Origin of the sequence: Microcoleus sp. FACHB-1515 (assembly GCF_014696105.1) — a bacterium.
In the GTDB taxonomy this organism is placed as follows: domain Bacteria; phylum Cyanobacteriota; class Cyanobacteriia; order Elainellales; family Elainellaceae; genus JAAUTJ01.
The window spans coordinates 1-51,408 of the sequence record NZ_JACJPO010000042.1 but is presented as its reverse complement, the minus strand read 5'-3'; the positions used below and the strand labels follow the sequence as shown (position 1 = coordinate 51,408).

Sequence of the window (51,408 nt, the reverse complement as noted above, 5' to 3'; positions counted from 1 at the left end):
AAGACACTCTCGTTCTCAAAGAAGCTTGCTAACCATATTGGAGCAATTTGGTACTTCATCCACCACTACAATGCGAGTTTACAACCCTGAATCATTACTTCTACATCTCTACCCGAGATTTTTGTTTTGGATGAAAGCGCTTCCCAGGTCAAGCAAAAACTTGGAATGCGGGAAAATTCCGTAGGTGTAGCTCATCGCCCGACAAAAGCAATTGTTTTAGACAATTGGGAGTGCTGTCGATTTGCGCTCGATGTCTGCCGTGTGCGCCCCACTGCCGGGATGACGGCGATCATTTTGCACGAACTAGCTCACTTGATCGACAGCGCTCCCGACACCGATAGTCAGCGAGAGATCAAAGCTTGGCAAAATGCGCGACAACTACTCGAAATTCACAATTTTCATGGCCTTTGTGCAGATTGGGAATTCAATCGAGTTCGCGATCGATGCTTGCAGACTTACAGTGTTTTCGCCTAACTTTTTTGCCCTAACTAACGATGCGCCCTGACTGGAATGAGCTTTGGTTACTGTACGCAGATGGCGCGGAGCTTTGCGAGCTTTCCCGCGAGGCTACGGGCAACCCTAAACGCCCAAAGCACGGGACTTTGAGGAATCATGCCAGTAGGAAGAAATGGAGCGCTAAGCGCGAATTGCTGAGGGCTGAAAAGGCAATGCAGGGCGATCAAAATGACAGGGAGAGACAGGAAGAGAATATTTGCCCTTTCTCCCATGACTTCGATCGCCCTAACGTCAATGACATCGGGTTAGTAGCCTCCGACTGTCCTGACAGCGACTACTGGCAACACGGGCGGAACTGGCGGCGGGTTTAGTCACTTTTAACGGCCTAAAACGCCTGAACCGCTTGAGTGATACAAGTTTTAACCCGCATGAGCGATTTTTATATTGAGATTCAATACTAGAATCGAAATAAGGCAAAAGTGTAATGGTTAATCATCACAGGTGATACCAGCGCGTTGCTCACAGAAGTAGGGAGGGCGGCTATGAAAAGCAGAAACAGAGCAAAGTGCCTTCGGCAAGAGCGACGGCAGGACTTCACTTCACAGAGACACTACCTGCTGAAGGTGGTGCGGTCACGGGGCGGAAAGTATGCTGGCGTTGTTTCTTACCCAATTCCCGAAGACGCAGATCCAGCATTCATCCCCGAAGAGGAGCGCTGGACACGCAGGCAGAAGTATAACCTCGATGATCTACTGACTGAAGTAACTCCTGAGAATTTGCATGATGAGGTGGATACTGGGAGATCCGTAGGTAGTGAAATCTGGTAGCTCTACCTACATCCCTGCGCGAGGTGACATCGTTTGGTTAAATTTCGATCCACAGACGGGTCGTGAGCAAAGAGGGCATCGCCCCGCCATTGTTATATCTCCCCTGAAATATAACAAGACTACAGGGTTAGCCCTCTTTTGCCCTATCACCAGCAGAGCAAAAGGGTATCCTTTTGAGGTTGCACTGATCGAGACTATGCATACATCGGGCGTTGTTTTGGTGGATCAAATTAAAAGCTTGGACTGGCAGCATAGAGACGTTAGGTTTGCTGAAACAGCCCCTCGCGATTTGATGGATGAAGTGATGGCTAGAATAGAAGCCTTCTTGTTTTGAAAAGCGCTCATTACCGATCGCGACTTCACTGATACAGGTCAGGCAACTTCAGCCACGCGACTAACCCCACGTAATGCTGAAACATCACCTGCGGGTCATGGCCTGTAATCGCAGCCACATCGACCGGATTCATACCGGAAGCCAGGGCGTGACTAACAAACGTACTGCGGGTGCTGTAGGGCTTGCGGTAGGGGATGCCCAAAGCTTTGAGCGTTGGTTTCCAGACTCGATTTCTGAAGTTGTGATCGTCTATCGGGCTGTTGCCATTAGCCGGAAACACCAGCAGGTCAGCCAGCGGAATTTGATAGTTGCCGCTCAATCGCCATTCGTGACGCTTTGCCAATTGCTCAGCTAACAGGAGCCGTAAAGCCTCATTTGTGGGAATACTGCGAATTTTGCCCGTCTTGGTGGGTCGTCTTTGTCCTCTAGAGAACGATTCGCGGACAACGATCGCCGTCAGGTCTTCCGAAATGGCGTTTGCCCGCAGTCCGATCGCTTCACCGAGCCGTACCCCTGTCAGAAACAGAAACGCCACGAATGGGTAGTAGTGGGAGTGATGCACTTTCAAGAAAGTGAGAATCGCGCTCACCTGAGTTTGAGTGAACGGCTGCGGCGGCTCGGTCGGTGTCGGCTTAAGGCGGCTGGCTGCATCCTTCCAAACATCGGCAGACAGACCAGCATGAAGCCAAGCATTGTGAATCCGACAGCAAACTTCTTTCACCGTTCGGGCTGTCACCTGATTGCTGTACCAGGTGACGAACTCGATCGCGTCGTTTTTGGTGAGGTCGGCAGCTTGACGCTCTAGCCCAAAAAACTGCTGTAAGCGTCCTCTCGTTCCGATGTACTTCTCTTGTGAGCTTTTGGATAGGGTCGAGGCGATCGACTGATAGTAAGCTTCCCAAACCTCGATCACCGTTGCTGGAGTCGAGTTTGTTGGCTCATCATTGCGGGCGATCGTTGGAGCTTTGCCATAGCGCTCTAAGGTTGGGTCAAACTCTCCATAGGCGATGTCTCTTTCAATCTCCAGCGATCGAGCAGCGGCGAGCTTGCGGTTCAGAGCCGTGTCAGCGAGGTTGAGGCTGAGATAGTAGCGCTGTCCCTGGTAGCTCCAGCGCAGCACCAACCGACCCGATCGATTCTCGATGTGGATGCCACCTTTCGCGCCTCTTTGCCGTGCCATAACCGTACCCTTCCTGATTGCGGAAGGTACAGATACGGTACGGTTCAAATGGCTGAAACCCGCTAAAAAGCAACGGGATGTAGCGCAGCTTGGTAGCGCACCTCGTTCGGGACGAGGGGGGCGCAGGTTCAAATCCTATCATCCCGATTCATCAAGACAAGCCCGTCTTTCGAGGCGGGTTTTGTCGTTTTTGCGGAATCTCAGCTTAATTGCTCAGATTCAAAAGAAATTTTTTGGAACACAGTGCAGTAGGGGCAGTGCGTGGGCACTCTAGATCTTGTATTCATCAATCACTAGTTACTAGAAGAAAGAGCTGCTGTTTTATCGATCACCATTAATTCATCAAAGATTCACTCTATTCTGCAAAAAGCTTCTTCTCCCAAAGGCTATCCTTAGACTGAAGCAAATACAATATTTCACATGATGAACCAGTTGATATTAGCAAGTGCTGAATGTACACGATGGGGCTGTTCTTGGTGGGAAGGTATCATTACAGTCATCCTTTACTCACTGGCAATGACTGCAATGAAATCTTCAAAAAATAAATTTCAAGATGAGAACAAATCAAATGGGACTGTTTGAATCTACTAACCGTACAGTGAGAGCTAATTTAGCTCGTCGAGAAGCTGAAATGCTTGACTCTTTGTGTTTACAAGATGAATCAATTAAGGAGTTGACTAAAAGCATTCTCATCCTGGCTCAATCGATCGCTGTTGCAGAATCTACTTTCAGAAATCTAGAGATTCAGCACAAGCAAACGCTTTCAGAGGTTCTGAACTGGGGTCGCACAGTTAATTTAGCGAAACAAAGAGGTCGAGAGGATCTTGCCAAAGAAGCATTAATTCGCGAACAGACCAGCAAACAAAAAGCAATTGGACAGAAGACTCGAATTAATGCTCAGGTGAGCAATCTGAATGTTCTCAAGAACAATCTGAGTGATCTAACAATCAAGCTTATTCAGCTTCAAGAGAAAAAGCTGGCAGCAGTACTAAAATTTACTGCGCCTGCTCCCGCTGCTCCTAGTTTGAACAAGTCGGAAATTGATAAAGCAACAGCATATTTCAACCAACTGGAAGCTGCCTCAATGAAGGCTGAGCCGAAGCTAGAAGCGCTCGATTTAGAGGAGATGTTTGCCTTGCTAGAAAATGGCACAGATCCAGATCTTGAGTTGGAAATGTTGAAAGCACAACTACTCAAAGGTTGCACTGTTTCCAACCCTGCGAATCGCACTACGGCTGACTCCACAGACGACGAGCTAGAGTGCCTAACAAGACAATTAGATCATCTGTAGACTTTCATAGAACAGTCCTCAGCCGATCGCTCAATTTCCAGCAAAAAGCCGTCAGCAAAACTTCACTGACGGCTTTTCATTTCTCAAAATTCTTTACGCAGCGGCCAAAACCTGCTTCAGCGGACTCCAGCGGAAAACTCGATCGCCCCCCATCTCCACACACACCTTGATGCGCGGTTCAACGGCTGGCAGCGCCGCCAAATACTCAAGCTCTTGGCGCGAAAACACAAAGCCCTCGATGATCCAGATTGCTAAACCTTTCGAGTTCGGCTGAAGTTTCTCAAGCTGATAGCCTGCGATCGGCGGCACAAAGTAACGCGCCCCCACCGCTCCTTCTCGTCCAATATCTTTTTTGCCCAAATGTGGCGGACGAACGCCGTGAACATCCATTAGATACGCCGCCGGATCGCCCATGCCGCGAGCGCTGATGTGCAGCATTCCATAGCCTGCTGCCCGGAGCCGTCGCTGATATCGGCCTTCAGACCCGCCTTCCAGCGGCGTGTAGAGTGCCAGCGTCCCTGCGTTTTCGAGATCGCGAATAAATTGCTTGCCAGTGGTAATCAGCGGCATCGGTCGCTCCAAGGGTAAAAGGGTGATATCGGGCGATCGCAGCACAAACCGCCCAATTCGTTTACATTCTGTCATTATTATAAGGAGTGCATTGCGCCGACTCGAATTTGATTTGCTAAATTTCTCGATAAAGAGATCTTGATGCATTCCCTCGATCGGCATCCCAAGTAGACAAAATCAGTTTGATTGTCTATAGTGTTTAATTGTCGCCAAATTTCAAAACCGCGCCGTTATCCCGGTCAGTGCTGACGGATTCGGACGATCTCTCGGATGACTGCTTGAGTAGCAAAGTCCAGAGAAATGCTTGAAAAGCGGGGGTGGCGATCGCTTCTGCGCTAGCAAAAGATGAATTGGAAGCTTCCCGATCGGATACTGAGGAGTTCACTGCTCAAGTCCAAGCGGGAGTTGAGGCAAACGCCGAGCTTTTGATCCACGCTTCCATGCGAATCATTGCGTAAGGCCTGCTTGTGAAAAGCCTGTGGGTTTTGCGCTTCAGAATGCGTCAAGAAAATTTCGACGAGGCGATCGCAGTCTCGTCTATTGGTTTGTTGTGTAAAGCAAGGGAGATCCTTACCGTGTCTGTTGGTATTCTCGGCACAAAACTCGGCATGACTCAGGTGTTTGATGAGGCAGGCCGAGCCATCCCGGTGACGGTGGTTCAAGCTGGCCCCTGCACCGTCACGCAGGTCAAGACGCCACAAACCGATGGCTATGCTGCGATTCAACTCGCGTTTGGCGAAGTGAAAGAAAAAGCGCTCAGCAAGCCGGAAATTGGGCATCTTGCCAAGTCAAACACCGCCCCGATGCGCCACCTGCGCGAATATCGGCTCGATGACGCCAGCAGCTATGAACTCGGTCAGCAAATCAAAGCCGATCTGTTTGAAGCAGGCCAAATTGTCGATGTCAGTGGCACAAGCATTGGTCGCGGCTTTGCAGGCTATCAAAAGCGCCACAACTTCAAGCGCGGTCCAATGGCGCACGGTTCCAAAAATCATCGCTTGCCCGGTTCAACGGGTGCAGGCACAACGCCTGGTCGCGTCTACCCCGGTAAGCGCATGGCCGGACAGTTGGGCAACGCTCGCGTCACAATTCGCAAGCTAACGGTTGTGCGCGTCGATGGCGATCGCAATCTGCTCTTGATCAAAGGGGCAGTTCCCGGCAAACCCGGTGCGCTGCTCAGCATCGTCCCGGCAAACGTCGTGGGTCAAGCCTAAAGGCAGCTAGAAGAGGAAAGTCATGGTAGATTGTGCAATTCGAGATTGGCAAGGCGCTGAAGTCGGCCAAGCCTCATTAGACCTCAAAGTCGCAAAAGCAGAAACGGCGAGCCACATCGTCCACCGCGCCCTTGTGCGGCAAATGAACAATGCTCGTCAAGGCACAGCATCGGCTAAAACCAGAGCCGAAGTCAGCGGCGGCGGTCGTAAACCCTATCGCCAAAAAGGAACAGGCCGCGCCAGAGCGGGTTCCACCCGTTCTCCCCTGTGGCGAGGCGGCGGCGTGATTTTTGGGCCAAAACCCCGCGACTACAGCACCAAGATGAACCGCAAGGAGCGGCGTCTCGCCCTGCGAACCGCGCTGCAAAGTCGGACAGACGATCTCATTGTGGTTGAGGATTTTGCTAGCCAGCTATCGCGCCCCAAAACGAAAGAGTTGGTGGATGCAATGAGCCGTTGGGGTGTTGGTGCGGGAGAAAAGGTGCTGCTGATTGTGGGCGATCGCGATGACAACGTTTACCTTTCCGCCCGCAACGTTCCCACGCTGAAGCTGATTGGCGCAAGCGGACTCAATGTTTACGATTTGCTCAGCGCCGACAAAATCGTTGTCACTGCCTCCGCGCTCACCAAGATTCAAGAGGTCTACAGCGATGACTAAGAGATCACGAGTTACGAAAAGACGATTGGTGACGGATGTTCGCGTTCCTGCCGATCGCCTGCCCGATCTGGTTCGCCGCCCGATCGTGACGGAGAAAGCGACGATCGCCCTGGAAGAAAACAAATACACCTTTGAAGTTGATCCCCGCGCTTCCAAGCCAGATATCAAAGCAGCGATTGAATCTTTGTTTGACGTGAAAGTCACCAGGGTCAATACGCACAATCCTCCGGCCAAGCAGCGGCGCGTCGGTCGCTTTGCAGGCAATCGCCCCAAGTACAAGCGGGCGATCATAACACTGGCTGAAGGCAATTCGATCACCTTGTTCCCAGAAGTGTAGGCAGGTAAATAACATGGCAATTCGGATTTATCGACCTTATACGCCCGGAACACGGCAGCGATCGGACGCTTCGTTTAGCGAAATTACCAAGACTGAACCGGAAAAATCGCTCACCTCCTCGAAGCACCGCAAAAAAGGCCGCAACAATCGCGGCGTCATCACAACTCGACATCGCGGCGGCGGCCACAAGCGGCTGTATCGCCAAGTGGATTTTCGCCGCAATAAGTACAACGTTCCGGCGAAAGTGGTGGCGATCGAATACGATCCCAACCGCAACGCTCGTCTTGCCCTTCTGTTCTACCAAGACGGCGAAAAGCGCTATATCATTCACCCTGGCGATCTCGCCGTCGGCGCAACTGTCGTATCGGGAACCGAAAATATCCCGTTTGAAGTTGGAAACGCAATGCCTCTGGGCAACATGCCGCTTGGTACGACTGTTCACAACGTTGAACTGGTGGCTGGTAAGGGCGGTCAAATCGTTCGCGCTGCGGGTGCATCCGCTCAGCTTGTGGCAAAAGAAGGCAACTACGTCACATTGCGACTACCTTCGGGCGAAGTTCGCCTGATTCGTCGCGAGTGCTTTGCCACGATCGGCACGGTTGGCAACGCCGATGTTCGCAACATCAGCATTGGTAAAGCTGGACGCAAACGCTGGAAAGGTCGCCGCCCCGAAGTACGTGGTAGCGTCATGAACCCGGTCGATCACCCGCATGGTGGTGGTGAAGGTCGTGCCCCAATCGGTCGCGCTCGTCCGGTCACGCCAACCGGAAAGCCTGCGCTGGGTGCAAAAACCCGCAAGAAGAAAAAGCTTAGCAACTCGCTGATTATTCGTCGTCGTCGTCGTGGCGGTAAGCGCGGTCGCGGCGGACGGGATTCGTAAAAGGAGAAAGTCATGTCTCGATCGCTCAAAAAAGGTCCCTTTGTCGCCGACCATCTGCTCTCCAAAGTTGAAGCGCTCAACGCCAAAAACGACAAGCAGGTGATCAAAACCTGGTCACGCGCCTCGACGATTTTGCCGCAGATGATCGGCCACACGATCGCCGTTCACAACGGTCGCCAGCATGTCCCCGTCTACGTGACCGAACAAATGGTCGGCCACAAGCTCGGCGAATTCGCACCCACCCGCACCTTTCGGGGTCACGCCAAAAGTGACAAAAAGGCTCGTCGTTAGGTGAAGGTCGATAAGCCGGAGAAAAAATATGGTTGCTGGTACACCAACTGAAGTCAAAGCGATCGCTCGCTACATCCGCATGTCGCCGCACAAAGTGCGCCGCGTCCTCGATCAAATTCGCGGTCGTTCTTACCGTGAAGCGCTGATCATCCTTGAATTTATGCCCTACCGTTCCTGCGAGCCGATCCTCAAAGTGCTGCGATCGGCGGTTGCGAATGCCGAGCATAACCAAGGCTACACGCCTGCCGATCTCGTGATCACTCAGGCGTTTGCCGATCAAGGAGCCGTGCTGAAGCGCTTTCGTCCGCGTGCCCAAGGCCGCGCCTACCAAATTCGCAAGCCGACCTGCACGATTACGATCGCCGTCGCTCCGGGCGCAGGCGACGAATAACATCATTACAAAGAGGACGAAATGGGACAGAAAATTCATCCAGTCGGCTTTCGGCTCGGCATCACGCAAGAACATCGATCGCGCTGGTTCGCCGAGGGCAATCGCTACCCCGAACTCCTGAGAGAAGACTATAAAATCCGCGAATACGTCAACAAAAATCTAGCAAACGCAGGCATCTCGGAAGTCCGCATTGAGCGTAAGGCTGACCAGATTGACCTGGAAGTCCGCACCGCTCGTCCCGGCGTGGTCGTCGGTCGCGGCGGCACGGGCATCGAGCAGTTGCGGAGCAACCTCCAGCAGGTTTTGGGTGACAGCAACCGCCAAATTCGCATTAACGTCGTGGAAGTGGCTCGCGTTGACGCCGATGCCGGACTGATTGCCGAATTCGTAGCACAGCAGCTAGAACGTCGGGTTTCCTTTCGTCGTGTTGTGCGTCAGGCAATCCAGCGGGCACAGCGAGCCGGAGTGCAAGGCATCAAGATTCAGGTGAGCGGACGGCTGAACGGCGCAGAAATTGCCCGAACGGAAGCGACCCGCGAAGGCAAAGTGCCGCTCCACACGCTCCGCGCCGACATCGACTACACCTACCGCACCGCCCAAACCACCTACGGCATCTTGGGGATCAAAGTGTGGATCTTCAAAGGCGAAATTATTCCCGGACAGGAAGAACCCGCAGTGGTTGCCGCGAACAGCAATCAGCAGCCGCGTCGTCGTCCGCAAGGTCAGCAGGGTCAACGTCGCCGCCAGCAGTTTGAAGATCGATCGAACGAAGGCTAAGGAAACTCATCATGCTCAGTCCCAAGAGAACAAAATTTCGCAAGCAGCATCGCGGCAAAATGCGCGGCCTCGCCACTAACGGCAACAACATCGACTTCGGCGATTTTGCCCTTCAAGCGATCGAGCCGTCCTGGATTACCGCTCGCCAAATCGAAGCTAGCCGACGTGCGATGACTCGCTACATCCGCCGGGGTGGAAAAATCTGGATTCGCATCTTCCCCGACAAACCTGTGACGATGCGTCCTGCTGAAACCCGGATGGGTTCTGGTAAGGGAAACCCAGAATTCTGGGTTGCGGTCGTGAAACCGGGTCGAATTCTGTTTGAGATCGCCGGAGTGTCTGAGGAAGTGGCTCGCGAAGCCATGCGCCTTGCCTCGTTCAAGCTGCCGATCAAAACCAAGTTCATCACTCGCACCACCGCTGAGGAGGAGTCGTAAATCATGGCACTGCCCAAAATCAGCGAGATTCGCGATCTATCCGATCAGGAAATCACCGATCAAATTACCGCTACCAGACGACAGCTTTTTGAGCTGCGCTTCCAAAAGGCAACGAGACAGTTAACCGGAACGCACCAGTTTAAGCATCTGCGGCATCGCCTCGCTCAACTGAAGACGATCGAGCGCGAACGCCAAATCCAGCAGGCGACCACCATCGCCGCCCCCGAACAGGAGTAACCCATCATGGCAGTTAAAGAAAGAGTTGGCGTCGTCGTCAGCGACAAAATGGATAAAACCGTCGTGGTGGCGATCGAAAACCGCGCTCCGCACCCGAAATACAAAAAGATCATGGTGCGAACCGAGCGCTATAAAGTCCACGACGAAGAAAATGCTTGCAAGACAGGCGATCGCGTCCGCATTCAGGAAACTCGACCGCTCAGCCGCCACAAACGCTGGCAAGTCATCGAAAACCTGACCAACCCTTCCACCCCTAGTCAAGAGACTACAGCCAGTCAGGAGACCGAAGCATGATTCAACAAGAAACCTATCTGAATGTGGCCGACAACAGCGGCGCTCGCAAGCTCATGTGCATCCGCGTTCTGGGCGGCAATCGTCGCTACGCCGGAGTCGGTGACGTAATCATCGCCGTTGTCAAAGACGCTCTGCCGAACATGGCCGTGAAGAAGTCCGATGTCGTCCGCGCCGTTGTCGTTCGCACCAGAAAAGGATTGCGGCGCGACAGCGGCATGAGCATCCGCTTTGACGACAACGCCGCCGTAATCATCAACCAGGAAGGCAACCCCAGAGGCACTCGCGTCTTTGGCCCGGTTGCCCGTGAACTGCGCGACAAAAACTTCACCAAAATCGTTTCGCTTGCGCCGGAGGTGCTGTGATGGCGAGAAAAAAAACCACTGAGCGCGTCAAAATGCACGTTAAAAAAGGCGACACCGTTCAGGTGATCGCAGGAAAAGACAAGGGAAAAGTCGGTGAAGTCATCCGTGCGATTCCCGACGAAAGCCGCGTCATCGTCCAGGGTGTCAACCTGAAGACGAAGCACATTAAGCCACAGCAAGAAGGCGAGTCGGGACAGATTACCACGATCGAATTTCCCATCCACTCGTCCAACGTCATGCTTTACTCCAACAAGCAAAAGGTGGCAAGCCGCATCAGCTACACCTTCAATGCGGAAGGACGTAAAGTGCGGATGCTGAAGAAAACTGGCGAAATCATCGACTAACGATTTACTTCCTGACCAAGCCCAGGAAAAGGAAACGCAATGGCAAATCTCAAATCAACCTATCAAGAAACCGTTGTTCCAAAGCTAATGGAGCAATTTCAGTACGCCAACATGCACCAGGTTCCCAAGGTGGTGAAGGTGACAGTGAATCGCGGCATGGGCGAAGCGGCGCAGAACGCCAAAGCCCTCGAAGCGTCACTGGCTGAAATTGCGACCATTACCGGACAAAAACCTGTCGTCACTCGCGCAAAAAAGGCGATCGCAGGCTTCAAAATTCGCCAGGGAATGCCCGTTGGCATCATGGTGACACTGCGGAGCGATCGAATGTATGCCTTCCTGGAGCGATTGATCAACCTCGCCCTGCCTCGGATTCGCGACTTTCGCGGTGTCAGCCCCAAAAGCTTTGACGGACGCGGCAACTACACGTTGGGACTGCGCGAGCAACTGATTTTTCCCGAAATCAGCTACGACAGCATCGATCAAATTCGCGGCATGGACATTTCGATCATCACAACGGCCACGACCGACGAAGAAGGCCGCGCCCTGCTGAAAGAATTGGGAATGCCGTTCCGGGAGAACTAACACCTACAAGGACACTATGGCGGTAAACGACACGATCGCAGATATGCTGACGCGCCTCCGCAACGCGAACATGGCGCGGCATCAAACCACTCAAGTTCCAGCCACGAATATGACCCGCAGCATCGCCAGAGTGCTGCAAGAAGAAGGCTTCATTGGCGAATTCACCGAAGAAGGCGAAGGCGTCAAGCGCAACCTGGTCATCGCCCTCAAATACAAAGGCAAAAATCGCCAGCCGATCATCAACGCGCTCAAGCGCATCAGCAAGCCGGGACTGCGCGTGTACTCCAACCGCCGCGATCTTCCCCGCGTCTTGGGCGGCATCGGCGTTGCCATCATCTCGACCTCCAGCGGCATCATGACCGATCGCGATGCGCGACGGCAAGGACTGGGCGGCGAAGTTCTCTGCTATGTCTGGTAGCGCAAGGAGCAAACACGATGTCTCGAATTGGTAAACGTCCCATCCCCGTCCCGGACAAAGTCACGGTGACGATCAACGAACAGCATGTTGCCGTCAAGGGGCCAAAAGGCGAACTCGCCCGCACCCTGCCCGCTGAAGTCGAAGTGCTGCAAGAAAACGGGTCGGTGCAGGTAAATCGCCGCAACGATTCTCGCGTCGCCCGCCAGCGTCACGGCCTCAGCCGAACGCTCGTCGCCAATATGGTCGAAGGTGTTTCGCAAGGCTTCTCTCGCCGTCTGGAAATCCAAGGCGTCGGCTACCGCGCTCAGGTGCAAGGCCGCAACTTAACGCTGAACATCGGCTACAGCAATCCCGTGCAAATCGAACCGCCGGACGGCATTCAGTTCGCAGTCGAAAACAACACCAACGTCATCGTCAGCGGCATCGACAAAGAAATCGTCGGCAACACTGCCGCCCGCATTCGCGCCGTGCGTCCGCCCGAACCCTACAAAGGTAAAGGCATCCGCTATGCCGGAGAAGCCGTCCGCCGCAAGGTTGGTAAGTCAGGGAAGAAATAAACTATGAAACGTACTCGCAAAGAATCGACGCGCCGCCGACACGGGCGCATTCGCCGGACAGTTTCCGGCACACCCGATCGCCCCCGCTTGGCCGTATTCCGTTCCAACGAACACATCTACGCTCAGGTGATCGACGACACGCAGCATCACACATTGGCTGCCGCCTCGACGCTCGAACCCGACCTGAAAAAGTCGTTAGAATCAACATCTACGAGCGATGCCTCCACGCAGGTTGGCAAACTGATTGCGGAACGAGCGATCGCCGCTGGTGTCAGTAAAGTCGTGTTCGATCGCGGCGGCAATTTGTATCACGGTCGCGTTAAAGCACTCGCAGAAGCAGCCCGCGAAGGAGGACTGGATTTCTAATGGTATCCGCACAAAACGATCCCGTTCAAAGGGGAAAAAACCAAAATCGTCGTAGTAAAAATACGAAAGCTCCCAAGGAAAAAGAATCCGAGTGGCAAGAGCGCGTCGTGCAAATCCGCCGCGTTACCAAAGTGGTGAAGGGCGGTAAAAAGCTGAGTTTTCGGGCGATCGTCATCGTCGGTAACGAGCGCGGACAAGTCGGCGTGGGTGTCGGCAAAGCCAGCGACGTGATCGGAGCCGTCCGCAAAGGCGTGGCCGATGGCAAAAAGCACTTGGTCGAAGTGCCCTTGACTAAAGCCAACTCGATTCCGCATCCCGTCAACGGTGCAGGCGGCGGTGCAAAAGTGATGATGCGTCCGGCTGCTCCCGGTACAGGTGTAATTGCAGGTGGAGCCGTCCGCACGGTTCTTGAACTTGCAGGCGTTCGCAACATCCTTGCCAAACAGCTTGGATCGGGCAATCCGCTCAACAACGCCAGAGCAACGGCCAGTGCCCTCGCCTCACTCCGCACCTTCTCCGATGTGGCAGAAGAGCGCGGCGTGTCGATCGAAAAACTCTACGTCTAGGAAATTCATCATGAGACTTTCAGATGCGCGGCCTCAACCGGGATCGCAACATCGTCGCCGCCGAATCGGTCGCGGCATCTCTGCCGGACAAGGAGCCAGCGGCGGATATGGAATGCGCGGCCAAAAATCGCGATCGGGTAGCGGCACACGCCCCGGCTTTGAAGGCGGTCAGATGCCTCTCTACCGCCGCATTCCCAAGCTCAAGCACTTCCCCTTGGTCAACCGCCAAGAATACACGATCGTCAATCTCAAGGACTTGGCTGACCTTCCCGCCAATACCGAAGTCACCTTGTCCTCACTGCAATCTGCCGGAATCGTCACCACTGATGACGGTCCTTTGAAGATCTTGGGAGACGGTGAAATCTCGGTTGCGCTGCGCGTCAAGGCGACAGCTTACACCGCTTCGGCTCGCAGCAAAATCGAAGCTGCTGGCGGTTCTTGCGAAGGGCTGGAATAATTGAAGAAAAGCGATCCTTGCGATCGCCAAGTACAGTAGGAGTTTACCGCTATGGTCGTCAGTCGAGACAAAGCTCCAACTGCTCAAGAAACCTTTATGCAGATGGCGCAGGCAGCCGGACTTCGCGGTCGGCTGCTTGTCACCATTGGCCTGCTGTTCTTGGTGCGGCTGGGCGTTTATATTCCGGTTCCCGGTATCGATCGCGGAGCCTTTCAAGCCGCGATTCAAAATAACAACTTAATTGGCTTTTTAAACTTGCTTTCCGGGGGTGGAATTTCCACGCTCGGCATTTTCGCATTGGGGATCATTCCCTTCATCAACGCCTCGATCATTCTGCAACTGCTTACAGCCGCAATTCCCTCGCTGGAAAACTTGCAGAAGAACGAAGGCGAAGCAGGTCGCCGCAAAATTTCTCAATATACGCGCTACGTTGCTGTGTTTTGGGCGATCGTTCAAAGCCTCGGTTTAGCCTTTTTGGTGAATCAGTTTGCGATCGCTCCCGGTCCCTTGTTCATCGCTCAGGTCGTTCTCGCACTCACGGCTGGCTCGATGTTCGTGATGTGGGTGGGCGAACTGATCACCGAGCGCGGTGTGGGCAATGGTGCCTCACTGCTAATTTTCTTGAGCATTGTTTCGAGCTTGCCAACTTCGCTGGGTCAAACGTTTGAACTGGCGCAGACGGGCGATCGCTCCCTCGTCGGCGGCATCGTCATCCTGCTTTTGATCTTCCTCGTCATGATCGTCGGTATCGTCTTCGTCCAAGAAGGTACAAGACGCATCCCAATTATCTCGGCACGGCGGCAGGTCGGACGCAAAATGTATCTGGAGAAAAACAGCTATTTGCCGTTGCGCCTGAATCAAGGCGGCGTGATGCCGATCATTTTCGCTTCAGCCGTACTGATTTTGCCCGCTTCGATCTCGCAAGTTCTGCCCAATCAAGTTACGGCTCAAATCGCGACCGCCCTTCAGCCTGGAACTTGGTGGTATGCAGCCCTGTACCTCGTGCTAATTTTGTTCTTCAGCTACTTCTACTCCTCGCTGGTCGTCAACCCGATCGATATGTCGCAGAACCTCAAAAAGATGGGCGCGAGCATTCCGGGCATTCGTCCAGGACGGGCAACCAGCGAGTATCTAGAGCGCGTCCTCAACCGTCTGACGTTCTTGGGCGCGATCTTCCTAGGTGCAGTGGCGATCGTGCCGACGGCAGTTGAAAACGCCACTCGTGTGCCGACCTTCCGAGGCTTTGGGGCAACCTCACTGCTGATTTTGGTGGGTGTGGCGATCGACACGGCCAAACAAATTCAAACCTACGTCATCTCTCAGCGCTACGAAGGAATGGTGAAGCAATAGTGGTACGACTGATTTTTCTTGGTCCCCCCGGTGCAGGTAAAGGCACACAAGCCTACTCGCTGGCTGGAAACTGCGGCATTCCACACATCTCGACTGGCGACATCTTACGCAGTGCCGTTGCCCAGCAGACCGAGCTAGGCCAAAAAGCCCAAGCCTACATGGATCGGGGGGAACTCGTACCAGACCAGCTTATTCTCGACTTGGTGCGCGATCGACTCAGCCAACCTGATGCCGCGCCCGGCTGGATTTTAGATGGCTTTCCGCGTACTGCACCGCAAGCTGACTTTCTCGATCGCCTCCTGCAAGAGATGAATCAAACCTGCGATTGCGTCGTTAATCTCGACGTTCCCGACGAGGTGATTGTCGAGCGACTGCTGCATCGCGGACGCAAAGACGACCAGGAGGACGTGATTCGCACTCGCCTAGAGGTCTACCGTAAGCAAACGGCTCCGCTGATCGACTTCTACGAACAGCGCGATCAGCTAGAGACGGTCAACGGTAACCAGTCACTCGAAGCCGTCACCGATGATCTGCACGACTTGGTGAAACGCAAGAAGCGCGATTAACCTGACCAAGCGGCGATCGCGTTGAATCCCACGAAGAGAAGTCTTTTCGTGGGATTCAGCCTACTTAAAGATTTGTTAGACTTGAGATCAGTGCTTTTTTGTGCTATTGCTGTAGAGCCATTTTCTGAAATTCGTTCCTAACCTAACTCTGGAGAAAACCGCTTTGTCTAAACAAGACCTGATTGAAATGGAAGGAACCGTCACTGACTCACTCCCGAACGCGATGTTTCGGGTGGATTTGGATAACGGTTTTAATGTCCTCGCTCATATTTCCGGCAAAATTCGCCGCAACTACATCAAAATTCTTCCGGGCGATCGCGTCAAGGTCGAACTCACGCCATACGACTTAACCAAAGGCCGGATTACCTATCGTTTGCGTAACAAGAAATAACTAGCGATCGCGCTTACCCTTTGCAGCAGCAATTTGTCAATCCGTGCGAACATCTGGTATGATATCTAGTTTGTAGTCATGTGATCAGTAGGGGACAATGAAAGTCCGAGCATCCGTTCGTCGAATTTGTGAAAAGTGCCGTGTCATCCGTCGGCACGGTCGCGTCATGGTGATTTGCGAGAACCCCAAGCACAAGCAGCGTCAAGGCTAAACGGCTGGGACTTGAAGAATTTTGGTATCAGTAGCTTCCTAACACAAAGCAAACAGGAGATGAAAGCGTGGCACGGATTGCCGGAGTAGACCTTCCACGCGACAAGCGTGTCGAAATTGGTCTGACCTACATTTATGGAATTGGATTGACGCGATCGAAGCAGATCATCGCTGCCACAGGCGTGAATCCCGACACTCGCGTTCGCGACTTGACCGATGCCGATGTTGCCGCCCTGCGCGATAACGTCGAAAGCAACTATCAGGTTGAAGGCGACTTGCGCCGCTTGGAAGGCTTGAACATCAAGCGCCTGATGGACATCGGCACGTATCGCGGTCGTCGCCACCGGATGGGCTTGCCCGTTCGCGGCCAGCGCACCCGCACGAATGCCCGGACTCGACGCGGCGGACGGCGCACGGTGGCAGGCAAGAAGAAAGCACCGAGCAAGAAGTAACGCAGCATAAACAACTCAGTTTTCACAGCAAGAGGGCGAAACAATGGCGCGACAACCTACCAAAAAAGCGGGCGGCGCAAAGAAATCCAAGCGCAACGTTCCTAGCGGCGTGGCTCACATCCAGTCCACGTTCAACAACACGATCATCACGATTACCGACACGAGCGGCGAAGCAATTTCCTGGGCTTCTTCCGGATCGAGCGGCTTCAAAGGCGCAAAAAAAGGCACTCCATTCGCGGCTCAAACGGCGGCTGAAAGCGCGGCTCGTCGCGCCGTCGATCAAGGAATGCGGCAGCTTGAAGTGATGGTGAGCGGGCCGGGATCAGGTCGAGAAACGGCAATCCGTGCTCTCCAGGGAGCAGGATTGGAAATCACGCTGATTCGTGACGTAACGCCGATTCCGCATAACGGCTGTCGTGCGCCCAAGCGTCGCCGCGTCTAAAACTTCGGATGGAATGAGGGAAGGCGGGTACGATGGCGGGGCAGCTTCGTACCCGATGTGCGATCGATTTTGGTGGGCAAAGGGAAGAAGGAAGGCTGAAGTATGACAGCACAATTTCAAGTTGAGTGTGTAGAGTCCGATAGCGGCAACGATCAAAGCTTGTACGGGCGCTTTGTGCTGGAACCTCTAGAGCGGGGACAGGGCATCACAGTTGGAAACGCGCTGCGGCGCGTGTTGCTCTCCAACCTGGAAGGGGCAGCAATTACCGCCGTGCGAATCGCCGGAGTGACGCACGAATTTATGACGATTCCCGGTGTGCGCGAGGATGTCTTGGACATTCTCCTGAACATGAAGGAAATCGTCGTCAAAAGCTATTCGTCGCAGCCGCAAATCGGGCGCATTCTGGTTCAGGGACCCGCAACCGTAACGGCAGACCATTTTGAATTGCCTGCGGAAGTCGAAATTGTCGATCCCGGTCAATATATTGCGACGATCGCAGCGGGATCAACCCTAGAAATGGAATTCCGCGTCGAAAAGGGCGTGGGCTATCGAGCGATCGAGCGCGGACGTGATGAAAACTCGTCACTCGATTTCTTGCAGATCGATTCTGTCTTTATGCCTGTTCGCAAGGTGAACTACACGGTTGAAGATGCGCGATCGGGCGGGGCGATCGACAAAGACCGCTTGGTGATGGAAGTCTATACCAATGGCAGTCTGACGCCGCAAGACGCCCTCAGTGAAGCCGCGAAAATCCTGGTTGACCTGTTCAACCCGCTCAAAGAAATCAAGTTTGAGCGCGTCGATGATGGCTTGTCGGAAGATGTCGATCCAGTCAATCAAATTCCGATCGAGGAGCTTCAGCTCTCGGTTCGGGCATACAACTGCCTGAAGCGGGCGCAAATCAACTCGGTTGCCGATCTGCTCGACTACACCCAGGAAGATTTGCTCGAAATCAAAAATTTCGGAGCCAAGTCCGCCGAGGAAGTGATTGAAGCGTTGCAGGTGCGATTGGGAATCACCCTACCGCACGAAAAGGCGGCAAAGACCACCTGAATTTTTCTAAGCGGGGTTTTTGACCCCGCTCAATTTTGTTGTTTAAACTCTCTGTGCTGTTATGCGTCACCGCTGCAAAGTCAATCAACTGGGGAAACCCGCCGATCAGCGCCGCGCCCTTTTGCGTGCCCTGACGACCGAACTGATTCGGCATGGCCGGATCACTACCACCAAAATTCGTGCGAAAGCCGTGCGCGAAGAAGCCGATCGCATGATCACGCTTGCCAAAGATGGCTCGCTTGCCGCCCGTCGGCAGGCAATGGGATACATCTACGACAAGCAACTGGTTCACGCTTTGTTTGAGAACGCGCAAACCCGCTACGCCGATCGCCAAGGTGGATACACTCGCGTTCTTCGCACGGTCAACCGTCGCGGTGACAATGCGGAAATGGCAATCATCGAACTGACCTAAATGCCATGCCCGTGCGTCCACTGCTGCCAGCGGAAGATCGCAAAGAATCGATCGACCACCGTATCGCCCTCGTTATTCAGTACGTAGGGACTAACTTTCACGGCTGGCAGCGGCAACTCAATCAGCGCACCGTCCAAGCTGAGATCGAAGACTGCCTCACCGCGATGTTACAGCGGCGAGTTGTCCTACATGGAGCGGGGCGCACGGATGCTGGAGTTCACGCAGCGGCACAGGTGGCGCATTTTGACGCTCCCGCTGTCGTGCCGCCGCACCGCTGGGCAAACATTCTGACGAATCGATTGCCGGACGATATTGTGGTGCGGGCTTCGGCTCAGGTTCCCGCTGACTGGCACGCTCGCTTTTCAGCTACCTACCGCCGCTACCGCTACACGATCTACACCGATGCCCGCCCGAATTTGTTTGTGCGTCCGTTCGCGTGGCACTACTATCACGGGCAGTTGGATGTCGATCGAATGCAGGCCGCGCTCACCCCGATGATCGGTCGTCATCACCTTGCGGCCTTTCACCGTGCCGGATCAAAACGTGCCCATTCTTGGGTTGATGTGCAGGCGGCAGAATGTATTCGGCGCGGGTCGTTTGTGCAGATCGAGCTTCAGGCCAGCGGTTTTCTGTACGGCATGATGCGCTTGCTGGTCGGGATGCTGGTCGAGGTGGGGCAGGGAGTTCGATCGCCCGCCGAGTTCACCGAGATCTGGACGACCGAACGCCGCGATCTCGTCAAATATGCCGCTCCGCCGCAAGGTCTTTGCCTGCTGCGAGTCGGATACGACGATCTACCCATCGATCCCGCCTTGTGGTTCGACACTCAGCCGCAATTTCTTTTACCCACGCTGCCCGTTAATCTAGATAAGGAGACATTTGAGAGTCATGAACAAAACCTATGTACCGCCACAGGCGACGCTTGAGCAAAACTGGTACGTCGTCGATGCGGCAGACCAGCGCTTAGGCCGTTTGGCAACCGCGATCGCCATGATCTTGCGCGGCAAAAACAAGCCGACCTACACCCCGCACATGGACACGGGCGATTTTGTCATCGTGATCAACGCCGAAAAAGTGGATGTCACAGGCAAGAAGCGCGAACAAAAACTGTATCGCCGTCATTCTGGCCGTCCGGGTGGCATGAAGACCGAAACTTTTGAAAAGCTGCAAGCCCGCATCCCTGAACGGATTATCGAACATGCCGTCAAGGGAATGCTGCCGAAAAATTCGCTTGGTCGCCAACTGTTCACCAAGCTGAAGGTCTATGCTGGAGCCGAGCATCCCCACGCCGCCCAAAAGCCCGAAGTTCTACAAATCAACACGATCCCCGCAGGAGATAACTAATGCAAGCGACTGATTCAGGCCGCGTTATGTATCAAGGCACAGGTCGCCGCAAATCCGCGATCGCCCGTGTCCGCCTCGTTCCCGGCAGCGGTCAACTGACGATCAACGGCAAACCCGGAGATCTCTACCTCCAGTTCAACCACGCCTACCTGAGCGCGGCCAAAGCTCCTCTGGAAACCTTGGGACTGGAAAACGAATACGACATCCTGGTGACGGCAGAAGGCGGTGGATTAACTGGACAAGCCGATTCGATTCGTCTCGGTGTCGCCCGCGCCCTGTGTCAGCTTGATCCCGAAAACCGCAAGCCGCTGAAGATCGAAGGCTACCTGACTCGCGATCCCCGTGCTAAAGAACGCAAGAAATACGGTCTGCATAAAGCTCGTAAAGCACCGCAGTACTCGAAGCGTTAATCGCGCTGAGGGCAAAGTTTCGATCGCTACAATAGAACTATCTCCACCTCGCAACTCATCATGGCAAAACCTGATATTCACCCCGAATGGTATCCCGAAGCCAAAGTTTACGTGGATGGTCAACTGGTGATGACCGTTGGTTCCACCAAGCCAGAACTCCATGTTGATATCTGGTCGGGCAATCACCCGTTCTACACCGGAACCCAAAAAATCATTGACACCGAAGGTCGCGTTGAGCGCTTCCGTCGCAAATACGGCGGCTTTGGTGAAGGCTAGAGCAGCGTTGTGATCGATCGCTCCTGCCGTTTCTTGTGCTGCACCTATGGCTGAATCTTACCTGTTAGACAAACTCAAGTCCGTTGAGCAAACCTTTCACGAACTGACGCGCCGCATGGCTGACCCGGATATCGCCAAAGATCCGGGTGAGTTTCAGCGCGTGGCAAAGGCGCGATCGGGCTTGGAAGAAACCGTCAATACGTTTGACGAGTGGAAAAAAGCGCAGGACGATTTGCAGGGAGCGCGGCAAATTCTTAAAGAAGCAGGCGGCGATGCCGAAATGCGCGAAATGGCTGCGATGGAAGTCGAAGAGCTTGAAACGCGAATTGCTGATTTAGAGAAGCGCCTGAAAGTGCTGCTGCTGCCTCGCGATCCCAACGACGACAAAAACATCATGCTGGAAATTCGCGCAGGCACAGGCGGCGACGAAGCCAGCATTTGGGCAAGCGATTTGGTGCGGATGTATTCGCGCTACGCCGAAGGTCAGCGCTGGCGCGTCAAATTAGTGAGCGAATCGTTGGGAGAAATGGGCGGCTTCAAAGAAGCTGTTCTCGAAATCCAAGGCGATCAGGTCTACAGCAAACTCAAGTTTGAGGCGGGCGTTCATCGCGTCCAGCGCGTCCCTGTGACGGAAGCAGGCGGGCGTGTCCACACCTCAACTGCGACAGTGGCAATCATGCCGGAAGTCGATGAAGTCGAAGTGACGATCGATCCGAAAGACATCGAACTGACGACCGCTCGATCGGGCGGCGCAGGCGGTCAGAACGTCAACAAGGTGGAAACTGCGGTTGACCTGTTCCACAAGCCGACCGGAATTCGGATCTTCTGTACGGAGGAGCGATCGCAACTGCAAAACCGCGAACGCGCCATGCAAATTCTTCGCGCCAAACTGTACGAAATGAAGCTGCGCGAACAGCAAGAAGCCGTCACGTCGATGCGGCGATCGCAGGTTGGAACCGGATCGCGATCGGAAAAAATTCGCACCTACAACTACAAAGACAATCGCGTCACCGACCACCGCTTAGGCCAAAACTTCTCGCTCGCCCCGGTTTTGGAAGGCGACTTGGAACCGATTATTCAATCGTGCATTTCGCAGGATCAGCAGGAGCGACTGGAAGAACTGGCGGCGGCAGGATCGGGCGTGACGATCTAGCCCGGAAATAAATTGAGACTAACAGCGCAAGTCCGTTCAAACGGACTCAAACCCATACATAGCGTTTGAACCGATTTTAATCGGTTTGAGCTTTGAGCCAGGAAATTGATTTCCTGGCATCCGAGATGTGGTGCAAAATTTCAGCTAAACTAAAGGCCACAACACCATTCGGTCTGCTGATGGCTCGCTTTCTTCATGTTGCCGATGTTCATCTCGGCTACGATCGCTACGACAACAAAACGCGATCGCTCGATTTCTTCTACGCCTTCAAAGAAGCACTCGAAAAATATGCGATCGGCGCTCAGGTCGATTTCGTTTTGATTGCAGGCGATCTATTCGAGCATCGCAACATTCAGCCTGCGATTTTGAATCAGGCCGAACTTTGCCTGCGAATGCTGCATGACGAAGGCATTCCCGTTTTTGCGATCGAAGGCAACCACGACAATCGACCCTTCGGCACAAAAACAAGCTGGCTCAGCTACCTCGCCGCTCGTGATCTGATCGTTCTGCTCGAACCCGACTTCGACAGCGGCGCGGCGAGCTATCAAGCTTGGAGCAGCGAAAATCTGCACGGCGGCTACGTCGATCTACCCTGCGGTGTCCGCATCATCGGCTCAAACTGGTATGGCGTTTCGGCTCCCAAAGCGATCGAGCAGCTTGCCGACGCCATCCGTCAACTTCCCCCCGCCCCGCCGCACACCGTCCTGATGCTGCATCAAGGCATGGAAGGCCAAATCTCGCGCTATTCGGGAGCGCTGCACTACAACGAAGTTTTGCCGTTGCGAGATGCGGGCGTTGACTATCTGGCGCTCGGCCACATTCACAAGAATTACGAAATTGAAAACTGGATTTTCAATCCCGGATCGATCGAAGCCAACAGCGTCGAAGAAAGCCGTTACGCTCGCGGCGTCTATCTCGTTGAAATTAGCGAGAACGGCATCCAGGCACATCTGAAGCGCGACTATCGCCAGCGATCGATCGTCCAGTTGCGCCTGATGATGCGTGGGAATGAAACCGTCGAACAGGTCGAAGTGCAATCGATCGCCTGTGTGCAAAAAGCGATCGAGGCGGGCGATCTTGACCCATCCGAATCACCGATCGTTGAACTGCGAATTGAAGGACAGGTGGGATTCGATCGACTCGACCTCGACACACGCCGCCTCCAACAACGACTTCAGCAACAGAGCAACGCCCTCGTTTTCCTCCTCAAATACGAAGTCGATGCGCTGGCCTATAATTCACCGCTGGCAGAAGACGCAACGCGCCTGCAAATTGAACAGGAAGTTTTCACCGATTTGGTAACAGCAAATAGCACCTACAAGAAGCGATCGACTGACATTGTGAAAGGATTAATGCAGATCAAAGATTTGCAGCAGGATGGACGGGCGATCGAAGACCTCTATCAGTTTGCCCAGCAAATTGTTGAAGCTCCGCGCTGACTTTTCAAGGAGTCATTGGCTTACATCAGGTCTCAAATTTCCTGGACGCATCAGTGTGGCTGTGATTGCGCTGGAGATTGCCAGTTCAACTGCAAGCCTTCATGATTTGGCAGCAGGAGACCCGCAAATTCCCGCTTCTAGATAGAGGAAGTGTAGCTTTTCAGTTTCTAAGCTCAAGTTGCATCGATTTTGCGAAATCTATTTGTCTGCAAGAATCGGTACCTATCGATTAAACTGTCGTGACGAAATAGGCCATTTTTGTTTAAGCATTGCGATCGCACCTGAACCGATTCACAACTAAAAATCATTGGGTCAAACCAGTCTTAAAAACAGGAGACAACATTACTATGGCGAAACCACTTGCTGTGATCACCGGAGCTTCCAGCGGCATTGGCTATGAACTGGCAAAACAATTCGCTGAACACGGCTTTGATCTCGTGGTCACTTCAACCGGAGAAAGCATCGAAGAGGCGGCAGAAGCGTTTCGCGGCCTGACGGCGCAGGTTGAAACCGTGCAGGCCGACCTTGCTACCTATGACGGCGTTGAAAAGCTTTACAGCCAAATTCAAGCAACCGGACGACCTGTTGAAGCGATCGTCATTAATGCAGGCGTCGGCGTTGGTGGAGCATTCATTGAAACGGATTTGCAAAAAGAATTGAACTTGATCGAACTTAACATCGCTTCAACCGTTCATCTAGCGAAGCGCGTAGTGAAAGATATGGTCGATCGCGGTGCAGGCAAAGTGTTGTTTACCTCGTCGATCGCTTCGCAGGCTCCGCATCCATTTCAAGCCGTTTATGCAGCGTCCAAGGCGTTTGTTCAATCGTTCTCAGAAGCATTGCGAAACGAGCTAAAAGATACAGGCGTGACTGTTACGGCGCTGATGCCCGGAGCAACTGAAACCAACTTCTTCCATCGCGCCGATCTGGACGATACCAAGGTGGGATCAGACAAAAAAGACGATCCCGCTCAGGTTGCCAAGCAGGGCTTTGATGCGCTGATGGCCGGAAAAGACAGCACGATCGCAGGTTCGATCAAGTCAAAAATTCAAGGTGCAGTGAGCCAAGTGCTACCTGATGTTGCATCTTCCGAAGCCAATCGCAAACTCAACGAACCGGGATCAGCCAACAAATAAAAGTTAAATGCAGGAAGAAATTCACCCTATTTTTTCTTCCTGCGATGATTTATTCAAAAACAAATTGGATAGGGTTTACAGCGCAAATGAGTTCGCTAAGATGAAGTATCCAAATGCCGCTGTTCGCCATGACTGAAGCTACCCAAATTCGTCCGCAACCGCAAACTCGCACTCATCCCTCGATCGCCTATCGAGTTGCGATGCCTGAGCCAACCAATCACCTGTTTGAGGTGACGCTGACGGTGAAAGGCTGGCTCAGCGATCGACTAGATCTGAAGATGCCCGTGTGGACTCCGGGTTCCTACTTGGTGCGTGAATATGCGCGACATCTACAAGATTTCACGGCAGCGGCAGGCGATCGATCGCTCTCTTGGCGCAAAGTTAGCAAAAATCACTGGCAAATTGATGCGCTTGGCGTTGGTGATATCACGGTGCGCTACCGGATTTTTGCCAATGAACTCACCGTTCGTACTAACCATCTCGACGCCACGCACGGCTTTTTCAATCCGGCGGCACTGTGCTTTTACATTCCCGGATTTAGGGACTGTGCGATCGACATTGCGATCGAACCGTTCACCAAGTGGATCGTCACCACGCCGCTGCCGCCCGTCGAAAATCAGCCAAACACCTATCGCGCTGCGGATTTTGACACTTTGGTAGACAGTCCCTTCGAGATTGGACAGCATCAGGTTTACGGCTTTAAGGTGAACGACAAGCCGCATGAATTCGCGATTTGGGGACAGGGAAATGCTGATGTCGATCGCATCATCACCGACACGCGCAAAATCATTCAGGTGGAAGCCGATTTGTTTGGCGGTTTGCCTTACGATCGCTACGTTTTTCTGCTTCACCTTTCCGCTTCGAGTTTCGGTGGATTAGAGCATAAAAATTCCTGCACTTTGATTTATCCGCGCTTTGGTTTTCAGGCAAGCGAGAAATACGATCGCTTCATGCAGCTTGTCGCCCACGAATTTTTTCACCTGTGGAATATCAAGCGCATTCGTCCGATCGCCCTAGAAAAATTTGACTATGACCAGGAAAACTACACGCCGTCTTTGTGGTTCAGCGAAGGCACAACCAGCTTTTACGATCTCAACATTCCATTCCGCGCGGGCATCTACAGTGCCGAGACATTTCTATCAGCATTAGGCAAAGAAATCACCCGCTATCTCAACACGCCCGGTCGCTTGGTACAGCCGTTAGCCGAATCCAGTTTCGATGCTTGGATCAAGCTGTATCGTCGCGATGCCAACAGCGACAACTCGCAGATTTCCTATTACCTGAAAGGCGAAATGGTGACGCTGCTGCTCGATCTGCTGATTCGATCGCGATCGGCCAATCAGCGATCGTTTGATGACGTGATGCGATCGATGTGGCAGCAGTTTGGCAAAGACGAAATCGGCTTTACACCTAAACAGTTGCAGCAAACGATCGAACAAGTTGCTGACACGGATTTAAGCGAGTTTTTCGATCGCTATTTGCACACTACAACCGAGCTTCCATTTGATGAATACCTACAGCCATTTGGCCTGAAACTTCAAGCTGCTGAAGAGAATTTGCCGCCGTTCACAGGCATGACGGTCAAAACTGAAAACGGTCGCGAAATTGTCAAATTCGTTGAATCAAATTCGCCCGCTCAAAAAGCTGGAATTGATGCCGGAGATGAACTGTTGGCGATCGATGGATTGCGCGTTACGGCAGATCAAATCAGCGATCGCCTGCGAGATTACGAAGTTGGCGATGCGATTGAAATCACCTATTTCCATCAAGATGAACTGCGTACAGGGTCGATCGAATTGGCAGAAGGGCGATCGAGCCGCTATCAGCTTGTTCCCGTTGCCAATCCCACAGCAGAGCAGCAGCAAAATTTGCAGGGCTGGTTGGGTGTAACCGTTTCATCAATTTGTTAAACCTTTGTTCATCCGTCCTCAAATTTCTTAAATTCATCAGGCCAATCATTTAATTTTTGTTCATGATTGGCCTTTTTTGCGTAGTTTAATATGTCTCTAACGCTGCTTAGGCAGACGTGTCACTTTCCAGGATTGAGGTACGTGAATGAATTGCTTAGGTAAGTTTGCTGGCTCACTCGCCCTCTCTAGCTTGATGCTTGGAATCGGATCGATAGATACTTTCGCGCATCATTCAGAATCTACTCAATTAAAACAGCGAGCAACTGTTCCTGGACAGGTTGGAGTTCCGGTAGAGTTCGATCGGTTTTCGGTAACACTACAAGGATGTGAAAGACAAGCTACTAGCGGAATCATCTGCTACTTCAGCGTGACGAATTTGGCCGGAGACAGAAATTTACAATTGTACTTTGCCAGCAGCAGAGCTTTTGAACCCTCCGGCGAAGCGTTGCGAGCTAGACGTGCTTTTCTTGGAGATAGCTTTGCTACTACTGGCACCACTTTGATTTCTGGCATTCCTACAAGCGGACATATTGAATTTGGTGGAGTTGCAGCAAGCGTTACCCAGTTGTCGGCGCTTGAGGCTGGATTTCTTAATTACGGTGGCACGAGTTTTACCGTTCAATATCGCAATGTTCCTTTGGTTGCACAGGGAGCAATTCGGCCTTCAGAATCTGCTCAGGAAACGACAGCACCCGCTCCAACTCCTGCGCCTCAGCCTGCAAGTAGGACATGTCGCGGTTTGTCGATCGCTGGAATCTGCATTATTCGCTAGTTGAAAAGAGGCGATCGAATCTGCTATCAATCGCCTCTTATTTCTAAAACGTAACGCTTTCGTTATGCTCTGAAATGTAGCGTAACGAACTTTCCAACAACAAGCTTAAGCTAGATGGCGCGGGGAAATTGGCGTGTTAGCGTACAGACATTTTCAGATTTGACTCAAAAATCTTTGGAGGAAAATCATGGTACAAATGCCTTCCCCATCAATTTCGCCGCGCCAGATGAATTTGTTACGAATTGTCACGTCAATGGCTTGGTCAGACGGCAATTTGTCAGAAGAAGAAGTCGATGTCATGCTCGATCGATTTGTCAAAATTTTTGCGCCCGATAGTGGCCTGCACGAGCGCTTGTCCTGCGAACTGCGTGACTATTTGATGCAAAATATTCCGCTTTCGGAATTGACGCCGAAACTGCAAAGCGACGAAGAGCGCGAACTCGTCTTGCAACTCGGCTATGAAGTGATTCGATCGAGCGCCCGCAACGCATCAGAAGACTTGATCAACGAGCAAGAATCAGCGGCTTTTCAAAAGCTGGTTCAACTCCTCAATTTGCCTGCGGAAACGGTCGATCGCGTTCAGGCAGAAGTGGCTGGGCAAACCCATTCGTCAGAAGGAATGGTGGACTCGATCGCCCGCAAGCTGCAAGCGTTTGTGCAGCAGTAAATTCAGCTCAAGGGCAAAAGGCTCTGATTGCCTCTTGCCCTTTTCTTGGCTTATGCAACTTCTGCCAAAGGCTTTGCTGCGGCAAAGTAGGCGTTTTGCTCTGCCCGGAGTTTGTCGCAGAGGCGGCCTTCTGGCAGTTCTACATCGTCATAGGTCAGCACTTGATCTCTCGGAACATCGTGCTTCAGTCGGCAACCTTCGGCCAAGCCCATCGGCAGCAGGTTTTGCGCCTGCGCGATCGCTGCGGTTTCGCACTGGCCGTAGGTCATGTAGTGGCCGATGCCGTCTAGCGTTCCGCCTGCCTTCAAATCAATCTTCGCCGTTGCCACAACATCCACTTGCGGAGCACCCAACGGAGCCAAAACCACATCGCGAAACAGCACGACGCGAGCTACAGAAAGCGGCACTTCCAGGTGACACAGGTGATAGGGCGTATAGAAGCTGTAAAGCGGACCTTCGCCCAGCTTGTAGAGATTGAGATAGTGCTGTTGCTTTGGATCGTCATGGGTGCCAAAGACAAAGACACCCGGACCCGGACGAACGCCAACGACATAATCCACAATGCCGCCCAGTTCCTTGAGCTGATCTACGTCATACAGCTTGGTGCAGTCGTCAATATGTCCGCTGTACTTCAGGTTGAATCGATCGATCAGTTCATCTTTGTGTTGATTGAAGTCATAGCCATACATGCCGCGCTTGGCGATCGTCATGCCCGTGCCGTTTGCCACGATCGCCTGCTCAAAGGAAATCTTCGTGCCGTCGGCAAAGCTCGTCACCATGTGTGCCTTTTGTCCCCACTGCTTCGCAAACCCTGCTTGCGTCGTCGGGTTGCGATAGGGATCTTGCAGTCCCTTGATGTTGCCGCACAGCAGCGGAGTGAGACCGATGCTTTTGACATAGCGATACAAATTCATCTCGACGCCAGGCTGATCGCCATCGCAAGCCGAGAGAATGACACCAGCGCGATCGGCATACACCTTCAAAATAGGCCCGATCGTTGCGTCAAGCTCGGCATTCATCAAAACCACGTGCTTTTGATGGGCGATCGCCTCCAGCACCACTTTCGCGCCAAATTCGATCGCGCCTGTGACTTCAATAATCGCGTCGATGCCGTTTGCCTGAGCAATCAGCATGGCGTCGTCCGTGATGGCAAATTGGTTCTGAGCGATTGCATCTTCCAAATCAGCAACCGTTTTCACTTCGCGCGAATCTTCGATTCCCGCTTGGCGATAGGCTTGCTTCGCGTCTTCAATGCGGCGGCTGAAGATGGCAACCAGTTCCATGCCGGGAACCGAGTTGGCAATTTGGTTGGCAATGCCGCGAGCCATAAATCCAGCGCCAATCATGCCAACGCGAACCGGATTACCTGCTTCGGCACGTGCTTTCAGGGCGGTATCAACAATGAACATGAATTCAAACTCCTACTGCAACTTCAAACGATTTCCAGGCGCGATCCTTCTCAGAAATGACGGTGACGGGCAGCGGCCACTGAATGCCAAAAGCAGGATCGTCATAGCGCAAACCGCGCTCATATCCTGGTGTGTAAAATTCCCCGACCTGATAGATAACTTCTGCATCGTCGGTCAAGGTTTGATAGCCATGTGCAAACAGTTCGGGGACGTAAAGGGCGCGGCGATCGTCTGCTGTCAGTTCAACCCCGATATGCTGCATATAGGTAGGTGAATCCGAGCGTAAATCGATAATCACGTCATAGATTGCGCCTTTCGTGCAGCGCACCAGCTTGGTTTCAGCAGCGGGCGGAAGCTGATAGTGCATTCCCCGCAAAGTTCCGGCTTTGTGGTTGAACGACAGATTACACTGAGCAACGCTTGGCTTGAGGCCATGTGCTGCAAATTCTTGGGCGCAAAAGGTGCGGGCAAAGCCACCGCGATCGTCGGTTCGCAGTTCCAAATCGATTACAAATGCGCCTTTGAGTTTCGTTTCCGTAAAAATCATTCGCGACTCCTAGCTAGGTTCAATTGACTCAAAGATGATCGATCGCTGCAATTCAATTCCTCCAAACAAACGGCGATCGAACTATTTTTGCCAAGCTGTTATTTCTTCCAGGCTGTTACTTCATTCCAAAAGAAATCTTGATCGATTTGCTGAGTGCGAATCAGATGTTCAAGCTGCTTCAGCCGAGTGAATCCGCGCATCTCAAACACTTCTTTGCTCATGTCAATCTGCGAGAACAAATCGTAAAGCTGCTGAGCGCCGCGACGTGCATCCCAATCGCACTTGAAGCCCGGAAGCTGACTGTTGATTTTGTCAAATGAAACGCGATAGTTACGGTTGTCGGCATTGTTAGTGCCAAAGCTGAGTTCGCAGCCTTGAAACACGTCGGCTACGATCACGGCAACATCTCGGACGCGGTAGCTGTTGGCCGTATCGCCAACGTTGAAAATTTGGTTGTGAACGATGTCACGGGGCGCATCGAGCGTGCAGACGATCGCTTTGCAAATGTCGAGCGCGTGAACCAGCGGACGCCAAGGCGAACCATCCGTATTCATCTTGATTTGTTTGGTCGTCCAGGCCAAGCCCGCCAAATTGTTCAACACAATGTCAAACCGCATCCGAGGTGAAGCTCCAAAGGCAGTGGCATTGCGTAAAAAAGTGGGCGAGAACTGGTCGTCAGCCATTTTCTGAAGATCGCGCTCGACCAGCGTTTTGCATTCGGCGTAAGCAGTTTGGGGATTGGGTGGTGTTTCCTCGGTCGTCAGCGCGTCGTCCAGAGCCACGCCGTAAACGCTGCACGAAGACATATAGACAAAGCGGCGGACTTGGGCTTGCTTGGCGAGTTCCGCCAGCCGAACTGAGCCTTTGTGGTTGATGTCGTAGGTAATATTTGGAGCAAGCTGGCCTGTGGGATCGTTCGACAGTTCGGCCATGTGGACGATCGCCTCCACGCCCTGCAAGTCTTCGATCGTGATGTGGCGAATGTCTTTATTCAGCGTTTTCGGTGTGGTTTCTGAATTGTTGTAGAGCCAGCCGACTTTGTAGAATCCTGTATCAACGCCTATTACTTCGTGGCCGCGATCGATCAGCAAGGGAGCCAGCAGACAGCCAAGATAGCCTTCTGTGCCTGTCACTAAAATTTTCATGGATGAAGTACCGAGTGAAGTTTCCGAATGAAGACTCTAAGCAGACTGAAGCTGCTTTCAACGTTGTACCCGCAAAACAGGTGCGGGGATGCGAGCGGCGATCGCTTTACCAATTTCGAGCGAAGAAGTAGCAGCCGGAGAAGGCGCATTGCAAACATGCACAGAGCGTTCTCCTTCGACAATCAAAAAGTCATCGACCAGTCTACCGTCATTCATAAGAGCCTGCGCCCGCACGCCTGCGTGAGTGGGAATTAAATCTTTGGATTGCACAGCCGGAATTAAGCGCTGAAGACTGCGAACAAAAGCGGCCTTGGAGAGCGATCGAATCATTTCTTGAATACCTTCATCCGCATGTTTGGCCGCAAGCTTCCAAAAGCCTGGAAAGGTCATGACTTCCACAAAATCGCGCAGGTCGAAGTCTGTTTTTTGATAGCCTTCTCGCTTCAAACTCAAAACCGCATTGGGACCAGCATGAACGCTGCCGTCAATCATCTTGGTGAAATGCACGCCCAAAAACGGAAACGCTGGATTGGGAACAGGATAAATCAGCGTTTTCACCAAATCGCGCTTTTCCGGAATGAGTTCGTAGTATTCACCTCGAAACGGAACGATTTTTGCTTGCGGCTCGACGCCGCCCAGCTTGGCAACGCGATCGCTATGCAGTCCAGCACAGTTGATGACAAAGCGCGTTTCAAATGTGCCCTGATTGGTTTCAAGCGTTTGCCCGGTGCTGGTTTTGATGATGCGATCGACTTTGGTATTTAGATGGAGATCGCCGCCTTGCTGTCGAATCAATTCAGCATACTTTTCCGCAACTTTTTTGTAGTCAGCAATTCCCGTTGAATACACGCGAATTCCCGCAATACAGTTGACGTTCGGTTCAATTTCGCGCACTTCTTCCGGCGAAATTTTCTTCACCGCAATATCGTTTTGTAAACCGCGCTGATAAAGATTTTCAAGCAGCGGCAGTTCTTTTTCTTCGGTTGCAACAATCACTTTGCCGCAGACTTCATGTGGAATATCGTACTTCTGACAAAATTCCACCATCGACTGACAGCCATCGCGACAGAATTTGGCCTTGAAGCTGCCTGGTTTGTAGTAGACGCCAGAGTGAATGACGCCGCTGTTGTTGCCTGTTTGGTGAAATGCCCAGTGGCTTTCTTTTTCGAGCAGGAGAATGCGGGAATCAGGATGATTTTCACCGATCGCCATTGCGGTCGAGAGTCCCACAATGCCGCCGCCAATAATTGCAAAATCGTACATGGAGTTGCGTGATCTCATGAAAGGTCAAAGTGAGGCGATCGCTACTACCAAACTTTCCAGGGCGCATTGCCCTGCTGCCACAATTCTTCAAGCTTATTTTTGTCGCGTAGCGTGTCCATTGGCTGCCAAAAGCCACTGTGCTTGAAGGCCGAAAGCTGTCCTTCTTGCGCCAATTTTTCCAGCGGTTCCTGTTCCCAAACCGTCGAATCATCGTCGATTAAATCAATGACTTCCGGCTCCAGGACAAAGTAGCCGCCGTTGATCCAGGCACCATCGCCTTCGGGTTTTTCTCGAAAAGTTTCGATTCTCGTTTGCTCTTGACCAAGGACGATCGCCCCAAATCGTCCGGGTGGCAGCGTGGCGGTCAGCGTTGCCTTAGCGCCTTGCGCTTTGTGAAAGGCAACCAGTTCAGTGATATTCACGTCGCTGACGCCATCCCCATACGTGAAGCAAAAGGTTTCGCTGCCCAAATGCTCGCGGACGCGCTTCAAACGGCCTCCGGTCATGGTTGCTTCTCCCGTATCTACCAGGGTGACGCGCCAAGGTTCTGCATAGCCACAGTGGACATTCATCTGATTGAATCGCATGTCAAAAGTGACATCTGACATGTGCAAGAAATAGTTTGCAAAATATTCTTTGATAATGTAGCCTTTGTAGCCGCAGCAGATAACAAAATCATTAATGCCGTGCGCTGAATAAATTTTCATGATGTGCCACAGGATTGGGCGACCACCAATCTCAACCATTGGCTTTGGCCTGATCGCAGTTTCTTCACTCAGGCGAGTTCCAAGTCCTCCGGCAAGCAGCACTGCTTTCATAGAGTCACCTCTGAAATTTGAAATGGGGGAAGAGCAAAAATCGATCGCAAAAATTGAGGCAGCAACAAGCAAGATAAAGATTGTTGTCTACGTAACAATACTAGAATTGGATCTGCGAACAAACGATGAAGTAGCAGTGAACAACTTGAGACTTTGTGTGAAAACTTGAAAAATTCATGACTGATTCAGCTCAAGTCAAAAAGCGAGTTGAGAAATGTCTTGTTTTCATAACAGTTTCAATTGCGCTTTTCAAGGCATCGATCGAAACCGATCGCGCCACAGCAAAGTGCGGCTGACCTGAGTTTTCCCAGATCAGCCGCGCCACAAAACAGCAAACTAGCGTAGCCCCATCTGCACACGCCACAAGTTGGCATAGATGCCTTGCGCGTCAAGCAGTTGTTCGTGCCGCCCATGCTCGACAATGCGACCGTGCTCCATCACATAGATTCGATCGGCGTTGCGAATCGTGGAAAGTCGATGGGCGATCGCGATCGTTGTTCGATTGGCGGTGATTTTTTCGAGCGATCGCTGAATTGCTGCTTCGGTTTCGTTGTCAACCGCAGAAGTCGCTTCATCGAGAATCAAGATAGGTGGGTCTTTAAGGACGGCACGAGCGATCGCAATGCGCTGACGCTGTCCGCCCGATAATTTCTGGCCGCGCTCTCCGACGATCGTGTCGTAGCCTTGCGGCAATTGCAAGATGAAATCGTGGGCTTCAGCAATTTGAGCAGCGCGGATGATTTCGCGATCGGTCGCGGTCGGATTGCCATAGGCGATGTTTTCGCGCACCGTGCCGTGAAAAAGAAAGACATCTTGACTGACCAGCCCGATCGCCCGCCGCAGATCGCCAAGCTGCAAATCTCGGATGTCAATGTTGTCCAGCGTAATTTCACCGGACTGCACTTCATACAGCCGCAGCAGCAGTTTCACCAGCGTACTTTTTCCTGATCCGGTTGAGCCAACGATCGCGATCGTTTGTCCAGCAGGAATTTGTAGCGATAGATGCTCAACCACCGGAGCGCGATCGCGATAGGCAAAGGTAATGTCGCGAATGTTCACTTCGCCTCGAACTGCCCCTGGAAAGAGCGGGATGTGGCCGGAATGGATGGCGATCGGCGTGTCGAGCAAATTCATCACGCGCGTTGTCGAAGCCATTGCTCGCTGATATTGGTCGAGCGTTTCACCCAATCGAGTCAGCGGCCACAAAAGACGCTGAATCAGGAAAACCATGACGCTGTATGTTCCAACGGAAATGCGGCCTCGCGTCGCTTCCAGTCCGCCATAGAGCAAAATGGCGATGAATCCGGCCAGGATGATCATGCGAATGAGCGGTACGAAAGCGGCACTGAGGGCGATCGCTTTGCGATTGCTGCGGCGATAGGCTTCGCTTTCTTCGGCCAATCGATCGACTTCATACACTTCGGTTGTGAAGCTTTTGATCGTCATGATGCCGCCCAAATTGTTTGTTAAACGAGCGCTTAAGAGGCTGACTTTTTCGCGCACGTCGGCATATTTGGGAGCCAAAAGTTTTTGAAAGGCGATCGATCCCCACAAAATAAACGGCATTGGCAGCATTGCCATCCAAGCGACGCTGGGAGCCATCACAAAAAACGCGCCACCAATTAAGATAACGGTTGTTGCAACCTGCAAAAGGTCGTTTGCGCCAAAGTCTAGAAATCGTTCTAGCTGGTTAATATCATCATTCAAAATTGCCAGCAGTCCGCCAGTGCTGCGAGCTTCAAAATATTCCAGTTCAAGCTCTTGAATGTGACGATAAGCATCGAGCCTGAGATCATGTTGAATCGTTTGCGCCAAGTTGCGCCACAGTCGCGCATAGGCATATTCAAAAGTAGATTCAAGCACCCAAATGACAACTGTGAGCAGCGACAAAATCACCAGTTGTTCAAATACATCGGTGATGCCAAGTTTCGAGAGCAGCGAATTTTGCTGTTGCACCACAACATCAACGGCAATTCCAATTAAAACAGGGGGTGCAAGGTCGAAAAATTTGTTGAGAATTGAACAAAGAGTCGCCTGCCAAATTTGAGTGCGATAGGCTCGTCCATATTGCAGCAATCGCTGAAGCGGAAGTTTGGGTGGCGATCGATCGATTCTTGAATGCACCCGTTGTCGCGGCAAAACTTGCAAAATCTACCTCGCTAAACTTTTCCAAAAACGTCAAGAGATTCTATTTTCGCTGGTTTTTTAAAAAGTCGCGAAAGCCTTCTGCAACCAGGAATAGATAGTGACAATGCACTGGTCTAACCAAAGGTAGTTGTCATTGTTTGACAAAAAGCAGTTCTCTAGAAGATACAAAGACCTTTTGCACCCAGAACACTCCTTCCTGATTTTTGTTGCAAGGGAAGGGCTGGTTTGAGCAAGACGTTGACTGGTCTACTGAAGTTGTGTCGAGTCGCCCAACGGAGGCGAGACCATCGCAGCTTCAGTTCTGGCATGAGCAACCGATCTACTGCTGGTTAAGAGCGATCGCAATGGAAAAAGCCAAATCACCACAGTTCTGGCAGTACTACGCTGTTGTTGGAGCATTGGCGGCTCTCAATGTGCTGATGAGCGGCTTGATGTATTTGTTTACCAGTGCCAACCAGTTGAACGATTTGCTGCCGCCGATTCGCTTGTGTCTCGGCTTCAACGTGGCAATCTTGACGCTGCTCGATCCGGCGATCGCTCCTGGTGTGTGGCTCGGTGAATTTTTGTTCACGCGGGGCTTGCATCTGCCTTGGCTAACTGGAGTTGGCTATGCCAGCGGCTTAGCGCTGCAAGCATGGCTAGTCGCAACGCTGCTGCGGCAATTTGGGCTACGGCCAAGCTTGAATCGGCTGCATGATGTGGCCTGTTTAGTGCTGCTCGGAGCGCTATTTTCGACGCCGCTTTGCGCTTTGATCGGCGTGTCGAGCTTGAGCACAAGTGGCACCTTGGCCTGGGATCGGTTTGGGCTGCACTTTGGGCAGTGGTGGCTGGGCGATGTGCTGTCTTTGCTGCTAATAACTCCAGTGGTGCTGACCTGGACGAATTTCAAGCCGATCGCCCTGCCCATCCAATTGAAGGACGATCGCCGCCGTGTCGAGATTGGGCTGTGGCTGGTGCTGCTGTTTGGGCTGAGTTGGCTCGTTTTGACGGCGCGATCGGCACTGCCACCAGCAAGCGCGTCGCAAGGCAATCTCACCGTTTTTCCGCTGGAATATCTGCTGTTTCCGCTTGTGGTTTGGTCGGCGTTGCGGTTCGGGCAGCGCGGTACGACTCTAGCAAGCCTGGTAATTTGCGGCATTGCGCTGTGGGGATTGGCGGAAGGCGCAAGTCCGTTCCTCGTCAGCATCACCGATGCAGCGCAGGCGGTTTTGGCAATGCAGGCGTTTGTTGGCGTGGTCAGCGTCAGCGGCTTATTCTTAGCGGCAGCAGTGGCAGAACGACATCAGGCGATCGCTCAGCTTCAAGACTTGACACACACGCTCGATCAGCAGGTGAGCGATCGCACCCGCCAGCTCAGAGAAAGCGAAATCCGCGCCCGCCGCCTGATCGACTCCAACCTGATCGGCGTAGCCTTTTGGGATCAAACAGGCGAAATTGTCGAGGCAAACCAGGCATTTTACGATCTGCTCGGTCATTCCCAGTCGGAACCGCTCAACTGGCAAGCGATCTTGTCGCAAAATGCGTCCGAGGCGATCGCCACGCTCGATCAGGCGACTCGCCAGCCGATCGAGCGAGATTTCTGCCGCGCCGATGGTGCGATGATTCCCGTTCTGGTTGGCTCAACCCGCATGGATGAAGCGGGCGTCAGCTTTGTGCTGGACTTGAGCGAACGGAAGCGGACGCAAGAAGCTTTGCAAGAGAGCGAACGTCGCTTTCGCCGTTTGGCCGAGTCAAACATTTTTGGTGTGGCGTTTGGCGACTTTCACGGCGGGCTGCACTACGTCAACGATTACCTACTGACTATGCTGGGGTGCGATCGCGCCGAACTGCTAGACGGAGAACGCCGCTGGTTCGACATGACGCCCTGTGAATATTGGCCGCTTGATATTCGCGGCGGCGAAGAACTCCGCACAAAAGGCGTTTGCACGCCCTACGAAAAAGAATTTATCCGCAGAGACGGCAGCCGCGTTCCTGTTTTGATTGGGGCAACGCTGCTGCAAGCTCCGTTCAACCAGCAAACGGAAATCATTGCCTTTTGCGTGGATCTTACGCCGCAAAAGCAAGCCGAAGCCGCGCTGCGTCGCACTCAGGCTGAAGTTGCTGCCTTGAATCAGGATTTGCAGCGACGGGTGAACGAACTGCAAGCGTTGTTTGAAGTGATTCCGATCGGCATTGCGATCGCGCAAGATGCTGAATGCCGACGAATTCAGGTCAATTCTGCCTTCGCGCAACTGCTCGGAATTTCGATTTATGAAAATGCCGCCAGCTCCTCAGCAGGAGGCGAAGTGATGCCGCCGTTCCGCGCGTATGGCGATGGACGCGAACTCAGTGGAACCGAACTGCCGTTGCAGCAAGCTGCCGCCAATGGCATCGAGGTGCGGAATGTCGAACTGGATGTGGTGCGGCGAGACGGACAGGTGTTTAACCTCTACGGCTACGCGACGCCGCTGCTGGACGAGCAAAAACGTCCGCGTGGAGCGGTCAGCGCTTTTGTCAACATCACCGATCGCAAGCGCACCGAGGCCAAAATTGCCCAACTGCTGATGCTAGAGCAAGCTGCCCGCAACGAAGCAGAATCAGCGCAGCGGCAACTGGCAAACATCTTTGAGACTTCTCCGGTCGGTTTGGGATTTCTCGATCGCGACCAGCGCTTTGTCGCCATCAACGAGGCGCTCGCAGAAATCAACGGCCTCAGTCCGGAAGAACATATTGGCAAATCGATTCTCGAAATCTTTGGCGAATCTGATCCCGCGATGGTCGATCTGATTGGCCGAATTTACGAGACGGGAAAACCGTTCATTGCACCGAATTATGCGGTAAACGTGCCGAATCGGATCGATCGCCGTCCGGGATACTACAACGTTTACTACGTGCCGGACATTTTGCCGAATGGCGAAGTCGAAAATCTGCTGATTTATATTCTGGACGTGACCGATCGCGTCCGACTAGAACAGCGCGAACTGTTTCTCGCCAATGCCAGCAGTTTGTTGTCTACTTCGCTCGACTACGAAACCACGCTCGATCGACTTGCCAATGTCACCGTTCCCGAAATTGCCGACTGGTGCATGGTCGATGTGATCGAAGAAGGCGAAATGCGCCGAGTCGCCGTTGCCCATCTTGATCCAGACCGCATTGAATGGGCAAAACAACTGTGGCAGCAAGGCGCGATCGACATGCAGGCCGCTCTTGGTATTTCGCATGTTTTACGCACCGGACAAGCCGAGCTTTACACGCAAGTACCGGACAGTCTGCTGGCAATTCACTGTCCAGCGATCGAACTGCTCCGGCAAATCAACGTTCGCTCCGTTATGATTGTGCCGCTGCTCGTCGGCGGCACACCTCTGGGCGCAATCACCCTGGTTGCGGCAGAATCCGAGCGGCAATACGGAACGGCAGATTTGCGACTGGCCGAAGAACTCGTGCGCCGCGCTGCCCAAGCCGTCGAAAACGCCCGTCTCTATCGTCAGGCTCAAGACCTCAATCGCGTCAAAGACGAATTTCTCGCGACGCTGTCGCACGAATTGCGATCGCCCCTCAACGGCATCTTAGGCTGGGCGCAACTGCTGCGGCGCGGCAAAGTCAACGATGCGACTCGCGATCGCGCCTTTGAAACGATCGAGCGCAACGCCAAAGCGCAAGTGCAACTGATCGATGATCTGCTTGACATCTCGCGCATCATTCGCGGCAAACTGCGGCTGGAAATGCGGCCTGTCGAACTCGTGCCGATCGTGCAAACCGCGATCGAAGCAATGCGCCCCGCTGCCACCGCCAAGGAAATTTCGATCGAATCACACCTCGAATCTTGTTTCGTTTCGGGCGATCCCGATCGTCTCCAGCAAGTTTTGTGGAATCTGCTGTCCAACGCGATCAAATTCACGCCCAACGGTGGACGAGTGGAAGTGCGGCTGAAAGGAAAGGCAGGAGGTTCCGATCCTTCTGCCTCCTTCCTTCTGCCCGCTGCCTCCGCCCAACTCACCGTCTCCGACACGGGCAAAGGCATCCACCCCGACTTCCTGCCGCATGTCTTCGAGCGATTTCGGCAGGCCGATAGCTCAATTACGCGATCGTATGGCGGGCTGGGCTTGGGACTGGCGATCGTCCGGCACATGGTGGAACTGCACGGCGGCACGGTTCAGGCCGACAGTCCCGGCGAAGAGCAAGGCGCAACCTTCACCATTCGGTTGCCGCTGCTGAGTGAAGTGCGGGAGACAGCGATCGATTCCCGTTCCGCCAGCGAAGAAATGCCGTCTGATGAACCGCCACGCCTCGAAGAACTGCGCGTTTTGGTCGTCGATGACGAACTCGATGCGCGAGAACTCGTCAGCACCGTGCTGCGATCGCAAGGGGCAGAAGTGGCGATCGCCTGCTCAGTCTCAGAAGCCCTGCGACAAATAAGCGATTTTCAGCCGCAAGTGCTGGTGAGCGACATTGGAATGCCTCACGAAGACGGCTATTCGCTGATGCGGCGGGTGCGATCGCTGCCGATCGATCAAGGTGGGCGGATACCTGCCGTCGCGCTGACTGCCTACGCTCGCGAGGAAGACCGTCGCCGCGCGCTGCTGGTCGGCTTCCAGTCGCATGTCGCCAAACCCGTCAATCCCACCGAATTGGTGATGGTGGTTGCCAGCCTTGCCGGACGCACAGGTGGTTCATAACCAGTGTCATCAGCGGCAGCCCTGCTGAATTTTCGTTTGCAGCCAGTCCGGAATGCCCAAGGTGGCCGTTTGGTAGAGTCGATCGAACTCGCGCCGAAAGTGAGCCGCCACGATCGGATTGCTGATTACCAACAGATTCTCGTCATTCAACAAATTCGCGGCATCGCTCCAGTTTTGCGACCCGGTGATCACCGTGCGATCGTCAATCAAGCCGAACTTGTGATGCAGCATATCGCCCTCGGTCAAGTTGGGAATGCCCGCTGTGGCGATCGGAGTTTGCCAAGGTCGATTGTTTGCTTCAACCTGACAGCGATTGTTCGGCAGCGAAACACCCAGCATATCGAGCAATTCTGAATAATCGCGATAAGCAAAGCTGGGTTCGATTAGCGATCGCACCTTGACGCCGCGCTGATGTTTCGCTGCCAAAATGTTGCTCAAATTTTGCTCTGAAAACACAAATAGCGCCATATCCACACTGCGGGTGGCCTGATTTAGCGTTTTTCCAATCAAGCCGCTGACGCTTTGCGGCCAAGGCAGACGGCGCGACGTGGGCGAAAACTGAATGGTGACGATCGAATTTCCCACCCGAATAGAGACAGGCGGACGATACGGCTTTTGCAAGCCAAACTTGCGATCGCGCCACATCCAATTGAATTCCTGCGTGAACACTCGCGCCACAGCAGGACTATTAATTTTCAACAGATGATTCGCGTTTCCTATCGTTTCCGGCTTGCTCCAGTCGCCAAACGTGTCACTAAACGTCAAGTTGGCCGAACTGACGATCGTTGTTCGATGGTCAATCACGAGAAATTTGTGATGCATCAAGCCGCTGCCTTTGGAGCCGTCAGCAGTATCGTCAATCACGGGAATGCCTGCACTGTGAAAGATCGCCATCGCTTCTGTCTGCGCCGCTTCGCCTGCTGACACTTGACCGTCTTGATTTTGGTCGGCAAATCGAATCGTCTCGTCGTATTTGCTGCGGGCGCGATCGTCCAACTCGGCTACTTCTCTCGCATTCAAGCTGCTCCAGTCGCGACGGTAGGTATTTTCAACAATCACGCGCACCTGCACTCCGGCCTGACGACGCAACCGCAACGCCTGCGCGACGTTGGGCAAGCGCAACTCGTGAACCGCCACATCGATCGATTGGTTGGCAGTGGCGATCGCGTCCACGATCACCTGCTCCAAATCATCCCCCTGTCGAGTTTGCTGGCGATATGGCTCGGTATAAACGGCAGCAGGCGAATGATTGAAATACACCTGAATGTGTTCATCCTGCGGCAATGGGGGCACAAGCGTCAGCGAATCGGCATTGGTTTTCGGCCAGCGGGCAAGGCCGATCGCGAGCAGCAATCCCAACAGCAACAGCGCAAATCGCAGCCAACCAGACGGTAAACGCACAGGATTCGATCGATCGAGGACAAGTTTAGAGTGCCCATGAAAATTGCGATCGATCGCATTGCTTTTTCATCTCAATTTTTTTGAGAACGGAGCAAATCTAAGTTCTGAAGTAGTATGCAACTGATGCGAAATTCGCGTCATACGAAACTAGCGACAAAATTTTATCTGATCAACGCTTGGGAGGACATAATGACAGGTTTTGACCATTCAACAAACAGCCGCGATCGCTATCAGCAAGGCTGGCAAAAACTCATTGAAATTCACGGTCAAGCAGGTGAACAAGTCATGGACAGCCTAAAAGAAATTGCACCGGATTTTGCCCGCTACATCATTGAATTTCCGTTTGGAGATATCTACTCGCGACCCGGTTTAGATCTCAAGTCAAGACAAATTGCGACGATCGCCGCTCTCACCACGCTTGGCAACGCTCAATCTCAACTCAGAGCGCACATTCACGGTGCGCTCAATGTCGGCTGTAGCCGCGAAGAAGTCGTAGAAGTCATTTTGCAAATGGCAGTTTATGCAGGTTTTCCGGCTGCACTCAACGGCATTTTTGTAGCAAAAGAAGCGTTTGCTGAACGCGATGCCAACGTGATCAGCGAAACCGATTGAATTGTTGAAAAAAGACGGTAAGGCAATGCCCTTCAATTCTCACATTGGATTCGATCGATTCTGTCCACTGCAACAAGCTGGGGAACTCGCGCTATATCCTGGAAGGAGACAGTCGATCGAAACTCATGCAAATTTACCTCGACTACAGCGCTACGACGCCGCCGCGCCCCGAAGCGATCGCCCAGATGCAATCTGTCTTGACTCAGCAGTGGGGCAATCCGTCAAGTTTGCACGAATGGGGCAATCGATCGGCTACTGTTCTTGAGCAAGCCCGAATTCAGGTGGCCAATTTGATTGAGGCGACAGCGGATGCGATCGCCTTCACGTCCGGCGGAACGGAAGCGGACAATCTGGCAATCTTAGGCGTGGCACGGCAATATCGCCGACCCCAGCACCTGATTATTTCCAGCATCGAGCATTCTGCCGTTTCCGAACCCGCCAAGCTGCTAGAGCAGGAAGGCTGGCAGGTGACGCGCTTACCTGTCAACGCCCAAGGTCGCATCAATCCGCTTGATCTCCAAGCTGCATTGCAGCCGAATACCGTTCTCGTGTCGATCATCTACGGACAAAGCGAAGTCGGCACGCTTCAGCCGATCGAAGCTCTCGGTCAAATTACGCGGTCGCACGGCGCACTTTTTCATGTCGATGCCGTTCAGGTGGCGGGGCGACTGGCGATCGATGTGCAAAACCTCCCCGTCGATTTGCTGTCGCTGTCAAGCCACAAAATCTATGGGCCGCAGGGAGCCGGAGCGCTGTATGTGCGTCCGGGGGTTTCGCTCGTTCCGCTCCTCGGCGGTGGCGGACAAGAATTCAAGCTGCGATCGGGCACACAAGCAGTTGCCATCATCGCTGGATTTGGCACGGCGGCAGAACTGGCTGCACAAGAACTGGCAACTGAAACGCCACGCCTGATCGAACTGCGCGATCGACTCTTCGATCGACTAGCTGACGTGCCAAACCTTGTGCCAACGGGCGATCGACTGCATCGCCTGCCGCACCACGCCAGCTTCTGTTTGCTCAGTGCAGATGGCGAAACGCTCAGCGGCAAAACGATCGTCCGGCAGATGAATCTGGCGGGAATTGGCATCAGCGCGGGATCTGCTTGTCACAGCGGCAAGCTGGTTCCCAGCCCGATTTTGCAGGCGATGGGCTACAGCGATCGCGCGGCGAAATGCGGCATTCGCCTATCGATCGGACGTGAAACTTCGATTGAAGACATCGACTGGACGGCAATGGTGCTCAAGCAAATTTTGGCGCGGCTGACTCCCCAATTTGCCCAGGTTTAACCGAATCATCATCTCGATCGAGTTTAATCAAGTCAAGCTCTCCCAAACTCGAATGCGCCGGATCGATCGTCACTCAAACGGTTTTTTGCTGTTCGTCACGCTGTTTGCCCTGACGGTTTTGGCGATCGGGCGCGTCGTGCTGTCTGCTGTGCTTAGAGGAGAAATGGCTGCAATCCTGCTGACCGATCCGTTTTTGCAGTGGCCGACTGCCGATTCGGTGCAGGTCGTGTGGTTCACCGAGTTTGAAGGCCGCGATCATCAAGTTGAATTTGGCGATCGCTTTGAGCAAATTGCACCCGCTGCAACCATCAAACTTAGTCGAATGCGCGAAGATGGGCGATCGAAAATTGGCGCTCAAACTGACGAAAATCAGCTTTATCAAAAGCCTGTCTCGCGCAATATTTGGCGACATGAAGCCACCGTCAGCGGCATCAGCAAACGCACGCCCTATCGCGTGGTGAGCGTCGAAAATGGCAGTCGAATTACCAGCCCAGAATTTTCACTTGTCCCCACTCCCACCCCTGGATCTGAACTAAAAATCCTACTAACTTCCGATCATCAACTGATGCCGTTAACGCCCGTGAATTTGCAAAAAGTTACGGAGACGATCGATCGGATCGATGCCGTTTTCCTAGCAGGCGATTTGGTCAACATTCCCGATCGCGCTTCCGAATGGTTTGACGACAATCGCGGCGGCGCATTCTTTCCCAGCCTGCAAGGACGAGCCAGCTATCAACATCCCAAAGGTGGACAGTATCGCGGCGGCAAAATTATTCAAAATGCTCCATTATTTCCTGCTGTTGGCAATCACGAAGTCATGGGACGTTTCTCAACCGAAACCGGACTGAATGAGCAGTACAACGATCCTTATCCGCGATCGAAAGTTGCTAATTTTGCATCACTTTCACCGAAAGAACTAGCCGATCGATCGTTTAATACAATCAGCGTCCAAGAACTTTTCAATTTTCCAAATTCCTATTACGCCATTAGCTTTGGCGATGTGCGACTCGTATCACTGTTTGCCGCGAATATTTGGCGCACTCCCGATCGCAATCCGAGTCAGCGAGGCCGCTATCAGGAACGCAAAGAAGACTTTAATTCCCCGGATCAATGGGGTTATGGTCAGCATATTTTTGAACCGATCGCCAAAGGTTCACCGCAATATAATTGGCTGCAAGCTGAACTGAATAGCCCGGAATTTCAGCAGGCAAAATACAAAATTGTGATGTTTCATCACCCGCCGCATACGCTGGGAGATAACATCGTTCCGGCTTATACGAATCCGGTTCAAATCATCGATCGTTCAGCAGGGCAAATTCAAGATATTCGCTACGAATACCCGATCGAGCAAGATTTCTTAATTCGAGATGTTGTGCCGCTCCTCGAATCAGCAGGCGTTCAGCTTGTTTTTTACGGTCATTCTCATCTGTGGAATCGCTTCATCAGTTCCAAAGGAATGCATTTTTTAGAATCTTCTAATGTCGGCAATACATACGGTGCTTATCTGGGCGAAAAGCGTCGGCCTGTTCCACCAGGCTTCAAGGAAAAATATGTAGCGACAGGCGATCCCAACGGATTAGAACCTGTGATGCCATCGATCGCTCCACTCACCGAAAACGGTAAACCGCAACCCTACATTGCCAGCAACGACATCACCGCTTTTAGCATTTTCGACACCGCAACCGGAACGATCAGCAGCTATCGATTTGATCCAAATCAGCCCAATTCATCAGTCGTCAAGTTCGATGAATTTCGGCTGCGAACTTAACAGAAATTACTGCATTCGATCGATCGTTCGATACTGAACCGCTTCGGCCACATGAGCACTGCCAATCTGTTCTGCTCCAGCCAAATCTGCGATCGTGCGGGCAACTTTCAAAATTCGATCGGTCGCTCGAACCGACAATCCGAGGCGACGAATTGCATTTTCTAGTAAAGTGCGCGTTGGATCATTCAGCGCACACCACTGACGCAAATGACGACTTTGCATATCGGCATTGCAGCGCAGCCCGTTGTTTTTGAAGCGCTGATGGGCACGATCGCGAGCTTGCTGGACGCGATCGCGCACCACTTCTGACGCTTCACCTGTCGGCTGAGTCGTGATTTCTTCAGGCTTGAGTCGATTGACTGCCACTTGCAGATCGACGCGATCGAGCAGCGGTCCCGACAGTCGTGCCCAATAGCGTTCGCGCACTTGTGCCGTACAGCTACAGGCTTGAATCGTATCGCCAAAATAGCCGCAGGGACAAGGGTTTGTGCTGGCAACCAGGGTAAACTGAGCCGGAAAAGACACAGACTGTCGGGTGCGGGCGATCGACACGAACCCATCTTCAAGCGGCTGTCTCAGGAATTCGAGTACGTCGCGTTTAAATTCTGTCAACTCGTCGAGAAACAGAATCCCCCGATGCGCCAGCGAGATTTCACCGGGACGCGGAAAGCTGCCGCCTCCGACCAGTGAAGGACCAGAAGCGGAATGATGCGGGCTGCGGAAAGGGCGATCGCTCACCAGCGTCCCCTTGTCTTTCAGCAGACCTGCAACCGAGTGAATCTGCGTGACTTCAAGCGCTTCTTGAAAGGTCAGCGGCGGCAAAATCGACGGCAATCGCCGCGCCAGCATTGTTTTTCCGCTGCCCGGAGGCCCAACAAAAATCAAGTTGTGTCCGCCCGCAGCGGCAATTTCGAGGGCGCGACGCGCCTGAACTTGACCTTTCACATCCTTGAGGTCAAGATTGAGCGTTTGCGTCCGTGAGAGTTCGACCTGAGCGTCGATCGACAGCGGCTTGTAGCGATCGGGGTCGCTCAAAAAATCCGCCACTTCCGATAAATGCTTCAGTCCGTGAACGTCTAACCCTTGCACCACAGCGGCTTCACGGGCATTGTCAGCAGGAACAACCAATCCTTTGAAGCCCATTTGCTGCGCGGCAGCGGCGATCGGCAACACGCCCGCTACAGGTCGCAGTGAGCCGTCGAGCGACACTTCACCCAGGAAGAGGTAGTCCGACAGGCGATCGGCATCGACCTGTTCTGAGGCGGCGAGAATACCAACGCTGATCGGCAAATCGAAGCTGGGACCTTCCTTCCGCAGATCGGCTGGTGTCAGATTCACGACCACTTTTCGCATCGGCACAGCATATCCGGCATTTTTAAGGGCGGCTTTGACTCGCTCTTTCGCTTCCTGGATCGCGGTATCTGGTAAGCCAACAATCACGATTCCCGGTAGGCCGCCTGCCACATCGACCTCGACACCGACCTTGACCGCTTCAATTCCAACAAGCGATGCACTCCAAACCCGCGATAGCATATTCGTTCTTTGCAACTGCTGTTTGCTAGCGTTCCCGTCACGATGCGGCATCCAACAGGTGGTCGATTGGGAAGCGATCCGACGATCTTTGGCGGGGCGCTATGCACAACACACGACTGAGCAACAAGCGATCGCCGCCTTACTGCCTGCTGCCCTGGCGAGTGTGAGGCCGTATCAAGCTGCACCCGTCGCGGTCTGGGAGGCGATACCGTTCCGGGAGCGCTTTGCGATCGAGCCGATCCCCAATGTTGCCATACGCGACCAGTTGGCCGAGTGGTGGCAGCAGTATGAGGCCAAGCTGTGGGAGCCGAGGATGCAGCAAGCGATGGTCTCAGCCGCCCGACCCGATGTCGATCCACTTGCACAACGGCGCATCCTGGGCACGACTCGATTACTGCACGATGCCTTGCCCTACTTGAATGTGTACCGCGTTGCGTATGAGTGCTTGACCGAGGTCTACGTGCCGCCGTACTCGGTTGTCTTGTGCAACCCTCACCTCGACACTGCTGCGATCGAATTTGAAGACCTGATTGACTGGGCAGTGCAGGAGCAATCGAAGTCCTGAGCGGTAACCGGAACTGGCTGGGGTTGATGCACTTTTCCCAGCCATCTTGAGCTTGGGCACCAGCGGGCAGTAAGACGCCAAGATCTGCTCAGGCAATCGACTGGTTGAGCGTGATCGCCACATCTACTCTGCCTCTTGAACTCGTATAATCAATTTTTTCTGCTGTGAAATGACTTCTGGCTCAATCGATAGTGATCGAGCTAGCTGGGCGAAAAGGATGAGTTGTGTTTCATTGACCGATTCAACAGCGCACAAGTATTTTACCTTCATAAAACTCGCCGTGCTGCTCTAGCTCGAATCCACCCAGCAATACGCCGAGCCAAACTTCGACCCAAGGCATCTGTAGCTCGTGGAGCAACCTGCTGATCTCAATCGGTTCCTCAAGCTTGTGGAACTGTATCCAAGCGGTGATCGCCCGCGCCCAGCGGAGTGGATCTTCCTCACCTGCTAAATCCTGGATCATCGAGTGATGCTGTGCCTCGATCGCCTCGACCATCTGTAAGACGGCCTCAGTTTCAACGACAGCAACAATCGAATCGGCTGAGCTAGAAATCTTTCGATCGCGCTGACGCTTTGCTCGCGGTTGCTCCACCAGCACATCGAGATCGACCGACATCGATTGTCTGATCCATGCCTCCAGTGCCTCAAATTCGAGGACAGGCACAGCATCTTCTGGAAGTGCCTCACTCTCTTCCCACACCGTCATCAGCAGATTGAAGCGCAAAGCATGGAGATCGGTCATCTGCTCGATCGCCGCTCCTGCGGCAGCCAATTGTTCCGGCTCTGGCAGCAGCGCGATCGCCTCCTTCAGCAGTTGACACAGCCGCTTCAGGTTGGCCTGCTCAGGCAGTGCCAGCGCCGATCGCAGTTCTCGCCAGAAATCGAGGGTCGATCGCGGCGGTTGCATCACGACTGGATAGCGTGACTGGCGAGCGTTAGCTGGAATGGATTGACAATCGGGCAATCGCAGATATGACGATGCACTTTGGTCGCAAATCGGGTAAATGGCTTGCCGTGGTTATGAGAGCTGGCAAAGCGATCGGAAAATGCTTTGAGAATCAACGGGGGCAGGAGGGCAACCTCATTCCCGCGCTTGCCGTAGCACAATTCAGGCACCATCTGCTCTTGAAGTTCAGAGCCGATCCACAATTCGGCTCCGATCGCATGAACGGGTGTTTCCCCAGAGCGAAAGCGATCGGGCTGCTCACTGTAGATCACTAGAATTACGCTGGCTGTGGGCGGTAAAGCCAGCGTAACGGGTTCAACTTGAGGCGAAAGTTGTCTTGCTCGATAGCCGACTCGTCGAACGACGTTACGATCGCCGCGCTTGAGGTAATGCGATCGGCGTTTGTGGCAACGCTGGCGCTCGTCCGTCCAGCAAGGACGCTGCTTGGCTTGCTCGATCACTAAGCAGGCGCATTCGAGACACTGGCGATTGATCGGTCTTGCCATCGGGTGTTAAGGCAGCTTGGTACACATAACCGATCGTACAAATTTGCCAGATGAAAGGCTACCGCAATGGCAGGCACAAACGGCGTGCTGTCAATCACGGCAGGACAGCGCTGACTACCGCTAATTTAGTCAGAGTTTAAGCAGACAAAGATATTAGGGCAATATCTTACACATAATGCTGGTACGTCTGTGCTAAAAAGCGAATGTTTGACGTGAGATCGATCGAGTCGATCGATCTCACGGTCGTCTTGCTGCGGGTGATCAGGTGATAGTCGGCATACTTGACCTTAAGCGTGAGTGTCCGCCCCACGTGCGCGACGAGCAATTCTCGTGTAGTACAATCAACCTACTGCGTCTGCATTGGCGGCGCAGCATAGTGCTGAGGCTGCCTATGCAGGAGGAAGCCATGTCTACGGAAAGCGCGGCCAGTCGATCGATTGCACCAACAGAAATTGATCTGGACTGGGAGCATCCCACTCCCCCGACTGACTTGATTTTCGACGATGGAGAACCATTGGAAAGCGCCCGCCACCGCATTGCCATGAATGTGTTGATCGCTTCGGCGATCGCAGCCCTGGCCGATCGACCCGACTCGTTTGTGGGCGGCAATATGTTCATCTACTACAGCCGCAATCAAGCGATGAACCGTGACTTTCGCGGACCCGATTTCTTTGTGGTACTTGATGTGGATGGCACGCGAGAGCGGCAGGGATGGGTGACGTGGGAAGAAGATGGCCGCTACCCTGATGTGATTGTTGAGTTGTTGTCACCGAGTACAGCGACGGTCGATCGCACCACCAAGAAGGCACTGTATGAGCGAGTGTTTCGGACGGCAGACTACTATGTGTTCGATCCATTTAACCCTTCAACTTTCGAGGGCTGGCATTTGAGCAATCAACGCTATCACGCACTTCAGCCCAACACGCAAGGTCGGTTGTGGTGTGAAACGCTCGGACTATGGCTGGGCACATGGACAGGCAGTGTACAGCGGGAACCGCCGACGGGCACTTGTGAGTGGCTCAGGTTTTACGATGCTCAAGGCAATCTGATTCTGCTGCCCGAAGAACAGGAGCGATCGCGGGCTGAGCAAGCCGAAATCCAACTTGCCCAGGAGCGCGAGCGATTACGCGAGCAGCTACGGGCGAAGGGCATTGATCCAAATGAAGTCTTGGGCTGAAGCGTGGCGGGCAATCAGATGAGCCATGAGCCAGTCTTTCCGATCGTGATTGTGCCGATTGCGGGGGGGCAAATTGAGGAGTCACGACCCAAATCGCCGCCAGATGTGCGTAGCTGGCAGATCGAGGCGTTTTTGTGGCAGACGGGAAGGCAGACAACACCCAGCGCAGCTACCAAAGTCAACTTCAGCGGTTTGCCGCTTGGTGCGACAGATCTTGGCTAGATGTAATGCCCAGCGACATCGGCAAGTATCGATGAGAGTTGAAAAGCAAGGGGTTGAAGCCTGCTTCAGTTAATCACGCCCTCAACACGCTGCGATCGTTCTACCCGTGGCGACGACCTAGCAACGGCTATCCAATAAATGTTTTACACTACAACGTGGTACATTTGTGCCATGAAGCCAATCCTTGATGCCAATGGCTCTCGATCCGCAGCCTCAGCCTGTCATTCGCCTGGTTTGCGATCAAGCAAAGCCGGAAGCTCATAGTGTCGAGCCTCCTGACTTGCGATCGGAACGAATCAAGGAATTTCTACAAGCGAGCAACCTAGCTGCGAACACCCGCAAGTCCTACCGTTTGGAACTCGATCGCTTCATAGGCTGGAGCAATAAAACCTGGGTAGATGTCACCCCCAGGGATGTCGCTCGCTTCAAGCAGTATTTGATGGACGAGTGCCAAACGCGCCAAGGCAAACCGTTGTCCCCCTCAGCGATTAACCAAGCATTGACAGCCCTCAAGAGTTTTTACAAGTGGTTCCAACTTTCCGGCTATATGGAGTTGGCAGCAGTTTTACCGACTGCCGCTGTCAAGTTCGAGAAGTTGGGCAATCCGCTTCCACGCCACCTGAGCCACGAGCAGGTGTCTGCGATCGCCCAGGCTGTAACCGGAGATCAAGACATTGACCTGCGCGGCCAGCGGAGCTGATCCGTTCCGGATCGCGCCCTGCTAGCTGTCCTCACGCATGGACTACGGGCAGAAGATGTATCCGCCCTCAATGTCGGCAGCTATGATGGCATTCGTCTACGATTTGTGCGGAAGAAGGACAAGAGTGAGGCGATCGTTCCTTTGCGGCAGTCAGCAAGAGAGCAGATTTTGGTCTATCTGGAGCGGCGACGATCTCAGCGTGAGGCGCTAACCGATGACACGCCTTTATTTTTATCCTATGACTTGCGCTCTCCAGGGCATCGATTAGGCTATCAAGGCATCTACTACTTCACGAAGATTCGGTTGGGCGAGGCAACTGAAATCCAAAATCTGACACCCCACCGCTTCCGACATACCTACGCCAGCGAGTTAGTGGAATTAGGGATCGATACGTTATTGGCTCGCGCTTTGACGGGGCACAAGTCAGAGAAGGTGTTTCAGCGCTACATCGAGGGGAAGCGATTAGCCGCTGCTGAAGAGGCGTTCTTTCGAGCGATCGAAGTGGAAAGCGCTGAAGGATAAGTACCATCAAGATTTCAACTGGTGCCAAAGCTTGAAAACGATACAGAGCAAGGCTTTCCTAAATTGTTCAACCGTATTTCACAAAAAAGTTAGGTTTTTGTAGTTTTGTGACAACAAATTGTTCAACCGTTATTTTTCTGAACCGAAAAACTGAACGAAAAATCAAGCACTCCAGCTTATGAAATTGTTCAACCGTATTTAAAAATCGCAGTTATAGCCATACAAAGCTAGGCTAGGACGTTATAGTTAGCGTAGCAAAGCATTTAGAACGAACAATGTCAGATCCTTACAGCGATGACCTGCGTAGCAAAGCAATTGAGGCCGTTGAGCGGGGTGAGCGCAAAATTGATGTGTGTCGAATGTTGAAAATTTCCGG

The 51,408-nt window shown here is 53.1% G+C and carries 60 protein-coding genes, 1 tRNA gene and 2 pseudogenes; 50 read left to right on the top strand and 13 right to left on the bottom strand.

Annotation, left to right across the window (positions count from 1 at the left end):
* Window positions 1–90, top strand: a pseudogene (locus H6F67_RS15070) (IS1 family transposase); the annotation flags it as partial.
* A gap of 1,179 nt (window positions 91–1,269) precedes the next feature.
* Window positions 1,270–1,617 carry an endoribonuclease MazF gene (gene mazF / locus H6F67_RS15065; RefSeq protein ID WP_190767441.1) on the top strand — a complete coding sequence of 116 codons (348 nt, stop codon included), beginning with the start codon at window positions 1,270–1,272 and terminating at the stop codon, window positions 1,615–1,617.
* Between the two features lie 25 nt (window positions 1,618–1,642).
* Here the strand turns inward: mazF and H6F67_RS15060 are convergent, their stop codons facing one another.
* A complete protein-coding gene (locus H6F67_RS15060; RefSeq protein WP_190767440.1) occupies window positions 1,643–2,797 on the bottom strand; it encodes a site-specific integrase in 1,155 nt (384 codons plus the stop codon).
* A gap of 73 nt (window positions 2,798–2,870) precedes the next feature.
* Between H6F67_RS15060 and H6F67_RS15055 the strand changes: the two genes are divergently transcribed.
* Window positions 2,871–2,944: transfer RNA gene (locus tag H6F67_RS15055), tRNA-Pro, on the top strand.
* Between the two features lie 421 nt (window positions 2,945–3,365).
* Entirely contained in the window at window positions 3,366–4,088 is a 723-nt protein-coding gene (locus tag H6F67_RS15050) for a PspA/IM30 family protein (RefSeq protein WP_190767439.1), read from the top strand.
* Window positions 4,089–4,181: 93 nt separating this feature from the next.
* Here the strand turns inward: H6F67_RS15050 and H6F67_RS15045 are convergent, their stop codons facing one another.
* Window positions 4,182–4,658 carry an NAD(P)H-quinone oxidoreductase subunit N gene (locus tag H6F67_RS15045; protein WP_190767447.1) on the bottom strand — a complete coding sequence of 159 codons (477 nt, stop codon included), beginning with the start codon at window positions 4,656–4,658 and terminating at the stop codon, window positions 4,182–4,184.
* A gap of 575 nt (window positions 4,659–5,233) precedes the next feature.
* Between H6F67_RS15045 and rplC the strand changes: the two genes are divergently transcribed.
* The 36 genes from rplC (at window position 5,234) to H6F67_RS14865 (ending at window position 27,809) form a co-directional block, all read left to right on the top strand.
* Window positions 5,234–5,872, top strand: coding sequence for a 50S ribosomal protein L3 (rplC, locus tag H6F67_RS15040; protein WP_190767438.1), 639 nt, complete (start codon window positions 5,234–5,236; stop codon window positions 5,870–5,872).
* 22 nt (window positions 5,873–5,894) lie between these two features.
* Complete coding sequence (gene rplD, locus H6F67_RS15035) at window positions 5,895–6,530, top strand: 50S ribosomal protein L4 (RefSeq protein ID WP_190767437.1); 636 nt, start codon at window positions 5,895–5,897, stop codon at window positions 6,528–6,530.
* Window positions 6,523–6,867, top strand: coding sequence for a 50S ribosomal protein L23 (locus H6F67_RS15030; RefSeq protein ID WP_190767436.1), 345 nt, complete (start codon window positions 6,523–6,525; stop codon window positions 6,865–6,867). Before rplD ends, H6F67_RS15030 begins: the two co-directional genes overlap by 8 nt.
* A gap of 13 nt (window positions 6,868–6,880) precedes the next feature.
* Window positions 6,881–7,747 carry a 50S ribosomal protein L2 gene (gene rplB, locus H6F67_RS15025; protein ID WP_190767435.1) on the top strand — a complete coding sequence of 289 codons (867 nt, stop codon included), beginning with the start codon at window positions 6,881–6,883 and terminating at the stop codon, window positions 7,745–7,747.
* Window positions 7,748–7,759: 12 nt separating this feature from the next.
* Entirely contained in the window at window positions 7,760–8,038 is a 279-nt protein-coding gene (gene rpsS / locus H6F67_RS15020; RefSeq protein ID WP_190767434.1) for a 30S ribosomal protein S19, read from the top strand.
* A 28-nt stretch (window positions 8,039–8,066) separates the two neighbouring features.
* Complete coding sequence (gene rplV, locus H6F67_RS15015) at window positions 8,067–8,429, top strand: 50S ribosomal protein L22 (protein WP_190767433.1); 363 nt, start codon at window positions 8,067–8,069, stop codon at window positions 8,427–8,429.
* 21 nt (window positions 8,430–8,450) lie between these two features.
* The gene (rpsC, locus tag H6F67_RS15010) at window positions 8,451–9,206 is read left to right on the top strand and encodes a 30S ribosomal protein S3 (RefSeq protein ID WP_190767432.1); all 756 of its coding nucleotides are present in this window, start codon (window positions 8,451–8,453) and stop codon (window positions 9,204–9,206) included.
* A gap of 11 nt (window positions 9,207–9,217) precedes the next feature.
* Window positions 9,218–9,643, top strand: a complete 426-nt coding sequence (rplP, locus tag H6F67_RS15005; RefSeq protein WP_190767431.1) for a 50S ribosomal protein L16 — start codon at window positions 9,218–9,220, stop codon at window positions 9,641–9,643.
* A gap of 3 nt (window positions 9,644–9,646) precedes the next feature.
* Complete coding sequence (rpmC, locus tag H6F67_RS15000) at window positions 9,647–9,880, top strand: 50S ribosomal protein L29 (protein WP_190767430.1); 234 nt, start codon at window positions 9,647–9,649, stop codon at window positions 9,878–9,880.
* A 6-nt stretch (window positions 9,881–9,886) separates the two neighbouring features.
* Window positions 9,887–10,174: a 30S ribosomal protein S17 gene (rpsQ, locus tag H6F67_RS14995; RefSeq protein ID WP_190767429.1), complete on the top strand. Its 288-nt coding sequence runs from the start codon at window positions 9,887–9,889 to the stop codon at window positions 10,172–10,174.
* Entirely contained in the window at window positions 10,171–10,536 is a 366-nt protein-coding gene (gene rplN, locus H6F67_RS14990) for a 50S ribosomal protein L14 (RefSeq protein WP_190767428.1), read from the top strand. Before rpsQ ends, rplN begins: the two co-directional genes overlap by 4 nt.
* Window positions 10,536–10,880, top strand: a complete 345-nt coding sequence (rplX, locus tag H6F67_RS14985; RefSeq protein WP_190767427.1) for a 50S ribosomal protein L24 — start codon at window positions 10,536–10,538, stop codon at window positions 10,878–10,880. Before rplN ends, rplX begins: the two co-directional genes overlap by 1 nt.
* A 39-nt stretch (window positions 10,881–10,919) precedes the next feature.
* Window positions 10,920–11,462, top strand: coding sequence for a 50S ribosomal protein L5 (rplE, locus tag H6F67_RS14980; RefSeq protein WP_190767426.1), 543 nt, complete (start codon window positions 10,920–10,922; stop codon window positions 11,460–11,462).
* A gap of 16 nt (window positions 11,463–11,478) precedes the next feature.
* Entirely contained in the window at window positions 11,479–11,880 is a 402-nt protein-coding gene (gene rpsH / locus H6F67_RS14975) for a 30S ribosomal protein S8 (protein WP_190767425.1), read from the top strand.
* Window positions 11,881–11,897: 17 nt separating this feature from the next.
* The gene (rplF, locus tag H6F67_RS14970) at window positions 11,898–12,437 is read left to right on the top strand and encodes a 50S ribosomal protein L6 (protein ID WP_190767424.1); all 540 of its coding nucleotides are present in this window, start codon (window positions 11,898–11,900) and stop codon (window positions 12,435–12,437) included.
* A gap of 3 nt (window positions 12,438–12,440) precedes the next feature.
* Window positions 12,441–12,803 carry a 50S ribosomal protein L18 gene (gene rplR, locus H6F67_RS14965; RefSeq protein WP_190767423.1) on the top strand — a complete coding sequence of 121 codons (363 nt, stop codon included), beginning with the start codon at window positions 12,441–12,443 and terminating at the stop codon, window positions 12,801–12,803.
* The gene (rpsE, locus tag H6F67_RS14960; RefSeq protein WP_190767422.1) at window positions 12,803–13,369 is read left to right on the top strand and encodes a 30S ribosomal protein S5; all 567 of its coding nucleotides are present in this window, start codon (window positions 12,803–12,805) and stop codon (window positions 13,367–13,369) included. The genes rplR and rpsE overlap by 1 nt, the downstream gene beginning before the upstream one ends.
* Before the next feature lie 10 nt (window positions 13,370–13,379).
* Window positions 13,380–13,826 carry a 50S ribosomal protein L15 gene (gene rplO / locus H6F67_RS14955; protein WP_190767421.1) on the top strand — a complete coding sequence of 149 codons (447 nt, stop codon included), beginning with the start codon at window positions 13,380–13,382 and terminating at the stop codon, window positions 13,824–13,826.
* 51 nt (window positions 13,827–13,877) lie between these two features.
* On the top strand, window positions 13,878–15,176 hold the full coding sequence (secY, locus tag H6F67_RS14950; protein WP_190767420.1) for a preprotein translocase subunit SecY: 1,299 nt from the start codon (window positions 13,878–13,880) through the stop codon (window positions 15,174–15,176).
* Entirely contained in the window at window positions 15,176–15,742 is a 567-nt protein-coding gene (locus H6F67_RS14945; RefSeq protein ID WP_190767419.1) for an adenylate kinase, read from the top strand. Before secY ends, H6F67_RS14945 begins: the two co-directional genes overlap by 1 nt.
* Window positions 15,743–15,905: 163 nt before the next feature.
* Entirely contained in the window at window positions 15,906–16,133 is a 228-nt protein-coding gene (infA, locus tag H6F67_RS14940; protein ID WP_058881950.1) for a translation initiation factor IF-1, read from the top strand.
* A gap of 97 nt (window positions 16,134–16,230) precedes the next feature.
* Complete coding sequence (gene rpmJ / locus H6F67_RS14935) at window positions 16,231–16,344, top strand: 50S ribosomal protein L36 (RefSeq protein ID WP_190767418.1); 114 nt, start codon at window positions 16,231–16,233, stop codon at window positions 16,342–16,344.
* Window positions 16,345–16,411: 67 nt separating this feature from the next.
* The gene (gene rpsM, locus H6F67_RS14930) at window positions 16,412–16,795 is read left to right on the top strand and encodes a 30S ribosomal protein S13 (protein ID WP_190767417.1); all 384 of its coding nucleotides are present in this window, start codon (window positions 16,412–16,414) and stop codon (window positions 16,793–16,795) included.
* A 43-nt stretch (window positions 16,796–16,838) separates the two neighbouring features.
* Window positions 16,839–17,237, top strand: a complete 399-nt coding sequence (rpsK, locus tag H6F67_RS14925; protein ID WP_190767416.1) for a 30S ribosomal protein S11 — start codon at window positions 16,839–16,841, stop codon at window positions 17,235–17,237.
* Window positions 17,238–17,339: 102 nt separating this feature from the next.
* Window positions 17,340–18,290 (top strand): DNA-directed RNA polymerase subunit alpha, encoded by a 951-nt coding sequence (locus H6F67_RS14920; RefSeq protein WP_190767415.1) that lies wholly within the window; start codon window positions 17,340–17,342, stop codon window positions 18,288–18,290.
* A 61-nt stretch (window positions 18,291–18,351) separates the two neighbouring features.
* Window positions 18,352–18,702: a 50S ribosomal protein L17 gene (gene rplQ / locus H6F67_RS14915; protein WP_190767414.1), complete on the top strand. Its 351-nt coding sequence runs from the start codon at window positions 18,352–18,354 to the stop codon at window positions 18,700–18,702.
* Window positions 18,703–18,707: 5 nt separating this feature from the next.
* Window positions 18,708–19,628, top strand: coding sequence for a tRNA pseudouridine(38-40) synthase TruA (truA, locus tag H6F67_RS14910; protein ID WP_190767413.1), 921 nt, complete (start codon window positions 18,708–18,710; stop codon window positions 19,626–19,628).
* Window positions 19,591–20,046: a 50S ribosomal protein L13 gene (rplM, locus tag H6F67_RS14905; protein WP_190767412.1), complete on the top strand. Its 456-nt coding sequence runs from the start codon at window positions 19,591–19,593 to the stop codon at window positions 20,044–20,046. Before truA ends, rplM begins: the two co-directional genes overlap by 38 nt.
* Window positions 20,046–20,456 carry a 30S ribosomal protein S9 gene (gene rpsI, locus H6F67_RS14900; RefSeq protein ID WP_190767411.1) on the top strand — a complete coding sequence of 137 codons (411 nt, stop codon included), beginning with the start codon at window positions 20,046–20,048 and terminating at the stop codon, window positions 20,454–20,456. Before rplM ends, rpsI begins: the two co-directional genes overlap by 1 nt.
* A gap of 60 nt (window positions 20,457–20,516) precedes the next feature.
* On the top strand, window positions 20,517–20,732 hold the full coding sequence (gene rpmE, locus H6F67_RS14895) for a 50S ribosomal protein L31 (protein WP_190767410.1): 216 nt from the start codon (window positions 20,517–20,519) through the stop codon (window positions 20,730–20,732).
* Between the two features lie 46 nt (window positions 20,733–20,778).
* Window positions 20,779–21,885 (top strand): peptide chain release factor 1, encoded by a 1,107-nt coding sequence (gene prfA, locus H6F67_RS14890; RefSeq protein ID WP_190767409.1) that lies wholly within the window; start codon window positions 20,779–20,781, stop codon window positions 21,883–21,885.
* Between the two features lie 179 nt (window positions 21,886–22,064).
* Window positions 22,065–23,324, top strand: coding sequence for an exonuclease SbcCD subunit D (locus H6F67_RS14885; RefSeq protein WP_190767408.1), 1,260 nt, complete (start codon window positions 22,065–22,067; stop codon window positions 23,322–23,324).
* 347 nt (window positions 23,325–23,671) lie between these two features.
* Window positions 23,672–24,460, top strand: coding sequence for an SDR family oxidoreductase (locus H6F67_RS14880; RefSeq protein ID WP_190767407.1), 789 nt, complete (start codon window positions 23,672–23,674; stop codon window positions 24,458–24,460).
* A gap of 128 nt (window positions 24,461–24,588) precedes the next feature.
* Window positions 24,589–26,370, top strand: coding sequence for a M61 family metallopeptidase (locus H6F67_RS14875; RefSeq protein ID WP_190767406.1), 1,782 nt, complete (start codon window positions 24,589–24,591; stop codon window positions 26,368–26,370).
* A 145-nt stretch (window positions 26,371–26,515) separates the two neighbouring features.
* The gene (locus tag H6F67_RS14870) at window positions 26,516–27,142 is read left to right on the top strand and encodes a hypothetical protein (RefSeq protein WP_190767405.1); all 627 of its coding nucleotides are present in this window, start codon (window positions 26,516–26,518) and stop codon (window positions 27,140–27,142) included.
* Between the two features lie 187 nt (window positions 27,143–27,329).
* The gene (locus H6F67_RS14865) at window positions 27,330–27,809 is read left to right on the top strand and encodes a TerB family tellurite resistance protein (protein WP_190767404.1); all 480 of its coding nucleotides are present in this window, start codon (window positions 27,330–27,332) and stop codon (window positions 27,807–27,809) included.
* Window positions 27,810–27,859: 50 nt separating this feature from the next.
* Here the strand turns inward: H6F67_RS14865 and H6F67_RS14860 are convergent, their stop codons facing one another.
* The 6 genes from H6F67_RS14860 to H6F67_RS14835 all read right to left on the bottom strand — a co-directional run bounded on the left by H6F67_RS14860 (window position 27,860) and on the right by H6F67_RS14835 (window position 35,130).
* On the bottom strand, window positions 27,860–29,218 hold the full coding sequence (locus tag H6F67_RS14860) for an NAD(P)H-dependent oxidoreductase (RefSeq protein WP_190767403.1): 1,359 nt from the start codon (window positions 29,216–29,218) through the stop codon (window positions 27,860–27,862).
* A 4-nt stretch (window positions 29,219–29,222) separates the two neighbouring features.
* Complete coding sequence (gene rfbC / locus H6F67_RS14855) at window positions 29,223–29,765, bottom strand: dTDP-4-dehydrorhamnose 3,5-epimerase (protein WP_190767402.1); 543 nt, start codon at window positions 29,763–29,765, stop codon at window positions 29,223–29,225.
* 98 nt (window positions 29,766–29,863) lie between these two features.
* A complete protein-coding gene (locus H6F67_RS14850; RefSeq protein ID WP_190767401.1) occupies window positions 29,864–30,910 on the bottom strand; it encodes an NAD(P)-dependent oxidoreductase in 1,047 nt (348 codons plus the stop codon).
* Window positions 30,911–30,967: 57 nt separating this feature from the next.
* Entirely contained in the window at window positions 30,968–32,191 is a 1,224-nt protein-coding gene (lhgO, locus tag H6F67_RS14845) for an L-2-hydroxyglutarate oxidase (RefSeq protein ID WP_396798026.1), read from the bottom strand.
* 26 nt (window positions 32,192–32,217) lie between these two features.
* Window positions 32,218–32,991 carry a glucose-1-phosphate cytidylyltransferase gene (rfbF, locus tag H6F67_RS14840; protein WP_190767400.1) on the bottom strand — a complete coding sequence of 258 codons (774 nt, stop codon included), beginning with the start codon at window positions 32,989–32,991 and terminating at the stop codon, window positions 32,218–32,220.
* Between the two features lie 336 nt (window positions 32,992–33,327).
* Window positions 33,328–35,130, bottom strand: coding sequence for an ABC transporter ATP-binding protein (locus H6F67_RS14835; RefSeq protein WP_199304438.1), 1,803 nt, complete (start codon window positions 35,128–35,130; stop codon window positions 33,328–33,330).
* A 212-nt stretch (window positions 35,131–35,342) separates the two neighbouring features.
* Between H6F67_RS14835 and H6F67_RS14830 the strand changes: the two genes are divergently transcribed.
* The gene (locus tag H6F67_RS14830) at window positions 35,343–39,794 is read left to right on the top strand and encodes a PAS domain S-box protein (RefSeq protein ID WP_206753911.1); all 4,452 of its coding nucleotides are present in this window, start codon (window positions 35,343–35,345) and stop codon (window positions 39,792–39,794) included.
* A 9-nt stretch (window positions 39,795–39,803) separates the two neighbouring features.
* Here H6F67_RS14830 and H6F67_RS14825 read toward each other — a convergent pair whose 3' ends face one another.
* Window positions 39,804–41,195, bottom strand: a complete 1,392-nt coding sequence (locus H6F67_RS14825) for a phospholipase D-like domain-containing protein (RefSeq protein WP_313926834.1) — start codon at window positions 41,193–41,195, stop codon at window positions 39,804–39,806.
* Window positions 41,196–41,384: 189 nt separating this feature from the next.
* Between H6F67_RS14825 and H6F67_RS14820 the strand changes: the two genes are divergently transcribed.
* The 3 genes from H6F67_RS14820 to H6F67_RS14810 all read left to right on the top strand — a co-directional run bounded on the left by H6F67_RS14820 (window position 41,385) and on the right by H6F67_RS14810 (window position 44,861).
* Window positions 41,385–41,807, top strand: a complete 423-nt coding sequence (locus H6F67_RS14820; protein ID WP_190767398.1) for a carboxymuconolactone decarboxylase family protein — start codon at window positions 41,385–41,387, stop codon at window positions 41,805–41,807.
* A gap of 125 nt (window positions 41,808–41,932) precedes the next feature.
* The gene (locus H6F67_RS14815) at window positions 41,933–43,093 is read left to right on the top strand and encodes a cysteine desulfurase family protein (protein WP_190767397.1); all 1,161 of its coding nucleotides are present in this window, start codon (window positions 41,933–41,935) and stop codon (window positions 43,091–43,093) included.
* A gap of 52 nt (window positions 43,094–43,145) precedes the next feature.
* Window positions 43,146–44,861, top strand: coding sequence for a metallophosphoesterase (locus H6F67_RS14810; RefSeq protein WP_348251978.1), 1,716 nt, complete (start codon window positions 43,146–43,148; stop codon window positions 44,859–44,861).
* Between the two features lie 6 nt (window positions 44,862–44,867).
* Here H6F67_RS14810 and H6F67_RS14805 read toward each other — a convergent pair whose 3' ends face one another.
* On the bottom strand, window positions 44,868–46,394 hold the full coding sequence (locus tag H6F67_RS14805) for a YifB family Mg chelatase-like AAA ATPase (protein WP_190767396.1): 1,527 nt from the start codon (window positions 46,392–46,394) through the stop codon (window positions 44,868–44,870).
* A gap of 88 nt (window positions 46,395–46,482) precedes the next feature.
* On the opposite strand from H6F67_RS14805, the gene H6F67_RS14800 reads away from it, so the two are divergent.
* Window positions 46,483–46,959, top strand: coding sequence for a hypothetical protein (locus H6F67_RS14800; RefSeq protein WP_190767395.1), 477 nt, complete (start codon window positions 46,483–46,485; stop codon window positions 46,957–46,959).
* Window positions 46,960–47,200: 241 nt separating this feature from the next.
* On the opposite strand, the gene H6F67_RS14795 is transcribed toward H6F67_RS14800, so the two are convergent.
* The 3 genes from H6F67_RS14795 to H6F67_RS14785 form a co-directional block, all read right to left on the bottom strand.
* Window positions 47,201–47,869, bottom strand: a complete 669-nt coding sequence (locus H6F67_RS14795) for a hypothetical protein (RefSeq protein ID WP_190767394.1) — start codon at window positions 47,867–47,869, stop codon at window positions 47,201–47,203.
* Window positions 47,866–48,411: a hypothetical protein gene (locus H6F67_RS14790; RefSeq protein WP_190767393.1), complete on the bottom strand. Its 546-nt coding sequence runs from the start codon at window positions 48,409–48,411 to the stop codon at window positions 47,866–47,868. Before H6F67_RS14790 ends, H6F67_RS14795 begins: the two co-directional genes overlap by 4 nt.
* Window positions 48,412–48,577: 166 nt before the next feature.
* Window positions 48,578–48,721 carry a hypothetical protein gene (locus H6F67_RS14785; protein WP_190767392.1) on the bottom strand — a complete coding sequence of 48 codons (144 nt, stop codon included), beginning with the start codon at window positions 48,719–48,721 and terminating at the stop codon, window positions 48,578–48,580.
* Between the two features lie 96 nt (window positions 48,722–48,817).
* Between H6F67_RS14785 and H6F67_RS14780 the strand changes: the two genes are divergently transcribed.
* The 5 genes and pseudogenes from H6F67_RS14780 to H6F67_RS27730 all read left to right on the top strand — a co-directional run.
* Entirely contained in the window at window positions 48,818–49,588 is a 771-nt protein-coding gene (locus H6F67_RS14780) for a Uma2 family endonuclease (RefSeq protein ID WP_190767391.1), read from the top strand.
* 18 nt (window positions 49,589–49,606) lie between these two features.
* Window positions 49,607–49,810 (top strand): hypothetical protein, encoded by a 204-nt coding sequence (locus tag H6F67_RS14775; protein ID WP_190767390.1) that lies wholly within the window; start codon window positions 49,607–49,609, stop codon window positions 49,808–49,810.
* 193 nt (window positions 49,811–50,003) lie between these two features.
* Complete coding sequence (locus H6F67_RS14770; RefSeq protein WP_190767389.1) at window positions 50,004–50,510, top strand: phage integrase N-terminal SAM-like domain-containing protein; 507 nt, start codon at window positions 50,004–50,006, stop codon at window positions 50,508–50,510.
* An 18-nt stretch (window positions 50,511–50,528) separates the two neighbouring features.
* On the top strand, window positions 50,529–51,032 hold the full coding sequence (locus H6F67_RS14765) for a site-specific integrase (RefSeq protein ID WP_190767442.1): 504 nt from the start codon (window positions 50,529–50,531) through the stop codon (window positions 51,030–51,032).
* A 275-nt stretch (window positions 51,033–51,307) separates the two neighbouring features.
* Window positions 51,308–51,408: pseudogene (locus H6F67_RS27730) on the top strand (IS630 family transposase); the annotation flags it as partial.

Bases quoted from the DNA above. Each gene is read 5' to 3' on its own strand.
- H6F67_RS14815 (WP_190767397.1), top strand. From the start codon at position 41,933: ATGCAAATTTACCTCGACTACAGCGCTACGACGCCGCCGCGCCCCGAA.
- rpsS (WP_190767434.1), top strand. From the start codon at position 7,760: ATGTCTCGATCGCTCAAAAAAGGTCCCTTTGTCGCCGACCATCTGCTC.
- rplD (WP_190767437.1), top strand. From the start codon at position 5,895: ATGGTAGATTGTGCAATTCGAGATTGGCAAGGCGCTGAAGTCGGCCAA.
- rplE (WP_190767426.1), top strand. From the start codon at position 10,920: ATGGCAAATCTCAAATCAACCTATCAAGAAACCGTTGTTCCAAAGCTA.
- rplQ (WP_190767414.1), top strand. From the start codon at position 18,352: ATGCGTCACCGCTGCAAAGTCAATCAACTGGGGAAACCCGCCGATCAG.
- rpmE (WP_190767410.1), top strand. From the start codon at position 20,517: ATGGCAAAACCTGATATTCACCCCGAATGGTATCCCGAAGCCAAAGTT.
- H6F67_RS14810 (WP_348251978.1), top strand. From the start codon at position 43,146: ATGCGCCGGATCGATCGTCACTCAAACGGTTTTTTGCTGTTCGTCACG.
- rpsH (WP_190767425.1), top strand. From the start codon at position 11,479: ATGGCGGTAAACGACACGATCGCAGATATGCTGACGCGCCTCCGCAAC.
- rplP (WP_190767431.1), top strand. From the start codon at position 9,218: ATGCTCAGTCCCAAGAGAACAAAATTTCGCAAGCAGCATCGCGGCAAA.
- rplO (WP_190767421.1), top strand. From the start codon at position 13,380: ATGAGACTTTCAGATGCGCGGCCTCAACCGGGATCGCAACATCGTCGC.
- H6F67_RS14860 (WP_190767403.1), bottom strand. From the start codon at position 29,218: ATGTTCATTGTTGATACCGCCCTGAAAGCACGTGCCGAAGCAGGTAAT.
- rpsI (WP_190767411.1), top strand. From the start codon at position 20,046: ATGCAAGCGACTGATTCAGGCCGCGTTATGTATCAAGGCACAGGTCGC.
- rplV (WP_190767433.1), top strand. From the start codon at position 8,067: ATGGTTGCTGGTACACCAACTGAAGTCAAAGCGATCGCTCGCTACATC.
- H6F67_RS14780 (WP_190767391.1), top strand. From the start codon at position 48,818: ATGTCTACGGAAAGCGCGGCCAGTCGATCGATTGCACCAACAGAAATT.
- H6F67_RS15060 (WP_190767440.1), bottom strand. From the start codon at position 2,797: ATGGCACGGCAAAGAGGCGCGAAAGGTGGCATCCACATCGAGAATCGA.
- H6F67_RS14880 (WP_190767407.1), top strand. From the start codon at position 23,672: ATGGCGAAACCACTTGCTGTGATCACCGGAGCTTCCAGCGGCATTGGC.
- rpsC (WP_190767432.1), top strand. From the start codon at position 8,451: ATGGGACAGAAAATTCATCCAGTCGGCTTTCGGCTCGGCATCACGCAA.
- rpsE (WP_190767422.1), top strand. From the start codon at position 12,803: ATGGTATCCGCACAAAACGATCCCGTTCAAAGGGGAAAAAACCAAAAT.
- rplX (WP_190767427.1), top strand. From the start codon at position 10,536: ATGGCGAGAAAAAAAACCACTGAGCGCGTCAAAATGCACGTTAAAAAA.
- H6F67_RS14770 (WP_190767389.1), top strand. From the start codon at position 50,004: ATGGCTCTCGATCCGCAGCCTCAGCCTGTCATTCGCCTGGTTTGCGAT.
- rplF (WP_190767424.1), top strand. From the start codon at position 11,898: ATGTCTCGAATTGGTAAACGTCCCATCCCCGTCCCGGACAAAGTCACG.
- H6F67_RS14870 (WP_190767405.1), top strand. From the start codon at position 26,516: ATGAATTGCTTAGGTAAGTTTGCTGGCTCACTCGCCCTCTCTAGCTTG.
- secY (WP_190767420.1), top strand. From the start codon at position 13,878: ATGGTCGTCAGTCGAGACAAAGCTCCAACTGCTCAAGAAACCTTTATG.
- prfA (WP_190767409.1), top strand. From the start codon at position 20,779: ATGGCTGAATCTTACCTGTTAGACAAACTCAAGTCCGTTGAGCAAACC.
- rfbF (WP_190767400.1), bottom strand. From the start codon at position 32,991: ATGAAAGCAGTGCTGCTTGCCGGAGGACTTGGAACTCGCCTGAGTGAA.
- H6F67_RS14820 (WP_190767398.1), top strand. From the start codon at position 41,385: ATGACAGGTTTTGACCATTCAACAAACAGCCGCGATCGCTATCAGCAA.
- H6F67_RS14850 (WP_190767401.1), bottom strand. From the start codon at position 30,910: ATGAAAATTTTAGTGACAGGCACAGAAGGCTATCTTGGCTGTCTGCTG.
- rpsK (WP_190767416.1), top strand. From the start codon at position 16,839: ATGGCGCGACAACCTACCAAAAAAGCGGGCGGCGCAAAGAAATCCAAG.
- rplR (WP_190767423.1), top strand. From the start codon at position 12,441: ATGAAACGTACTCGCAAAGAATCGACGCGCCGCCGACACGGGCGCATT.
- H6F67_RS15030 (WP_190767436.1), top strand. From the start codon at position 6,523: ATGACTAAGAGATCACGAGTTACGAAAAGACGATTGGTGACGGATGTT.
- lhgO (WP_396798026.1), bottom strand. From the start codon at position 32,191: ATGAGATCACGCAACTCCATGTACGATTTTGCAATTATTGGCGGCGGC.
- H6F67_RS14875 (WP_190767406.1), top strand. From the start codon at position 24,589: ATGACTGAAGCTACCCAAATTCGTCCGCAACCGCAAACTCGCACTCAT.
- rpmJ (WP_190767418.1), top strand. From the start codon at position 16,231: ATGAAAGTCCGAGCATCCGTTCGTCGAATTTGTGAAAAGTGCCGTGTC.
- H6F67_RS14775 (WP_190767390.1), top strand. From the start codon at position 49,607: ATGAGCCATGAGCCAGTCTTTCCGATCGTGATTGTGCCGATTGCGGGG.
- H6F67_RS15050 (WP_190767439.1), top strand. From the start codon at position 3,366: ATGGGACTGTTTGAATCTACTAACCGTACAGTGAGAGCTAATTTAGCT.
- H6F67_RS14920 (WP_190767415.1), top strand. From the start codon at position 17,340: ATGACAGCACAATTTCAAGTTGAGTGTGTAGAGTCCGATAGCGGCAAC.
- truA (WP_190767413.1), top strand. From the start codon at position 18,708: ATGCCCGTGCGTCCACTGCTGCCAGCGGAAGATCGCAAAGAATCGATC.
- H6F67_RS14790 (WP_190767393.1), bottom strand. From the start codon at position 48,411: ATGGCAAGACCGATCAATCGCCAGTGTCTCGAATGCGCCTGCTTAGTG.
- rplM (WP_190767412.1), top strand. From the start codon at position 19,591: ATGAACAAAACCTATGTACCGCCACAGGCGACGCTTGAGCAAAACTGG.
- H6F67_RS14865 (WP_190767404.1), top strand. From the start codon at position 27,330: ATGGTACAAATGCCTTCCCCATCAATTTCGCCGCGCCAGATGAATTTG.
- rplB (WP_190767435.1), top strand. From the start codon at position 6,881: ATGGCAATTCGGATTTATCGACCTTATACGCCCGGAACACGGCAGCGA.
- rpsQ (WP_190767429.1), top strand. From the start codon at position 9,887: ATGGCAGTTAAAGAAAGAGTTGGCGTCGTCGTCAGCGACAAAATGGAT.
- H6F67_RS14885 (WP_190767408.1), top strand. From the start codon at position 22,065: ATGGCTCGCTTTCTTCATGTTGCCGATGTTCATCTCGGCTACGATCGC.
- rfbC (WP_190767402.1), bottom strand. From the start codon at position 29,765: ATGATTTTTACGGAAACGAAACTCAAAGGCGCATTTGTAATCGATTTG.
- rpmC (WP_190767430.1), top strand. From the start codon at position 9,647: ATGGCACTGCCCAAAATCAGCGAGATTCGCGATCTATCCGATCAGGAA.
- H6F67_RS15045 (WP_190767447.1), bottom strand. From the start codon at position 4,658: ATGCCGCTGATTACCACTGGCAAGCAATTTATTCGCGATCTCGAAAAC.
- rplN (WP_190767428.1), top strand. From the start codon at position 10,171: ATGATTCAACAAGAAACCTATCTGAATGTGGCCGACAACAGCGGCGCT.
- H6F67_RS14805 (WP_190767396.1), bottom strand. From the start codon at position 46,394: ATGCTATCGCGGGTTTGGAGTGCATCGCTTGTTGGAATTGAAGCGGTC.